At 72.5% G+C, this 52,112-nt stretch carries 74 protein-coding genes and 2 pseudogenes (2 of these 76 only partly in view); 63 read left to right on the top strand and 13 right to left on the bottom strand.

Translation table 11 applies throughout. From position 1 onward, the window contains the following. The 4 genes from ABTY98_RS04965 to ABTY98_RS04980 all read left to right on the top strand — a co-directional run. Positions 1–218 carry the end of a type IV secretory system conjugative DNA transfer family protein gene (locus ABTY98_RS04965; RefSeq protein WP_352219449.1) on the top strand. 1,927 nt of this gene lie to the left of the window's left edge, so 218 of the gene's 2,145 nt are visible here — the last part of the coding sequence; its start codon lies off the left edge, out of view; its stop codon occupies positions 216–218. Between the two features lie 130 nt (positions 219–348). Continuing rightward, on the top strand, positions 349–1,914 hold the full coding sequence (locus ABTY98_RS04970; RefSeq protein WP_352219450.1) for a PucR family transcriptional regulator: 1,566 nt from the start codon (positions 349–351) through the stop codon (positions 1,912–1,914). Between the two features lie 161 nt (positions 1,915–2,075). Then, complete coding sequence (locus tag ABTY98_RS04975) at positions 2,076–3,524, top strand: aldehyde dehydrogenase family protein (protein ID WP_352219451.1); 1,449 nt, start codon at positions 2,076–2,078, stop codon at positions 3,522–3,524. 160 nt (positions 3,525–3,684) lie between these two features. Then, positions 3,685–5,529, top strand: coding sequence for a tyrosine-type recombinase/integrase (locus ABTY98_RS04980; protein ID WP_352219452.1), 1,845 nt, complete (start codon positions 3,685–3,687; stop codon positions 5,527–5,529). A gap of 139 nt (positions 5,530–5,668) precedes the next feature. Here the strand turns inward: ABTY98_RS04980 and ABTY98_RS04985 are convergent, their stop codons facing one another. Both ABTY98_RS04985 and ABTY98_RS04990 read right to left on the bottom strand, forming a co-directional pair. Further along, positions 5,669–6,487, bottom strand: coding sequence for a hypothetical protein (locus ABTY98_RS04985; RefSeq protein WP_352219453.1), 819 nt, complete (start codon positions 6,485–6,487; stop codon positions 5,669–5,671). Between the two features lie 103 nt (positions 6,488–6,590). Further along, on the bottom strand, positions 6,591–7,064 hold the full coding sequence (locus tag ABTY98_RS04990) for a helix-turn-helix domain-containing protein (RefSeq protein ID WP_352219454.1): 474 nt from the start codon (positions 7,062–7,064) through the stop codon (positions 6,591–6,593). A gap of 205 nt (positions 7,065–7,269) precedes the next feature. On the opposite strand from ABTY98_RS04990, the gene ABTY98_RS04995 reads away from it, so the two are divergent. The 33 genes from ABTY98_RS04995 to ABTY98_RS05155 all read left to right on the top strand — a co-directional run bounded on the left by ABTY98_RS04995 (position 7,270) and on the right by ABTY98_RS05155 (position 25,138). Continuing rightward, positions 7,270–7,530: a helix-turn-helix domain-containing protein gene (locus ABTY98_RS04995; RefSeq protein ID WP_352219455.1), complete on the top strand. Its 261-nt coding sequence runs from the start codon at positions 7,270–7,272 to the stop codon at positions 7,528–7,530. Then, the gene (locus tag ABTY98_RS05000) at positions 7,527–7,859 is read left to right on the top strand and encodes a hypothetical protein (protein WP_352219456.1); all 333 of its coding nucleotides are present in this window, start codon (positions 7,527–7,529) and stop codon (positions 7,857–7,859) included. The genes ABTY98_RS04995 and ABTY98_RS05000 overlap by 4 nt, the downstream gene beginning before the upstream one ends. A gap of 88 nt (positions 7,860–7,947) precedes the next feature. Next, positions 7,948–8,436: an HNH endonuclease signature motif containing protein gene (locus tag ABTY98_RS05005; protein ID WP_352219457.1), complete on the top strand. Its 489-nt coding sequence runs from the start codon at positions 7,948–7,950 to the stop codon at positions 8,434–8,436. After that, positions 8,433–8,654 (top strand): hypothetical protein, encoded by a 222-nt coding sequence (locus ABTY98_RS05010; protein WP_352219458.1) that lies wholly within the window; start codon positions 8,433–8,435, stop codon positions 8,652–8,654. The genes ABTY98_RS05005 and ABTY98_RS05010 overlap by 4 nt, the downstream gene beginning before the upstream one ends. Positions 8,655–8,660: 6 nt before the next feature. Continuing rightward, positions 8,661–9,374 (top strand): hypothetical protein, encoded by a 714-nt coding sequence (locus tag ABTY98_RS05015; RefSeq protein WP_352219459.1) that lies wholly within the window; start codon positions 8,661–8,663, stop codon positions 9,372–9,374. Continuing rightward, entirely contained in the window at positions 9,374–9,868 is a 495-nt protein-coding gene (locus ABTY98_RS05020) for a hypothetical protein (RefSeq protein WP_352219460.1), read from the top strand. Before ABTY98_RS05015 ends, ABTY98_RS05020 begins: the two co-directional genes overlap by 1 nt. Next, entirely contained in the window at positions 9,865–10,938 is a 1,074-nt protein-coding gene (locus tag ABTY98_RS05025) for a YqaJ viral recombinase family nuclease (RefSeq protein WP_352219461.1), read from the top strand. The genes ABTY98_RS05020 and ABTY98_RS05025 overlap by 4 nt, the downstream gene beginning before the upstream one ends. 2 nt (positions 10,939–10,940) lie before the next feature. Continuing rightward, complete coding sequence (locus ABTY98_RS05030; RefSeq protein WP_352219462.1) at positions 10,941–11,915, top strand: recombinase RecT; 975 nt, start codon at positions 10,941–10,943, stop codon at positions 11,913–11,915. Then, on the top strand, positions 11,915–12,805 hold the full coding sequence (locus tag ABTY98_RS05035; protein ID WP_352219463.1) for an exonuclease domain-containing protein: 891 nt from the start codon (positions 11,915–11,917) through the stop codon (positions 12,803–12,805). The genes ABTY98_RS05030 and ABTY98_RS05035 overlap by 1 nt, the downstream gene beginning before the upstream one ends. Before the next feature lie 5 nt (positions 12,806–12,810). Then, positions 12,811–13,557, top strand: coding sequence for a hypothetical protein (locus ABTY98_RS05040; RefSeq protein ID WP_352219464.1), 747 nt, complete (start codon positions 12,811–12,813; stop codon positions 13,555–13,557). After that, a complete protein-coding gene (locus tag ABTY98_RS05045) occupies positions 13,554–14,189 on the top strand; it encodes a hypothetical protein (RefSeq protein ID WP_352219465.1) in 636 nt (211 codons plus the stop codon). The genes ABTY98_RS05040 and ABTY98_RS05045 overlap by 4 nt, the downstream gene beginning before the upstream one ends. Beyond that, entirely contained in the window at positions 14,186–14,626 is a 441-nt protein-coding gene (locus ABTY98_RS05050) for a hypothetical protein (protein ID WP_352219466.1), read from the top strand. The genes ABTY98_RS05045 and ABTY98_RS05050 overlap by 4 nt, the downstream gene beginning before the upstream one ends. Further along, on the top strand, positions 14,623–14,967 hold the full coding sequence (locus ABTY98_RS05055; RefSeq protein WP_352219467.1) for a helix-turn-helix domain-containing protein: 345 nt from the start codon (positions 14,623–14,625) through the stop codon (positions 14,965–14,967). Before ABTY98_RS05050 ends, ABTY98_RS05055 begins: the two co-directional genes overlap by 4 nt. Then, positions 14,960–15,241, top strand: coding sequence for a hypothetical protein (locus tag ABTY98_RS05060; protein WP_352219468.1), 282 nt, complete (start codon positions 14,960–14,962; stop codon positions 15,239–15,241). Before ABTY98_RS05055 ends, ABTY98_RS05060 begins: the two co-directional genes overlap by 8 nt. Beyond that, positions 15,241–15,588 (top strand): WhiB family transcriptional regulator, encoded by a 348-nt coding sequence (locus ABTY98_RS05065; protein WP_352219469.1) that lies wholly within the window; start codon positions 15,241–15,243, stop codon positions 15,586–15,588. Before ABTY98_RS05060 ends, ABTY98_RS05065 begins: the two co-directional genes overlap by 1 nt. A gap of 46 nt (positions 15,589–15,634) precedes the next feature. Beyond that, on the top strand, positions 15,635–15,931 hold the full coding sequence (locus ABTY98_RS05070; protein WP_352219470.1) for an Acb2/Tad1 domain-containing protein: 297 nt from the start codon (positions 15,635–15,637) through the stop codon (positions 15,929–15,931). Then, complete coding sequence (locus ABTY98_RS05075; RefSeq protein ID WP_352219471.1) at positions 15,931–16,131, top strand: hypothetical protein; 201 nt, start codon at positions 15,931–15,933, stop codon at positions 16,129–16,131. Before ABTY98_RS05070 ends, ABTY98_RS05075 begins: the two co-directional genes overlap by 1 nt. Continuing rightward, a complete protein-coding gene (locus ABTY98_RS05080; RefSeq protein WP_352219472.1) occupies positions 16,128–16,589 on the top strand; it encodes a hypothetical protein in 462 nt (153 codons plus the stop codon). Before ABTY98_RS05075 ends, ABTY98_RS05080 begins: the two co-directional genes overlap by 4 nt. Further along, positions 16,586–16,828: a helix-turn-helix domain-containing protein gene (locus ABTY98_RS05085; protein ID WP_352219473.1), complete on the top strand. Its 243-nt coding sequence runs from the start codon at positions 16,586–16,588 to the stop codon at positions 16,826–16,828. The genes ABTY98_RS05080 and ABTY98_RS05085 overlap by 4 nt, the downstream gene beginning before the upstream one ends. Before the next feature lie 120 nt (positions 16,829–16,948). Further along, on the top strand, positions 16,949–17,242 hold the full coding sequence (locus ABTY98_RS05090) for a hypothetical protein (RefSeq protein ID WP_352219474.1): 294 nt from the start codon (positions 16,949–16,951) through the stop codon (positions 17,240–17,242). Between the two features lie 166 nt (positions 17,243–17,408). Beyond that, on the top strand, positions 17,409–18,011 hold the full coding sequence (locus ABTY98_RS05095) for a GIY-YIG nuclease family protein (protein ID WP_352219475.1): 603 nt from the start codon (positions 17,409–17,411) through the stop codon (positions 18,009–18,011). After that, positions 18,008–19,372: a hypothetical protein gene (locus ABTY98_RS05100; RefSeq protein WP_352219476.1), complete on the top strand. Its 1,365-nt coding sequence runs from the start codon at positions 18,008–18,010 to the stop codon at positions 19,370–19,372. Before ABTY98_RS05095 ends, ABTY98_RS05100 begins: the two co-directional genes overlap by 4 nt. Further along, positions 19,372–19,698, top strand: a complete 327-nt coding sequence (locus ABTY98_RS05105; protein ID WP_352219477.1) for a hypothetical protein — start codon at positions 19,372–19,374, stop codon at positions 19,696–19,698. The genes ABTY98_RS05100 and ABTY98_RS05105 overlap by 1 nt, the downstream gene beginning before the upstream one ends. Beyond that, positions 19,695–19,961: a hypothetical protein gene (locus ABTY98_RS05110; protein WP_352219478.1), complete on the top strand. Its 267-nt coding sequence runs from the start codon at positions 19,695–19,697 to the stop codon at positions 19,959–19,961. Before ABTY98_RS05105 ends, ABTY98_RS05110 begins: the two co-directional genes overlap by 4 nt. Further along, entirely contained in the window at positions 19,958–20,869 is a 912-nt protein-coding gene (locus tag ABTY98_RS05115; RefSeq protein WP_352219479.1) for a hypothetical protein, read from the top strand. Before ABTY98_RS05110 ends, ABTY98_RS05115 begins: the two co-directional genes overlap by 4 nt. Positions 20,870–20,939: 70 nt before the next feature. After that, positions 20,940–21,758, top strand: a complete 819-nt coding sequence (locus ABTY98_RS05120) for a hypothetical protein (RefSeq protein WP_352219480.1) — start codon at positions 20,940–20,942, stop codon at positions 21,756–21,758. 83 nt (positions 21,759–21,841) lie between these two features. Further along, positions 21,842–22,093 carry a hypothetical protein gene (locus ABTY98_RS05125; RefSeq protein ID WP_352219481.1) on the top strand — a complete coding sequence of 84 codons (252 nt, stop codon included), beginning with the start codon at positions 21,842–21,844 and terminating at the stop codon, positions 22,091–22,093. Further along, complete coding sequence (locus ABTY98_RS05130) at positions 22,090–22,524, top strand: hypothetical protein (RefSeq protein ID WP_352219482.1); 435 nt, start codon at positions 22,090–22,092, stop codon at positions 22,522–22,524. The genes ABTY98_RS05125 and ABTY98_RS05130 overlap by 4 nt, the downstream gene beginning before the upstream one ends. Before the next feature lie 197 nt (positions 22,525–22,721). Further along, positions 22,722–23,066 carry a hypothetical protein gene (locus tag ABTY98_RS05135; protein WP_352219483.1) on the top strand — a complete coding sequence of 115 codons (345 nt, stop codon included), beginning with the start codon at positions 22,722–22,724 and terminating at the stop codon, positions 23,064–23,066. Then, on the top strand, positions 23,056–23,622 hold the full coding sequence (locus ABTY98_RS05140; protein ID WP_352219484.1) for a hypothetical protein: 567 nt from the start codon (positions 23,056–23,058) through the stop codon (positions 23,620–23,622). Before ABTY98_RS05135 ends, ABTY98_RS05140 begins: the two co-directional genes overlap by 11 nt. After that, a complete protein-coding gene (locus ABTY98_RS05145) occupies positions 23,619–24,275 on the top strand; it encodes a hypothetical protein (RefSeq protein ID WP_352219485.1) in 657 nt (218 codons plus the stop codon). The genes ABTY98_RS05140 and ABTY98_RS05145 overlap by 4 nt, the downstream gene beginning before the upstream one ends. Further along, a complete protein-coding gene (locus ABTY98_RS05150; protein WP_352219486.1) occupies positions 24,272–24,835 on the top strand; it encodes a hypothetical protein in 564 nt (187 codons plus the stop codon). Before ABTY98_RS05145 ends, ABTY98_RS05150 begins: the two co-directional genes overlap by 4 nt. 12 nt (positions 24,836–24,847) lie before the next feature. Further along, positions 24,848–25,138 (top strand): hypothetical protein, encoded by a 291-nt coding sequence (locus tag ABTY98_RS05155; RefSeq protein ID WP_352219487.1) that lies wholly within the window; start codon positions 24,848–24,850, stop codon positions 25,136–25,138. 76 nt (positions 25,139–25,214) lie between these two features. Here ABTY98_RS05155 and ABTY98_RS05160 read toward each other — a convergent pair whose 3' ends face one another. Beyond that, a complete protein-coding gene (locus tag ABTY98_RS05160) occupies positions 25,215–25,664 on the bottom strand; it encodes a hypothetical protein (protein ID WP_352219488.1) in 450 nt (149 codons plus the stop codon). A 513-nt stretch (positions 25,665–26,177) separates the two neighbouring features. Here ABTY98_RS05160 and ABTY98_RS05165 point away from each other — a divergent pair. Then, complete coding sequence (locus tag ABTY98_RS05165) at positions 26,178–26,324, top strand: hypothetical protein (protein ID WP_352219489.1); 147 nt, start codon at positions 26,178–26,180, stop codon at positions 26,322–26,324. Here ABTY98_RS05165 and ABTY98_RS05170 read toward each other — a convergent pair. From ABTY98_RS05170 to ABTY98_RS05185, 4 genes are all read right to left on the bottom strand, one after another. Next, positions 26,316–26,531, bottom strand: a complete 216-nt coding sequence (locus ABTY98_RS05170; protein ID WP_352219490.1) for a hypothetical protein — start codon at positions 26,529–26,531, stop codon at positions 26,316–26,318. The two genes, ABTY98_RS05165 and ABTY98_RS05170, sit on opposite strands and share 9 nt — an antisense overlap. Before the next feature lie 160 nt (positions 26,532–26,691). Continuing rightward, on the bottom strand, positions 26,692–26,904 hold the full coding sequence (locus ABTY98_RS05175) for a cold-shock protein (protein WP_352219491.1): 213 nt from the start codon (positions 26,902–26,904) through the stop codon (positions 26,692–26,694). A 174-nt stretch (positions 26,905–27,078) separates the two neighbouring features. Continuing rightward, positions 27,079–27,504 carry a GIY-YIG nuclease family protein gene (locus tag ABTY98_RS05180; RefSeq protein WP_352219492.1) on the bottom strand — a complete coding sequence of 142 codons (426 nt, stop codon included), beginning with the start codon at positions 27,502–27,504 and terminating at the stop codon, positions 27,079–27,081. Continuing rightward, on the bottom strand, positions 27,476–27,811 hold the full coding sequence (locus ABTY98_RS05185; RefSeq protein WP_352219493.1) for a hypothetical protein: 336 nt from the start codon (positions 27,809–27,811) through the stop codon (positions 27,476–27,478). The genes ABTY98_RS05180 and ABTY98_RS05185 overlap by 29 nt, the downstream gene beginning before the upstream one ends. Before the next feature lie 144 nt (positions 27,812–27,955). Here ABTY98_RS05185 and ABTY98_RS05190 point away from each other — a divergent pair, with 144 nt between their 5' ends. The 13 genes from ABTY98_RS05190 (at position 27,956) to ABTY98_RS05250 (ending at position 36,000) form a co-directional block, all read left to right on the top strand. Continuing rightward, entirely contained in the window at positions 27,956–28,432 is a 477-nt protein-coding gene (locus ABTY98_RS05190) for a hypothetical protein (RefSeq protein ID WP_352219494.1), read from the top strand. Then, positions 28,429–28,575: a hypothetical protein gene (locus ABTY98_RS05195; protein ID WP_352219495.1), complete on the top strand. Its 147-nt coding sequence runs from the start codon at positions 28,429–28,431 to the stop codon at positions 28,573–28,575. The genes ABTY98_RS05190 and ABTY98_RS05195 overlap by 4 nt, the downstream gene beginning before the upstream one ends. Before the next feature lie 17 nt (positions 28,576–28,592). Next, the gene (locus ABTY98_RS05200; protein ID WP_352219496.1) at positions 28,593–28,796 is read left to right on the top strand and encodes a hypothetical protein; all 204 of its coding nucleotides are present in this window, start codon (positions 28,593–28,595) and stop codon (positions 28,794–28,796) included. After that, on the top strand, positions 28,796–29,017 hold the full coding sequence (locus ABTY98_RS05205) for a hypothetical protein (protein WP_352219497.1): 222 nt from the start codon (positions 28,796–28,798) through the stop codon (positions 29,015–29,017). Before ABTY98_RS05200 ends, ABTY98_RS05205 begins: the two co-directional genes overlap by 1 nt. Positions 29,018–29,104: 87 nt before the next feature. Continuing rightward, positions 29,105–30,217, top strand: a complete 1,113-nt coding sequence (locus tag ABTY98_RS05210; RefSeq protein WP_352219498.1) for a hypothetical protein — start codon at positions 29,105–29,107, stop codon at positions 30,215–30,217. Next, complete coding sequence (locus tag ABTY98_RS05215) at positions 30,214–31,401, top strand: hypothetical protein (RefSeq protein ID WP_352219499.1); 1,188 nt, start codon at positions 30,214–30,216, stop codon at positions 31,399–31,401. The genes ABTY98_RS05210 and ABTY98_RS05215 overlap by 4 nt, the downstream gene beginning before the upstream one ends. Continuing rightward, a complete protein-coding gene (locus tag ABTY98_RS05220) occupies positions 31,401–32,129 on the top strand; it encodes a nuclease-related domain-containing protein (RefSeq protein WP_352219500.1) in 729 nt (242 codons plus the stop codon). Before ABTY98_RS05215 ends, ABTY98_RS05220 begins: the two co-directional genes overlap by 1 nt. Positions 32,130–32,132: 3 nt before the next feature. Further along, a complete protein-coding gene (locus ABTY98_RS05225; RefSeq protein WP_352219501.1) occupies positions 32,133–32,318 on the top strand; it encodes a hypothetical protein in 186 nt (61 codons plus the stop codon). Beyond that, entirely contained in the window at positions 32,315–33,244 is a 930-nt protein-coding gene (locus ABTY98_RS05230; protein ID WP_352219502.1) for a hypothetical protein, read from the top strand. Before ABTY98_RS05225 ends, ABTY98_RS05230 begins: the two co-directional genes overlap by 4 nt. Positions 33,245–33,258: 14 nt before the next feature. Further along, complete coding sequence (locus tag ABTY98_RS05235) at positions 33,259–33,657, top strand: hypothetical protein (protein WP_352219503.1); 399 nt, start codon at positions 33,259–33,261, stop codon at positions 33,655–33,657. Beyond that, a complete protein-coding gene (locus ABTY98_RS05240) occupies positions 33,654–34,805 on the top strand; it encodes a hypothetical protein (RefSeq protein ID WP_352219504.1) in 1,152 nt (383 codons plus the stop codon). The genes ABTY98_RS05235 and ABTY98_RS05240 overlap by 4 nt, the downstream gene beginning before the upstream one ends. 89 nt (positions 34,806–34,894) lie before the next feature. Continuing rightward, entirely contained in the window at positions 34,895–35,665 is a 771-nt protein-coding gene (locus tag ABTY98_RS05245) for a GIY-YIG nuclease family protein (RefSeq protein WP_352219505.1), read from the top strand. Positions 35,666–35,763: 98 nt separating this feature from the next. Continuing rightward, positions 35,764–36,000 (top strand): hypothetical protein, encoded by a 237-nt coding sequence (locus ABTY98_RS05250; RefSeq protein WP_352219506.1) that lies wholly within the window; start codon positions 35,764–35,766, stop codon positions 35,998–36,000. Between the two features lie 112 nt (positions 36,001–36,112). On the opposite strand, the gene ABTY98_RS05255 is transcribed toward ABTY98_RS05250, so the two are convergent. Beyond that, a complete protein-coding gene (locus ABTY98_RS05255) occupies positions 36,113–36,619 on the bottom strand; it encodes a hypothetical protein (RefSeq protein WP_352219507.1) in 507 nt (168 codons plus the stop codon). Between the two features lie 142 nt (positions 36,620–36,761). Between ABTY98_RS05255 and ABTY98_RS05260 the strand changes: the two genes are divergently transcribed. From ABTY98_RS05260 to ABTY98_RS05310, 11 genes and pseudogenes are all read left to right on the top strand, one after another. Further along, positions 36,762–37,913: a hypothetical protein gene (locus ABTY98_RS05260; protein WP_352219508.1), complete on the top strand. Its 1,152-nt coding sequence runs from the start codon at positions 36,762–36,764 to the stop codon at positions 37,911–37,913. 192 nt (positions 37,914–38,105) lie between these two features. Continuing rightward, on the top strand, positions 38,106–38,867 hold the full coding sequence (locus tag ABTY98_RS05265) for a hypothetical protein (protein ID WP_352219509.1): 762 nt from the start codon (positions 38,106–38,108) through the stop codon (positions 38,865–38,867). 68 nt (positions 38,868–38,935) lie between these two features. Next, positions 38,936–39,361: a hypothetical protein gene (locus ABTY98_RS05270; RefSeq protein WP_352219510.1), complete on the top strand. Its 426-nt coding sequence runs from the start codon at positions 38,936–38,938 to the stop codon at positions 39,359–39,361. Between the two features lie 75 nt (positions 39,362–39,436). Beyond that, a complete protein-coding gene (locus ABTY98_RS05275; protein WP_352219511.1) occupies positions 39,437–39,619 on the top strand; it encodes a hypothetical protein in 183 nt (60 codons plus the stop codon). Positions 39,620–39,793: 174 nt separating this feature from the next. Next, positions 39,794–42,736, top strand: a complete 2,943-nt coding sequence (locus tag ABTY98_RS05280; RefSeq protein WP_352219512.1) for a DUF6884 domain-containing protein — start codon at positions 39,794–39,796, stop codon at positions 42,734–42,736. Between the two features lie 116 nt (positions 42,737–42,852). After that, positions 42,853–43,362 (top strand): hypothetical protein, encoded by a 510-nt coding sequence (locus ABTY98_RS05285; protein WP_352219513.1) that lies wholly within the window; start codon positions 42,853–42,855, stop codon positions 43,360–43,362. 78 nt (positions 43,363–43,440) lie between these two features. Beyond that, the gene (locus tag ABTY98_RS05290; protein ID WP_352219514.1) at positions 43,441–44,190 is read left to right on the top strand and encodes a PP2C family protein-serine/threonine phosphatase; all 750 of its coding nucleotides are present in this window, start codon (positions 43,441–43,443) and stop codon (positions 44,188–44,190) included. 171 nt (positions 44,191–44,361) lie between these two features. Next, the gene (locus ABTY98_RS05295; RefSeq protein WP_352219515.1) at positions 44,362–44,550 is read left to right on the top strand and encodes a hypothetical protein; all 189 of its coding nucleotides are present in this window, start codon (positions 44,362–44,364) and stop codon (positions 44,548–44,550) included. Between the two features lie 85 nt (positions 44,551–44,635). Next, the gene (locus ABTY98_RS05300) at positions 44,636–45,031 is read left to right on the top strand and encodes a ParB-like helix-turn-helix domain-containing protein (RefSeq protein WP_352219516.1); all 396 of its coding nucleotides are present in this window, start codon (positions 44,636–44,638) and stop codon (positions 45,029–45,031) included. An 87-nt stretch (positions 45,032–45,118) separates the two neighbouring features. Then, on the top strand, positions 45,119–46,054 hold the full coding sequence (locus ABTY98_RS05305) for a DUF3560 domain-containing protein (protein WP_352219517.1): 936 nt from the start codon (positions 45,119–45,121) through the stop codon (positions 46,052–46,054). Between the two features lie 1,107 nt (positions 46,055–47,161). Then, positions 47,162–47,398 (top strand): annotated as a pseudogene (locus ABTY98_RS05310) (GP88 family protein); the annotation flags it as partial. A gap of 508 nt (positions 47,399–47,906) precedes the next feature. Here ABTY98_RS05310 and ABTY98_RS05315 read toward each other — a convergent pair. Beyond that, a complete protein-coding gene (locus ABTY98_RS05315; RefSeq protein WP_352219518.1) occupies positions 47,907–48,134 on the bottom strand; it encodes a hypothetical protein in 228 nt (75 codons plus the stop codon). Positions 48,135–48,279: 145 nt separating this feature from the next. Between ABTY98_RS05315 and ABTY98_RS05320 the strand changes: the two are divergent. Next, a pseudogene (locus ABTY98_RS05320) lies at positions 48,280–48,789 on the top strand (GP88 family protein); the annotation flags it as partial. Between the two features lie 346 nt (positions 48,790–49,135). On the opposite strand, the gene ABTY98_RS05325 reads toward ABTY98_RS05320, so the two are convergent. From ABTY98_RS05325 to ABTY98_RS05340, 4 genes are all read right to left on the bottom strand, one after another. Continuing rightward, positions 49,136–49,600, bottom strand: a complete 465-nt coding sequence (locus ABTY98_RS05325) for a GNAT family N-acetyltransferase (RefSeq protein WP_352219520.1) — start codon at positions 49,598–49,600, stop codon at positions 49,136–49,138. Further along, positions 49,597–50,853 carry an IS256 family transposase gene (locus ABTY98_RS05330; protein ID WP_352219521.1) on the bottom strand — a complete coding sequence of 419 codons (1,257 nt, stop codon included), beginning with the start codon at positions 50,851–50,853 and terminating at the stop codon, positions 49,597–49,599. The genes ABTY98_RS05325 and ABTY98_RS05330 overlap by 4 nt, the downstream gene beginning before the upstream one ends. 521 nt (positions 50,854–51,374) lie before the next feature. Further along, entirely contained in the window at positions 51,375–51,728 is a 354-nt protein-coding gene (locus ABTY98_RS05335) for a hypothetical protein (RefSeq protein ID WP_352219522.1), read from the bottom strand. Then, positions 51,725–52,112: the 3' portion of a DNRLRE domain-containing protein gene (locus ABTY98_RS05340; protein ID WP_352219523.1), read on the bottom strand. 5,900 nt of this gene lie beyond the right edge of the window; the window shows 388 of its 6,288 coding nt (coding positions 5,901–6,288); the start codon falls outside the window, past its right edge; its stop codon occupies positions 51,725–51,727. Before ABTY98_RS05340 ends, ABTY98_RS05335 begins: the two co-directional genes overlap by 4 nt.

Here is a 52,112-nt window from a genome sequence, read left to right on the forward strand (position 1 = left end):
CGGGCAAGGCACTGCACGTCGCACGGCGGGTCATCACCGGCAAGGCACCCACGGCCCGCGCGGTCACCGTCCGGCAGGTGGAGCGCGAGCGCTGGTCGGCCTCCGAGCTCGCCCACGGCGTGCCGGCGGGCCATGCGGTCCTCTCCCTGACGACCGTCAAGGGCGAGCACGCGCCCCCGCTGCTGGTGGACCTCAGGGGCGGCGCCGGCCGGGTCTGAACAGGGAGGCACACGCGACCGTACAGTGAGGCAGAATCGATAGAAGCCGTTCGTACGAGACGGCCAAAGGCCCACTGTCCCCGTGCATGTCCTCACGTGTGCACGACCGAAGAGAAGATCTGACGGCCTGATGCCACCGACGCTCGCCTCGCTCGTCCACCATTCCGCGCTCAAACTGACCGTGCGCGCGGGCGAGGACCGCCTCGACGTGCCCGTGCGCTGGGCCCATGCCAGCGAACTCGCCGACCCCGTGCCGTACATGGAGGGTGGGGAACTTCTCCTGATCACCGCGCTGAAGCTGGACGCGGACGATCCGGAGGCCATGCGACGGTATGTGAAACGCCTGGTGGGAGCGGGCGTGGTGGGCCTCGGCTTCGCCATCGGGGTCCACTACGAGGAGATTCCCAAGGCCCTGGTCGACGCGGCCGAACACGAGGGTCTGCCCCTGCTGGAGGTGCCGCGCCGCACCCCCTTCCTCGCCATCAGCAAGGCCGTGTCGGCGGCGATAGCGGCCGACCAGTACCGGGCGGTGACCGCGGGCTTCGCCGCCCAGCGCGAACTGACCAGGCAGGCGCTGAACGCCGGACCGGAGGGGTTGCTCGCCGCGCTCGCCTCGCAGGTGGACGGCTGGGCGGCGCTGTACGACGCCTCGGGCGCGGTCGTCGCCACCGCACCGGAGTGGGCGGGACGCCGGGCGGCACGGCTGACCGCGGAGGTGGAACGGCTGCGGGAACGCCCGGCGCCGGCTTCATCGGTGGTGGGCGGCCCGGACAACGAGGACCGGGTGGAGCTGCACTCGCTGGGCACCGGCCGCAGGCCCCGCGCGGCCCTGGCGGTCGGCACCGCGGCGGCCCTGGGCACGGCCGAGCGCTACGCCGTCCACTCGGCCATCGCCCTGCTCACCCTTACGACGGAACGCTCCCGTTCGCTGCACGCGGCCGAACAGAGGGTGGGCGCTGCGGTGCTGCGGATGCTGCTCGCCGGGCAGCCGGACCACGCCCGGGGGGTCGCCGGGGATCTGTACGGCGGACTTCTCGACGCACCCTTCCGGATGATCGTCGCGGACGGGGGCGCCGAGCTGCTCACCGGTCTCGCGGAGGCGGTCGAGTCGGCCGCGGCGCGCGCCGGGGAGGCGGTGCTGGTGGTGCCGGAGGGGGAGCGGCTGGTGGTACTGGCCGCGGACGGGGGTGCCGCGGTGGGCGCGTGCGTCGAGCACGCGGCGGCGCGCGAGGCCGCGCGGGCCGTACCGGAGCAGGACGCCGCCGCGCAGGACGACCTGGTCGTGGGCATGTCCGCCCCGTCCGGCCCGATCGGCGCGGCGGCCGCCTACAAGCAGGCCGAACAGGCACTGTCGGTGGCCCGGCGGCGGGGCCGGGTGCTGGTCGAGCACGAGCAGCTGGCCGCCGGCTCGGTCCTGCCGCTGCTGGCCGACGACGCGGTGAAGGCGTTCGCGGACGGTCTGCTGCGGGCGCTGTACGAGCATGACGCGACGGGCCGCGGCGACCTGGTGGCCTCCCTGCGGGCCTGGCTGTCAAGGCACGGCCAGTGGGACGCGGCGGCCGCCGACCTGGGCGTCCACCGCCATACGCTGCGGTACCGGATGCGCAGGGTCGAGGAGATCCTGGGCCGCTCCCTGGACGACCCGGACGCCCGGATGGAGCTGTGGCTGGCGCTGAAGGCGACATCGGCGGACTGACCGGCACCCGGGACTCCACCCCGCCCGATTCGCCCCTGCCAAACCGGCGCACCCCCGCCCCCCACCACTACACCCCGGACAAGCGTCGCTTCCCCTTCCCGCGCCTACGGTGGACGTTGAAAGCCAAGAACATCCCCACACGCGGAAGGGCCGGGACTCTCATGACCGCCACCCACGCCTTCTGGCTCGCCGGCCGTCAGGTCACCGGCGAGGACACCTTCGACGTCACCAGCCCGTGGGACGGGCGCCTTGTCGGCCAGGTCAGCGTGCCCACCGACGCGCAGGTCGAGGAAGCGGTCGCCGCCGCGTACGCCGTACGGGACGAGTTCGCCGCCACCCCGGCACACGTCCGGGCCGCCGCCCTCGACCACGTCAGCCGGCGCCTCGTCGAGCGCACCGAGGAGATAGCCCAGCTGATCTCCGCCGAGAACGGCAAGCCGATCAAGTGGGCGCGCGGCGAGGTCGGCCGCGCCGTCTCCGTGTTCCGGTTCGCCGCCGAGGAGGCCCGGCGCTTCAACAGCGGCGAGGCCCAGCGGCTCGACACCGACCTCGGTGGCCAGGGTCGCCTGGCGCTCACCCGCCGCTTCCCGAAGGGCGTCGTCCTCGGTATCGCGCCGTTCAACTTCCCGCTCAACCTGTGCGCGCACAAGATAGCCCCGGCCATAGCCGCGGGCGCGCCGATCATCCTCAAGCCGGCCCCCGCCACCCCCCTCTCCGGCCTGATCATCGGCGACCTGCTCGCCGAGACGACCGGCCTCCCCGATGGGTCCTGGTCGATCCTCCCGGTCGCCAACGACAAGATGCCCGCCCTCGTCCAGGACGAGCGCCTCCCGGTCATCTCCTTCACCGGTTCCGAGAAGGTCGGCTACTCGATCATGGACTCGGTCCCGCGCAAGCACTGCACCCTGGAACTGGGCGGCAACGGCGCGGCCGTCGTCCTCGGGGACTACGCGAGCGACGCCGACCTCGACTGGGCCGCGACCCGCATCGCGACCTTCTCCAACTACCAGGGCGGCCAGTCCTGCATCTCCGTGCAGCGGGTCATCGCCGACGCGACCGTCTACGACCGTCTGCTCCCGCGCATCGTCGCCGCCGTCGAGGCCCAGGTCACCGGTGACCCCGCCGACGACAGGACCGACGTCGGCCCGCTGGTCAGCGAGGCCGCCGCGGAGCGCGTCGAGGCGTGGGTGAAGGAGGCGGTCGAGGCCGGCGCCACCCTGGTCACCGGCGGCGACCGCGACGGCGCCAGCTTCGCGCCCACCGTCCTCACCGAGGTCCCGGCCGACACCACCATCTCCTGCGAGGAGGTCTTCGGACCCGTCCTCACCGTGCACAAGGTGTACGGCGAGGCCGAGGCGTTCGCCGCCGCCAACGACTCCAAGTACGGCCTCCAGGCGGGCGTCTTCACCCACGACCTCCAGACCGCCTTCCGTGCCCACCGCGCCCTTGAGGTCGGCGGTGTCGTCATCGGCGACGTCCCCTCCTACCGCGCCGACCAGATGCCGTACGGCGGCGCCAAGCAGTCCGGCGTCGGCCGCGAGGGCGTCAAGTTCGCGATGGACGACTACACCTACGAGCGAGTCCTGGTCCTCACCGGCCTCGCCCTCTGACCTGCCACGGACGGGTCGGAACAGACGGCCGCAGCCCGCTGTGCGGGGGCTGCGGCCGTTCCTGCTTCCACTAGCATCACCTGCGGAAACGGCCGAACTATGGCCGATATCCACAGGCTTGCGGGAACACCGCGGGAACACGGCGCTACTGTTCCGCCCCATGGCGAGCGTCATTCCGCGAACGAACAAAGAGGGCGACGTCGTCAGCTACCAGGTGAAATGGAGAGCTGGCGGCAAGCGCACCGGCGAGTGGCAGCACGAGCGCTTCGACGGCGACGAGGCCGGCAAGGATGCGGCCGAGCTGTTCAAGAACGCTGTCGATGAGGCCGGGCAGAACTGGCCGCCTGGGTGGGTCAAAGGGGAGGGCTACGTTGACGCGGCCGCCCAGGCGGGGGAGGAACTGCGCTACCGCTTCGACAACTGGGCCCAGCAGTCCATCGAGAACCGAACGGCCGGCAAGAGGTACAAACGCCAGCGGCAGCGCGCAGTAGAGATGTACCTCAACCCGACCTTCGGCAACTGCGACGTCCGCAGCACCGAGCACTTCAGCAAGGCGACCATCGCGGCCTGGATCAACAAGATGAAGAAGACTCAGGTCCAGGTCGGCGGTAGCCGGGGCAGCGGTAAGAGGAAGGGTGGCGGCAAGATCAAGGACATGTCGCCGGAAACGCTGCGCGGCCTGCACGGTCTTCTCTCGTCCATCCTCAAAGAGGCCGTCATCGCTGAGCCGCCGTTACGAGACCGCAACCCTTGCGATCTGACCCGGCTGCCGAAGGATGACGACCGAGGCCTCGGTGAGCACGAGTCGACCGACGAGATGGAGTTCATGACTCCCGAGGAGGTCACCTGCCTCATCGATTGCTTCTCTCGTGCCGGAGACAAGATGCTCGTCCGGTTCATCTACGGAACTGGTCTGCGGTGGGGCGAAGTTACAGCCCTTGCGGCGAAGCATGTCCGCAGCCCGCAGGCCGGCCGGTACGAAGTGCGCGTGACGCGAGCGTGGAAACGCGACCCGGGACCTCCTGACGTGTGGTGGCTAGGACCACCGAAAACCAGGGCTGGGCGCCGGACAGTGGAGATCACTGCTGGCCTGTGGCAGGACCTCCAGGACTTCGGGCTCGGGCAACTCGGCAAGGACGACTTGCTCTTCCCGAACGGCAGCGGTGAACGGCTCGCGCATTCCACGTTCTATGAACGGTGGCTGTCCACGGTCGCTGAGGCCAAGCGGCGTGGAGTGCTACCGGACTGGAAGTACCCCACGCCTCATGATCTGCGGCACTCGCACGTGGCCGCGCTGCTGTCCGATGGCCACAGCCTGACCTACGTGCAGCGGCGCCTCGGCCACGAGTCCATCAAGACCACATCTGACCGGTACGGGCACCTGCTGGAGACGGCACACAAGGCAGCTTTGGAAACCCTGGACCGAGTCATGGGGTACACGCAGCCGGCCAGTGCCCCACTGCCGCACTTCGCTCCTGGACCTGGGGCGGGGCGGGCGGTGTATGTTGCGCAACTCGGCCTGTACCAAGTGCCCTTCTGGGACCCAGACGACGCAGAGACGACGGCGGAGCGATGGGTGCGGGAGCACGGAGGCCCAGTGCACGTCGACAAGTTGTCGACTGACGGTTGGGCGGTGAGCTACAACGGGGCGTCCGATACGGCGACCGCGCTGCAGGCCGTGCGTACCCAAATGCCGCGCCGGGCGTGGGTATGGCACTTGGGCCCGCTCTTGCACGCGGTGGACGGATCCGAGGTTGTGGTGGACCCAGGGTCGGCGGAGCTTCGCGGCGGGTGGTGGTGGGACTTCGAGTCCGAGTACACCGAGAAGCCAGCGCTCCGGTCGGTTGAGTGGAGCAATGGGCCGGAGTCGGTCACGGAGGTGCGGGCCTGGGGGACCGACGAGGATGCAGTGCGCGCGGAGTTCGCTGCTGCCCGTACGGAGGCGCTGCGGATTTGCGGACAGCACCCCCAGCGAGGTGAGAGCGGCCGGGAGTCGGTCACCTGACGGCTCCGCTGCGGCTGACCCGGCCGTGGTCGGAGATGAATCGCGGCAGCGCCGAAACCGGTCGCGTGACCTGTTTTTCCGGTGGGCGACCAAGGGGCCCTTCGCGGGCCCCTTGTGGTCGTGTGTGTCGTGACTCGTTTCAGTGGCCGTGGTGCGTCGTGAGTTCGGCGCATAACTCAAGGACCGGCCGGACGCCGATGCCGACGCCACGGCAGTCGTCGTTCTTCCCGTTGTGCCTTCCGTGTGCTGGAGGTGTCTTGTCCTTGCCTGGAGTGTTCGTGGATGACGGTGGGTTCTGGGTGGGCGGCGCAGGATCGGCCGGGCGGGTGGTGCTGGGCGTGGACGGACTCTGTCCGGGCGTCGGTGTGCTGCCGGGCTGCTCTGTGTCGGTCGGGCTGACGCCGCCTGACGGCTGCTCTTTCGGCTCGGCTCGGTCACTGCCCGCCGCCTTTGGGTCTCTGCTCTCGTCCGTGGTGAGGTAGTCCGCGTCGTCCGGCGCTGCCGCATTGTCCTCGCCGTTGTTCTCGGTCGAGGCCGCCTCCGGGGCGGCTGCGGGCGGGGTGGCTGGGCCGGGGGCCGGCGGCGCGCTCTCGGTGGATGTGAGGTACAGCGCGGCGGCGGTTCCAGCAGTAGCGACGACTACGGCGGTGCCCGTGGCGGTCGCGGCCCGATGCCGCTGCCAGAGGGAGCGGAGGCGTTCGCCGAGCGACGACAGGACCGCAGCGACGCCGCTGCCGATGTACAGGGCGAGGTGCCGCTTGCGTCGAACCGGCTCCAGTGCCTCGTCCTCCTCGGGCACGGTGGCCATCGGCTGCTGCGTGAGGGCGGCGATCTTCTGGGCGGTGACCTCGGCCCGCAGTTCGGTGATCAGCGCCGCGTGTTTCTGCTGGGCCCGGTGCAGGAGGACGATCGCCAGGACCGCCGCGCCGAGGACCCCAGCGAGTAAGACGTCTTGCACGTTTGCCCCCTGAGAAACTGCTTTCTACCTGTCGGGGCATCCTGTGACGCTTAGTCACGCATTGTGTGCTTTATGTGAATTCGTAACGTTTTTGTGATGTGTGTTAACTCGCGCGACGGTGCTGGTCGCCTGGTTCCTGCTGTGTGCGGGAGGGCTCGGTGCGGCCGACCCTGCGGAGGACTTCGTCCTGCGCCTCGGGTGGCAGGGTCGTGAGGAGTGCCGCGATGGCGTCGATGTGGGGGTCGTTCGCGTATCGGGCGGCGGTCGGCGCCGCGGTGGCGCCTGTCGGCGTCTCCAGTTCCGCCAGGAGGTCGGCGGCCTCGGTGCGGCCGGTCTCGGCGAGTTGTGCGGAGGTGACGCCGACGGCCAGGCACATGCGGGCCAGGGTGTCGTCCGGCGCGTTCACCTCGATCCGCTGGCCGCTGACCGACTGATAGCCGGCGATGATCTGGCCCCAGCGGGAGCGGCTGATGCCCGCCTGTCTGGCCGCGTCTTCGACGCGGATCCGCTTCCGTTTCAAGGCGGCCTTGATGAGCGCGGCCTCTGGCGGGGGGGCGGGGCTCGGGCTCTTAGTCATGCTGGGCAGCTTCCCACGACTAGACGCTAGTCCGCCATCCAGGGCGGTGCGAATTTGTAGTGAAGTTCGTCAAGTGTATGCGCACTAGTCCGTCTAGTTTACGCGCCGTGCGCCCCCTCTGGGCTACTACACGCCACTACGTAGCCACTACACGCCACTACGCCTAGTGGTTGCACTAGACGCTAGTGGCGGCTAGTTTGATCTCATGACCCATCCGCCTGGAGGGCGCCGCAGGCGTCCGCTGAACCATGAGCCGGCTGCCGTGATCTACGCCCGCGAGAAGTCGGGCCTGACACAGGAGGAACTCGCCGAGCGGTGCGGCGTCAGCCAACAGCTCGTGAGCAAGATCGAATCGGGGGCCCGCAATGCCACCCCGCGGGTTCTGAACAAATTCGCCGAGGCGCTCAACTGCCCCGTCGTCGTCTTGGAGGCGAAGCGTCAGACGGTGGGGGCGGGTGCCTCGTGACCGCCTGGACGCGCACGCACTGCGTCTGTACCGAGGTCCGGAACCTCGACTACGACGAGGCCGCCACCGCTCTCAAGATCAAGCGCCGGTGGCTGGAGGACCACATCAGCAAGCTGCCGCACCAGAAGTTCGGCGCGAATCCCGCCGTCTTCTGCATGTGCGACCTGCGGGTGATTCAGGCCATGCAGGCCGTCCTCCCCGCCGAGGCCCGGGCCGTCATCAACCTGCCGGCCGAACCAGCGGAGCCGACCCCCGCCACGCCGAGCGTCTCGCCGCTGTCCGGGCTCAAGCCTGCCCAGGGCCGCAGGCGTGCGACCGCGCCTGTGTGACGGCGGCGGGGCCGAACGGACCGTGCCGGGTCCAGACCGCCCCGCCAACCCAGGCCGTACCTCAATCCCATGAATCGAGGTCCAACCCATGACGCGCAGTATCTATGACTTCCCGAGCGGAAGGGAACGGGCCCTTGCCCGGCTCGCCGCTAACACCAGGCCGGCCGAGAACGGCGAGTGTCAGGGACGGACGGCCAGCACCGCCGCCGGTTACGGGCGCTTCAAGATCGACGGCGTCCAGCTTTACGCGCACCGCTCCAGCTACGAGGCGCACAACGGCCGCGTGCCGAGCGGCTTGTTCATCCTGCACAGCTGCGACAACCCGCTCTGCGTGAATCCCGCGCACCTCCGCACCGGGACCCACCAGGAGAACATGCGGGACCGCAATGAGCGCGGGCGCGTCTGGCAGAGCCGCAAGACGCATTGCGACAACGGCCACCCGTTCGACGAGGCCAACGCCCGCGTCTCGCGGGGGCGGCGTGAGTGCCGGGCCTGCCACCGCGAAGCCTCTCAGAAGAACCGTCTCAAGACGGCGGCCGCTGGGGCGTCGACCAACCTCCAGGGAGGTGCCCAGTGACCCCCGAAATGGTCTTCGCCGCCCTGGTGGCTCTCGTGCTGCTGGTCCCCGCCGCGTACGCGGCGTACCGCGCGGCCCACACCCCGCCGGGCGACAGCGGCGAGTGCCCGGGCGAGGACTGTCGCCAGTGCGCGGTCCTGTTCGGTCACCCGTCGCAGGCCGCCGCCCGCCAGGCCATCGCCGAGGGCATCAAGCCCCAGACCCGCAAGGGCTGGTGAGGCGCAATGTCCCCCACCAACCTGACCGCGGCCCGGCGCCAGGCGTTCGCCGCCGTGGCGACCGCGGCCCGCGAGCAGCGCGGCACCTGGGTACGGCTGGACGCCTACCCCACCGTGCGTGGCGCCCGCACCACGGCTGGCCGCATCAACAACGGCACCGCCGCTGAGTTCAAGGGCGCCGGTCACTGGGAGGCGTACACCGCCGCCTGCGAGGACGGCGAGTCGGTGTGGCTGCGCTACATCGCGGGCGACCAGGCGGTGCCGCGCCTGCCGAAGCGGATGACCGTCCGCGTGCGCCACGACGGCGACGGCCACGGCTATGAGGGCGTGGGCGTCCTCACCGTGACGATCTCCTCGCGGTGCCCGCGCTGTGGCGGTCCGCGCGGCGTGGACACCATCCGAGCGTTCCGGTTCGTCCACGACGGCGACCACTTCGTGGTGGACCGGTGGACCAACTCTTGCGGCCATGGCGATGTGTACGAGGCCGTGGTGGCGGAGGCCCGCCAGGAGGACCGGGAGAGCCCGGCGGACCTGGTCCAGGCCGCCTACGCCGCTCAGGAGGTGGGCCCGCACGCCAGCCAGGCCGCCAACTTGCTGGCGCGGCACGGCCACTTGGACGCCGCCGCGCTGGTGCGCGGCGAGGTCAAGAACAACCGGGGCCACCTGTCCACCTTGCAGGCCGTGGAGTTCCTGCGGGAGCTGACGGGGGGTGGGCGCTGATGGGCGGCCTGTACCGCGAGTACGAGCGCATCGCCGACCACCGGCAGGTGGCCGCCCGGGCCAAGGCGGCCCCGGGCCAGTGGCAGCGGGTGGGCCAGTACCGGACCGTCGAGAGTGCCCGGGCCTCCGCCACCCAGGTGCGCGCGGGCGCGATGACCGCGTACGAGCCCGCCGGCCACTTCGACGCCTACCGGACGGTGGGCCATGAGGGGCGCGGCCTGTGGGTGCGCTACGTCCACGGCATCACCCCGGCCGCCGACGTGCCCGAGCAACTCCCGCAGGCCGTAGCCGTGGTGATGACCGCTCACCAGACCGTGGACCGGTACGTGAGCGCCCGCTGGGCCGTCGACCTGCTCGTCCGCCGCGGCTACGCCGAGGACGCCGACCGCATCCGGGCGTGGCTCACAGGCGGCCGGGACGGCCGCACGAGCGCCCGCCAGGCCGCCGCCTACCTGCTCCAGACCAGCACCATCCGAGAGGACTCCGCCCAGTGACCGCCATCATGACCGAGACCGCCATCCCCGGGGTGGACCTGGCCCCGGAGGCCCACGTGGTTCTGCCCACGGGGGACATGCACGACCCGGCCTATCGGGAGCGCTGGCTGGCCGAGCGCCAGAACGGCCTGGGCGGCTCCGACGTCGCCGTGCTGCTCGGGTTCATCAAGGGCAAGGGCCCGTGGCACGTCTTCGAGGACAAGCACGGCCGAGGCAAGGACTTCGACACCGAGGCCATGGAGTTCGGCCGGGAGATGGAGGAGCCCATTGCCCGGGTGTTCTCCCGCCGGACCGGTATCCGGGTGGTCGTCCCGTCCGGCACGTACGCCAACGTCGAGCGGCCGTGGATGCTCGGCAACGTCGACCGGCTGGCGCTGGACACGGACAGCGGCGCGGTCGCCGGGCCGCTGGAGTGCAAGAACCGCACCGAGTGGCAGCTGAGCGACTGGGAGCAGGACGAGGCGCCGGACGCCCCGCAGATCCAGAACCTGTGGTACCAGGCCGTGGGCGGCTGGCGTAAGGGCTACGTCGCCGCCTGCGTGGGCGGCAACAAGCTGCGGTGGCACGAGGTTGCGCGCCGTGAGGACCTGGTCCAGCACCTGGTCCAGTGGACCGGCGACTGGTGGCAGCGGCACATCGTGGAGGGCGAGGAGCCCGAGGCGGACGGCCTGCCCGGCACCAAGGACCTGCTGGCCCACCTGTGGGACGTCAAGGTCGACGCCGTGGCCGAGGTGGCCGTCGAGCAGGCCCGCAACCTGCGGCGCCGGGAGGCCGCCCTGGGCGCCGCCATCGAGCGGGCCCAGCGCCGCCTGGACGAGGTGCAGAACACCATGCGCCTGCTCGCCCGGGAGAACGAGATCGTCAAGACGCCCGGCGGGCGGGTGGCGTGGACCTGGAAGCAGAACGGCAACTTCGCCCCCGCCAAGTTCGCCAAGGCCCACCCGGAGTTGGCCAAGCAGTACGAGGTCACGAAGACCGGCATCGACACCAAGCGCCTGGCCGCCGAACACCCCGCCATCTACACCCAGTTCCGCGCCCGTGTGCTGCGCGTGCCCTCCAAGGAGGTCTGACCTTGACTGAGACGCTGATGGACCGGGTGCTCGCCGCTACTGGCGGCGGGCGCCCCGCCCCCGAGCAGCCCACCACCGAGCCGGTGGTGCCCCCCGTGGCGGAGGCCACCCCGGCCCGCGTGGACGCCGTCCAGGCGTACCTGGACAAGCACGGTGACAAGTTCGCCGCGTCCCTGCCCAAGCACGTGCCGTACGAGGCGTTCCAGGCCGCCGTGGCCGCCCTGCTGCCCAAAGTCGCCGGGTGCACGCCCGCGTCCCTGCGCATGGCGCTGCTCACCTGCGCCCGGTTCGGCCTGGTGCCGGACGGCTACGAGGCTGCCATCCAGGTGCAGGGCACCAAGGCCGTGTTCATCCCGACGTACAAGGGCTACGTGCGGCTGATGTACCGGTCCGGCCTGGTGGCCTCGGTGCACTGCGGCCTGGTCCACGAGAACGACGAGTGGGAGGTGCGGCCGTCCGCCCCGGCGCCGGATGACTTCACCCTCAAGACCCGGCCGGACCTGTCCGACGAGGAGCGCGGCAAGGCGGTGTTCGCGTACGCGTTCGTGCGCCTCAAGGACGGGTCCCGCTCTCAAGTGGTGTTCGTCAACCGGACCAAGGCCGCCCAGCTCCGCGACGAGTGGAGCTACGGCTACAAGCTCGCCGAGCAGAACGGGCGTAAAGACTCCTACTGGCACCGCGACTTCGACCACATGATGCTCAAGAGCGGGTTGAAGGCGCTGTTCCCGTGGGTGCCCACCTCGGCGGAGCTGGCCGCGCTGGTGGAGGCGGACGACGCCGGCGAGCGCGGCGACGTGCAGATCGTGCACGCCCCGGACCCGGAGCGGGCCGCCCTGGTCGCCGAGGCCGAGCGGGCCCACCGCGCGGCCGAGGGCAGCCAGGAGGCGCCCGGCCGGCTGCCGGTGAAGCGGTCCAAGCAGGGCCGTGCCTACCGGGGCAAGAAGCAGCGCGGCGGCCCTAAGGGCGGGATGCGCTGATGACCTGGCACCGTCGCCCCCTCGTGGGCCTGGATCTCGAAACGTCCGGCACCAACCCGGAGGTGGACTGCATCGTCACGGCCGCCGTCGTCCGCTATGGCGGCGGCCGGCCGACCGCCGCCCGCCCCTGGGTGGCTATGCCGGAGTTCGAGATCCCGGCCGAGGCGACGGCGGTGCACGGGTGGACCACGGAGCAGGCGACCGCCCAGGGCCAGGCCCCGGCGGTCGTCGTGGCCGAGGTCATCGACGCCCTGGTGGCCGCCATGGAGGGCGGCCACCCGGTGGTCGCCATGAACGCCCCCTTTGACCTGACCCTGTTGGACCGGGCAGCGCGGCGCCTCGGCGTCGTGCCGCTCGCTGAGCGGGTCACCCCGTACGTCCTGGACCCGCGCGTCCTGGACAAGCAGGTGGACCGCTACCGGCGCGGCCGGCGGACCCTGGGCGACCTGTGCACGCACTACTGCGTGCCGCTCAGCGGCCCGGCCCACGACTCCCAAGTGGACGCCATCGCCGCCTGTGACGTGGTGTGGCGGATCGCCAACCGGCACCGCTGGATGCAGCGCAAGACCTTGGCCGAGCTGCACGCCGCCCAGGTGAAGTGGGCGTACGAGCAGAACACCTCCTTCCGTGACTACCTGGCCCGCACGCCGGGCCGGGAGCTGGAGGCCCTGGGCGTGCGCCTGGACTGGCCGATGGTCCCGGCCGCCACCGCGGCGGCCCTCAAGGAACACCGCGCCGACCCGCTGGCCGCCATGCACGCGGCCGGCGAGGTCGACGCAGCCGAATACCACTACTGCACCCGCGAGCGCTCCACCCGCGCGCACGCCGTCACGGCTGACGGCCGCCGCAAGTGCTGGAGCTGCGGGAACGAAACGGACGGCAACCAGTGACCACCATGAGCCTTCAACTCCCCGACGTCCGGGCCCCGTTCCAGTGGCCCGCGGAGGAGAGCTGCCCCAACTGCCCGTGCTGCTTCCGGGAGCTGTGCGAGCGCGGCGCGGCCCGGACCAAGCAATGCCACGGCTGTGTGCGCCCGGAGTACCGCGCGAGCGTGTGGGGGTGCCCCTGCTCGTCGCCGACGAGACGCGGCACGGCGGCCTGGCGGGCGGAGCGGCACCGCGCCACCGTCCGGGCCACGGAATGCCCCCTGCCGCCCTCGGTGGAGGTCGTGCTGCGCGACCTCGCCGAGAACCGGGTATCGAGCGACCGCCAGGCGCTGGCGCTGCTGCGCGTGGGCGGGTTCGTCGCCGAGCCGGCCGACGAGCTGTTCGTCATCACCGAGCTGGGCCGCGTCTACCTGGCCGCCCGCCACGACCTCCGGTTCCCGGCCTGCGTGGAGGTCGTGGCCGTCGACAAGCCGGCCCGGCTGGCCCAGGTGATCGTGGGCGCGTGGGACAGCACCCGGCCGGTGCCGGTGCTCCTGGACCACCTGACGGAGGCCACCGGCCTGGCCGCCGACGACCTCGCCGGCGTGTGGCTGGACGCGCACGCCAACTGCCACGCGCAGGAGCCGGACGACCTGGTGCTCACCCGCATCCGCGTGGCGGAACCGATGCCCGCCGGGTTCATGAGCACGGACCCGGAGCAGACGCTGGCGCTGCGCGCCGCGGACGTCGCCCTGGCCGGGGGTGAGCAGGCATGAACCACGGCGTGCAGACGATCCACGAGCACACCCCCGAGGTCCGGCCCGTTGACGGGCCTCGGGTGGTCGGCGTGGACACCAGCCTCACCGGCACCGGACTGGCCTCCTCGGAGGGCTGGTGCCGGGTGGTCGGCTACGTGGACAAGAGCAAGAAGAACCCCATCAGCAAGCTGCCCCGCATCGAGCGGCTAGCCCACATGAACGTGCTGCTGGACTCCATCCTGGCCGGGATCGGCCACCCGGACCTGGCCGTCATCGAGGGCGCCGCCCTGTCCAAGGCCAGCGGCGGAGCGCATGAGCGCGGCTGGCTGTGGTGGCGGGTGTTCGAGCGGCTGCTGGACGCCGGTATCCCCACCGGGGTCATGTCGACCAACCAGCGCATCCACTACGCCACGGGCAAGGGCACCGGCGCCAAGGGCGTGGTGCTGGAACAGGTGGTGCGCCGCTGGCCCCAGTGGCAGACCGCTGGCAACGACAACGCCGCGGACGCCGTGGTGCTCATGGCCGCCGGCCGGGACTGGCTGCACCACCCCATCGGCGACGTGCCCAGGGTGCACCGCAAGGCCGTGGAAAACGCCGACTGGCCGGACGCCATCGACAGGGCGCTGCTCGGGACGGGGGTGTCGCCATGAGCTGGGAGACGGTGGCCCGAGCTCTTCAGGACGGAGACCCGCGCCAGTTGTCGGACCTGGCGCTGGCCGCCGAGCACGGCTGCAGCGTGGGCCTGGTGGCCCGGGTGCGCCGTGACCTCAACCTGCCCGCCTACCAGCGCGGCCGGCGGCCCGTCGCCCCGACGCTGGAGGCCGTGTTCTGGGAGCGGTCCCGGCCGGTCGACGGCGGCCACCGGGAGTGGACCAAGCAGCGGGCCGCCAGCGGCACCCCCGTGATCTCGTGGCGCGGCCAGCACGTCACCGCCGGCCGGGTCGCATTCAGGATCGCCCACGGGCGGGAGCCGGAGGGCCAGGTACGCCCGACGTGCACCTTCCCGCACTGCGTGGAGCCCAAGTGCCAGGCGGACCGCGTCATGCGCGACGGCGCCCGCGCGAGCCTGGCGGAGGTGGACGCGTGAGCCTCGCGGAGCGCCTGGAGGACCAGGGCCCGGCCCGCTCGCTCACCGGGGCCATGCCGGTGGCCCTGGGCCCGGGGGAGCTGCTGGCGGTCGCCCGGCGCCTCGCCGGGGCCCCGGAGGGCGCCACCTGGTGGCGGGGCCGGGACCTCGTGGCGGTCGCCCGGGCCGCCGACCTGGCCGCCACGCTGCCCGTCCTGGACCCGGAGCGCGACGAGCCGCGGCTGGCCGCGCTCGTCATGACCGAGGTCGGTATCGGCATCGAGGAGATCGCCGGCCGCCTGGGCGAGCACGAGCGCCAGGTGTCCCGGTGGCGCAAGGCGGCGGAGGCCGGCCGTGCTTGACCTCTACCTGCGCCTGCTGGACGCCGTGCTGCCGATCGTCATGACCGTGCCGGTGTGGGGGCCGCTGCTGCTCGTCGGGGTGGTCGCCGTCCTGGTGGGGCAGCGGCGGTCCGCCCGCCGGGCGGTGCCCGGACATGTCCCGGGCGCTGTCCGGACGTGCGCGGACACCGACCCGGACACCGACACCCCCAGCGCCATGACCTGCGCGGACACGTGCCCGGGCGTGTCCGGGGACACCAGGGCGGACGTGTCCGGGCGAGAGGCAGGCACGTGATGTCGATCTTTCCCGCCCGCCGGGCGCCGGACAACCTGCCGCGGCCCGTCCACTGGGCGAGCGCTGCGGTGTGCAAGCAGCCGGACGTGGACCCGGACACCTTCTTCCCGGTGCCCACGGACCCGCTTGCAGTCGAGGAAGCCAAGAGCTACTGCCGGCGCTGCCCGGTCCAGATGCGGTGCCGCACCGACGCCCTCAACCGGGGCGAGGAGCACGGTGTATGGGGCGGCCTGGACGAGGACGAGCTACGCGCCGTGCGCAAGCTGCGCCGGGCCGCCGCCGCCAAGCAGGCCGCCGCCGAGAAGCAGGCCGCCGAAAACCTGGACGCGCTGGCCAAGGCCGGCTGACCGCCCCCACACCACCTGACCCGCCCACCACCGAGGGGAGCCCCCTGTGGCCATCACCAGACGAGAGATCGGTATCCGGTTCGCGCCGCCCCGGACCGACGACCGCCGCAACGCCATAAAGGCCCAGATCTCCGCCAAGGCCGAGGAGTTGGCGCAGCTCATCCATGAGCTGGTGCCCGGGTGCCGGGAGCAGTCGGTGGCGATCAGCGCCGTGGAGGACGCCGTTGATGCGGCACACAACGGCGTGGACCGGCGCCTGGTCCTGCCCGGCGAACGCCGGACCGTGCCGACCGTGGCCGCCCCGGCCGGGCCGCCGGCCGCCGAGCTGCTGGACGGTGCGTGATGGCGCTGCGCGTTGAGGGCCTGGGCGTGGCCGACTACCAGGAGATCGTGGAGTCCCTGCTGGTGGCCGCCGACCATGCCGACGGCCCGGAGGTCGCCGAGCGGCGCCGGGAGATCGCGGACCGGATCGGGGCCGCCCTGGACGAGCTGCCGCCGCCGCGGGAGGCCGTGGAGGCCCGCCAGGCGGTGAGCGCCCGGTGATCGGCGCGGAGGCTCTGAACCCGCTGGTGCAGGAGATCCTGCGCCACACCCTGGACGGCCGCCCCGCCATGGCCGCCTCGCTCCTGGACGTCGTCACCGAACACGGGGACAGCGCCGACCTGCTCGGCGTGTGCTGCGCCGCCGCCGACACCGGGCGGGTGGCTCTGCAAGAGCTGTTCCCGGACGCCGGGACCGGCCCGGGCGAGGAGTGGCGACTCCCGGCCGCCATGGCGGACCGGCTGGCCGGCGACCCACACCGGCTGTTCGCCGTCCGGTTCCTCACCGCGTACCTCAACGGCGACCACGGCACTGCGCTGGCGCTGTTCCAGGCCGCCGAGACGGCCGGGCCCCAGGACCGCACGGAGTCCATCTGCGCCCTGCTCGCGCACGTGCGCTGCCTGACCCTGCGGGCCGAGCAGGGGCCCGCCACCCCCGACCCCGGAGGACTCCCGACATGAGCACCACCGAGACGCCCGAGCGCTACAAGTACCAACCGCTCAAGGGCGACCAGCGCCAGCGGCTGCGCCAGGAGGCCGCCACCGACTACGCGGCCGGGTCCAGCATCCGCGCCGTGGCCGACCATCTCACCGAGAAGTACGGGTCCGTCTCGTTCGGCCTGGCCCGGGATCTGCTGCTGGAGGCCAAGGTGCCGCTGCGCTCCAAGACCAGCGGACTGCACCGCCCCCGCCCCAGCTGACCGCCCCCTGTCCCCGCTCCGCACAGGAAGGCACCACCGTGCCGTTCACCCCGCCGGCCGGGCCTCTTCCCCCCTCCCCCTGGGCCCGGGCCGCGCGCCCCTCGTCGGAAGGAGCCCCCGATGCCCCGCCCCTCGACCTGTCCCACCTGCGGGGCCGAGATCCGGTGGACCGTCACCGAGGCCCGTAAGCGCCTCGCGGTCGACGCCGCGCCGAACCTGGCCGGGAACACGGCGGTGTCCCGGGACGGGCGCGGCACCTGGCTGTCGCGCCGGCCGACGGAGGAGCTGCCGCTGGCGCCCTACGAGAAGTTGCACATGCCGCACGTGGCCACCTGCAAGGGCCGCCAGGCCGCCGAGGAGCCGCTGACGCGATGCCTGGGCGTGATCCGGCTGGACGAGCGCCGCCCGGGCTGAGGCGTGCCGGGTCTGTGACCTGCTGCTACGACACGCGAACACCAACGGGGGATTGTAACTTGACCTTGCAATGTCGAGATGCAATGTTGTGGATCATCGGTTGGGCGTTGCGCCCGATACGCCGCGCCAGCCGGGCCCCTGATCCATCGACTACGAGGAGCACGACGTGAGCGCGACCAACCAGGGCCCGGAGGGGGGTGTGGGCGTGACGGAGTTCCCAGCGGCGTTCTTCGCTGACACGCGGATCAGCCTCAAGGCGAAGGGCGTGTTCGGCCTCCTGGCCACCCACCCCGACGGTGATGTCCTGTCGCTCGACACCCTGATGAAGTTCAGCAAGGAGGGGCGCGACGCGCTCCGCGGGGCGCTGGACGAACTGGAGGCCCACGGCTACCTGAGGCGGGCCCAACAGCGGAACGCGGACGGCACCACAGGCCCGGTGACCTACACCCTGAGCAGCGAGCAGGCGCCCCAGGATGCGGCCGAGGAGTCCACCAGCGGGTGGGCGTACGCCGTCCGAGACAACCTGTCCGGTCTGGTCAAGATCGGCTGCACGTCGAACGTCCAGGCCCGCCTCCGCGGCCTACGCACAGCGTCCCCCGGCGACCTTGAGCTGATCTGGCAGGCCCCGGGTGGCCGGGCCCTGGAGGCCCACCTACACGAGACGTTCCGTCATTACCGCGTGCGGGGCGAGTGGTTCGACTTCACCGGCAGCGCCCCGGCTGCCAGCATCGACTGGGCCGCCGCCGAGTGGGCCGGGGGCGCACGATGACGGGCGAGGAGTTCATCCCGGACGAGGTACGGCCCGGACGCCGGGCCCGGCACCGGTTCATCTGCTCGCCCCAGTGGCCGCTACTGGCGCAGGCCCTGTCTGACGCCGGTTACCGGACGTACAACCTGCTGCTGGCCCACGTGAACGCCGAGCGCGGCGACGGCACGGTGTGGCCGCAGCAAAAGTCCCTGGCGGCCATGCTCGGTAAGCGCAGTGAGGCCATCAGCCGCGTGATCAACAAGGAGTTGGCGCCCCTCGGCCTGGTCGACGTGGAGACCGTCCGTTACGGCTCGAACCAGACCCGGCGCAGGAACGTCTACACCGTCCATGAGGTGCCTCCGGAGGGGTGGGCCGGTTGCGCCTCCATCGAGGAGTGGTATGCCTCCGCCGCAGGCCATGGCGGTGACGCGAAAAATCGCATGACGGGAGAAGCGAAAAATCGCGCGGCCGGTGACGCGAAAGATCGCGCGGGTAACCAGACGAAGCCTGAACTAGACGAACTTGAGAACCATGAAGCGCCTTCGGCGCGCAGCGCTGGTGACGCCCGGAGGGCTACTGCGGGTAGTGGCGCGCGCGACGCTCGAGGCGGCTCCGCCGCGGCCAGCAAGAGCACCCGGCCGAGGAACACCCCCAAGCTGACCCGCCAGCAGGTCGCCGCCATCGCCCAGGTGGAGGCCGCTCTGCCCCCGGCCCTGGTGGAGCTGCTGCCCTACCGGCAACTGCCCACGAGCACCCGCCACCTGGTGGCCCGTGAGCTGGAGAGCCGGACCGTGGAACAGCTCGCCGCCCGGGTAGCCCGCCGCTGCGAGGCCCACGGCTACGCCCAGCAGCTCCTGTCCGCCGAGGGCCCCGGCGCCCGCCGCGCGGTGGGCATCGCCACCGCCCTGGTGCGCGCCGGTGAGTGCCCGGACCCCTCCTGCGAAGACGGCCGGATGATCGACACCGCCGCCGACTGCCCGGCCTGCCCGGAGCGCAAGGCCGACCGCCGCGCCCGCGGCGGCAAGGGCCCGGTGCCCGGCCAGCGCAAGGCCGCCCCCCGCTGGGAGTGCGCGAGCTGCGGGCGACCCGGTAAGGGCGAGACACCCGCTGACCTGGAGTGCAGCCGCTGCAAGCAGGAAGCCGAAACCGCTCGGCGGGCCCTCGAAGCCCGCTGGGAAGCCGAGAGGGCCCAGGCCCCCGCCGAGACCCCCGAACCCTCGCAGGAGCCCGCCGAGGCCCCTCGACGGCCCGATACCGCCGAGACCGCCCCGGCCGAGACCGCCCAGGAGCGCGCCGACCGCGAGGAGATGGACCGGCTGCGCGCCGAGATCGCCGCCGCCCACCCCGGCCTGGCCGCCATGGCACAGAAAGCGAACCACTGATGATCACCCGTCACCCGTCCACCCGCTGCCAGACCTGCGGCCTGCACCACGGCCAGGTACGCCACCCGGACGGAACCCCGCCCACCCCGTACGGCTGCCGCTGGTGCGGTATCGACCCCGCCGAGCACCGCGCCCGCCGGACCGCGGCGGCCGGCCTGCACACCTGGGCCCGCCCCACCCGCGCGCAGATCCTGGCCCGCATGCGCGCCCGCCGCGCCGCCCGCGCCGAGGCCCGCCGCCTGGCCGCCGTCCTGGTCGCGTTCGAGCGGGGCGCCGGCCTGGTCGGCCCGGCCGAGCGCCGCCGCCGGGAGCGGGCCGCCCGATGAACACCACCGACACCACCGACGAGACGCCGCCCGCCTATCAGCTCCCCGCCGAGCGGGTGGCCGCCATCCGCGACCTGCTCGCCGAGCTCACCGTCGAGGCCGCGCCCCGCCGCAAGGCGACCGCCGGCGACGCCGAGCACCGCGCCCTGGCCGCCCGCTGCCGGGACGCCGTCACCGACCTGCTCAACGACCGGGACGCCCTGGTCAAGGCCAACGGCGAGGCGGGCGAGGAACTGGCCCGCTGGAGGGGGGACTTGCTGTGACGACCGAGACCCGCCGCCCGCACGCGCAGGAGGCCCAGATTCTGGAGCTGATCGGCAAGGGCTGGAACAACGCCGCCATCGCCGAACGGCTCTACTGCGGCAAGCAGGCCGTACGCGAGGTGCGCCGGGCCCACGGCCTGCCCCAGGCCCCCAGGTCGTCCTGGCGCAAGCCGCACCCGAAGGAGCGGGAGATCCACCAGCTCCTGGAGGAAGGCCACACGGACGCCGAGATCCACCGCCGCACCGGCGCGCAGCCGGTGACGATCGCCGCGCGCCGCCACGCCCGGAAGATCCCGCCCGCCCTGGTGCCCCGGCCCGCCGCGCGCCCCCACCCGCGCGAGGCGGAGATCCTGACCGCCCTCCAGGCCGGCGGCTCCAACAACGCCATCGCCCGGGAGCTGGGCGTGGACAAGGTGGCCGTGGCCCGCATCCGCCGGGACAACTGCATCCCGAACACCTTCGAGCGCAAGCGCGCTGAGGCGCCGAGCCTTGAGGAACGGTGGCGCCAGAACGTCCGCGAGGTCGACGGCGGTCACATGGAGTGGACCGGCCACCGGGCCACCAACAGCAGCGGAACCCCGGTCCTTCGCTTCCTCGGCTCCTGGTACTCCCCGGCCGCAATCGCCTTCAAGATGCGCACCGGCCGAGACCCGCAGGGCCAGGTCCGCGCGGAGTGCGACGTCCACCACTGCGTGGCCCCGGCCTGCGTGGAGGACGAGCCCGGCCGCCAGGGCATCCGCCTGACGCTCCGCCGCCTCCAGGGCCTGCCCGACCCGCCCACCGGAACCTGCCCGGACGGCCACGACCTGGCCGTGGACGGCCGCCTGGACGCCCGGCTGCACCCGTACTGCGAGGGCTGCAAGCGCGACACGTCCCGCGCCAAGAAGCAGGCCCGCACCACCAGCTGACCCACCACCAGCCCGGGGCGCTCCCGCCCGATACGCGGAGCGCCCCGGCCCCAGCAGAAAGGCACCAGCCATGACCACCGCCACCGACGCCGCCACCGCGACCGACGCCGCCGGCCGCACCGTCCACCACGGGGACGCCGTGGGCGGCACCACCTCCGGCCGCTACCAGACCACCGTCATGGGCCCCGTCATCCAGTTCGGCAAGGGCAAGGTCAAGGTCCGCGTGACCAACCGCCCGGACTACGGCGGCCTGCGCGACGCCAACGGTGACGACGTGTGGATCAGCACCGACCGCGTGTTCCTCGTCCACCCCGCCACGGAACGCAAGTTCACCGGATTCCGCACCCCAGACGGCCGCGTGTGGACCGTCACCCACCGCACCAAGGGCGTGCTGTGGGAGGCCCCGATGGTGCCCCAGCGGTACGAGGGCCACCAGCTCCGCAGCGTCTACCAGGGCAAGCTCCACCCGGTGTGGGAGGACGTCCCCGCCCCGGCCGCCGAGCAGCTGGCCGCCGAGGTGATCCGCGCGGAAGCGTTCGCCGAGGGCGCCGCCCGCATCCTCTCCCTGCCCCAGGACTGGGAGCTGGACCCCGGCCGCGGGGACGCCCGGGAGCTGCTGGAGCGCCTGGCCGCCGAGGCCCACCAGCCCGAGACGTACCCGCTCGCCCTGCCCTGGGCGCTGCTCATGGATGACGAAGACCTCAACGACTTCCTGACCGCCATGCGGGACGCCACCCTCCCCGTGACCCCGGTCCTGCGCATGCCGCATCACACGCCCGGCCAGATCCTCGCCGCCGTCGAGACGGTGTGCGCGACCTGGCGGCCCATCGCCGAGGCCCAGCACGCGCACAACACCGCGCCAGGCCCGGACACCGAGGCAACCGCCTGACCGCAGACACGCGAACGGCGCCGATCGTCCCCACCCGATATGGGGGCCATCGGCGCCGGCACCCACCGTACCGAAGGAGCCCCGTGGCCGAGCAGTACACCCGACAGGAGACACCCGCCGAACAGGCAGCCGACCCCGGGCCGCGCACCTGGCGGCCGGACGGTCCCGGCTCCTTCCAGGCCCCGGCTGGCGTCACCGCCGTCACGGACAAGCGCAACCGGCAGTGGACCCGTGACACCACCCGCTGGACGCACGACGGCTCCCGCTGGCTGCGCTGGCGCGTCTTGGTCGCCGAGCACGGGCCGGTGACCGAGTCGAGACGGGCTCGGCTATGACGTGGGCCCGCCGGCTGCGCATCGCCCTGTACACCCTGGGCCTGGCCTGGCTCGGCTGGTACGGGGCATGGGCGGTCGCCGCCGGCCTGTGGCTCATGGCCGCCGTGCTCTACCTGGCCGCCTCCGCCCTGGCCCTGCTCGCGTTCCTGGAGTGGGCCGCCGCCGAGGAGTACGCGGACGACGTGGACGCCTGCTGGCCCACCCGGCCCACCAGCCGCGCCCAGGCCCGCCTCGGCGCCCGCCGCGTCCTGCGCCACGCCTGCCGGTGTGACCGCTGGTGGACCTCCTTCGGTACCGATCACGACCCCTGGTGTCCCGTCCAGACAGGAGCCGCACACCGTGCACGCCTTCCCCACCCCCGCCGCCGACCGCTACCCCGACGCCGAGCTGTGGCGCCTGCTCGCCGTCACCGCCGACACCGACCGCGGTGAATCCCCGTTCGGCTGGAGCGACCTCCCCACCGAGCCCGAGCCGGACCGGTGAGCCTGCCCGCCAACTGCCCCTGCCCGAGGGTGCGGCACCCGGACGGGGCCCCATGGATCTACCGCCCGGACCCGGCCTGCCCCCACCACGGCCGCCCGGCGCGCCCCGCGCCTCCCGCCACCGTCACCCCGATCCGAAGGAACCGATGACCAGCCCACCCGACCCCTGGCCGCTGCCGCAGCGCGGCCCGCTGAAGCCGATGGACGGCACGGCCAGGTGCTCCACCCAGGACCACGAGCAGGCCCCCCTGTGCGGCCGACCGGCCACCTGGCACATCGCCTGGACCCTCAACCCCGGCGTGGCGTCCAGCTTCGCCTGCGACCAGCACATGGACGCCTTCCGCGCCGAGTTCGTCTACGCCGACCGCCACCCCGTGGACGCCGCCTGCCCGCTGCCCGGCATGACCTGGTGGGGCCCCGCCGGACTCTGCGCCCTGGACCTCGACACCAGCCACGACCACACCCCGGAGGAAATCACCCGTGCCCACTGACTGCGTCGGCTTCCTGGACGCCGGCCTGCCGCCCGTCCCGCCCAAGCGCCGCCCCCTGTCCCCGCTCGCCGAGCTGCTCGCCGCGGAGCTGTGGCCGCTCGCCGACTGGAAAGGCGACCGCGGCCAGTGCGAGCGCGCCGCCCAGGCCGCCGCCCGCCTCGTCGTCTCCATCAACTCCACCAACGTCGCCATGGCCCAGGTAGCGGACGAGGAGACGCGCCGCCTGGCCGACGAGCTCGCCGGCGCCCGCGCCACCATCGACCACATGCGCGGCGCCATGTCCTGGCTGTCCGGCCACGACCGCCGGGGCCTGGACCACCTGGCCGAGGCCAACTACGAGTCACGCGCCCGCGAGGCGGCCGTCGCCCAGGCCCGCGCCTGGGCCGCCCGCGCCCGCGCCGCGGAGGCCGCTCTGCAGAGGCTCAACGACTGGTGCGACGAGCTGGACGAAACGGCGTTCCACGTCGCCAGCCGCACCCAGGCCGTACGGATCCACCCCGTCGCCGCCAACATCCGCCACCACCTCGCCGGCGGCACCGAGGAGGGATCCAAGTGACCGACCAGGCAACCCTGCGCGGCCTGCTGGGGGAGTGGGTCACCGTCCGCAACCCCGACCTGCCTGTCGCCTGGTACGGCCGCCTGGTCGGCTTGCACGACGACCCCGGCCTGCTACTCGCCATCCCCGGCCGCGGCGGCACCTGCCTGCCCCAACGGTTCACCGTCACCCCCGCCGAGGCACCCGCCGCCGTCCCGGCCGCCCAGGGCCTCCCCGAGGGCGCCCTGGACTCCGCCGCCGCCGGCGCCGACATGCTCGACGCCTGGGCCCAGACCCCCGCCGGCCGCAACTACCTCGCCCACGCCCTGACCCAGCTCGCCAGGGACGGCTGGCTGCGCCGAGAGCCCGGCGACGCCTGGGACCCGGTACCCGACCCCGAGCCGGCCGACCCCGAGCCCGCCCCGGTGGACGACTTCCCGGCCACCGCCGGCGACATCGTCCACCCGGACACGAAAGGGCAGGCCAGCACCCCGCCAAGGGTGGACGAGTCCGGCGACGTCCAGCGCCTGGACTGCCCAGAGCGCTGCGAGATCCCGGCCGGCGTCACCCTCACCGAGGTGCCCGAGCCGCGGCACGCCTGGGGCGACGTCCACCGCTGCCCCAACGACGGGTGCGGCCGAACCTTCCTCGCCACCCCTGGAGCCACCACGTGACCACGCCGCCCACCGAACCCGGCCATGACCTCCTGGACGCCGCCCTGGCCGCCCAGCTCGGCCGCCCCCTCCTCGACCGCATCAACCGCCACCTGGCCGCCGGCCAGCGCGCCGAGGAGGCCCTGGCTTGCGCCCGCGCCGCCGTCCCCGCCATCACCCGCGCACTCGCCAAGCTCCCGGCCACCTGCCGCTACCACGGCGTCCGGATCGACCCGGCCGGCTACGGCGGATGGGGGCACACTGCCTGCTGCGACACCGGGGAACCAGCCCGCTACCGCCAGCTCGCCGAAGAGGCGTTGCGCGCGTTCACGGACACGTCCGCGGAGAGTCCGGACACCCACGGCGGACACGTCCGCACCGCCGACATCGACGAGACCCCGCCCACCTGCCTCATGCCCCCGACCAGCACGGACACTCTCCGGACACACCCGGACACGGACACCCCGGACACTGCGGACACCGGTGTCCGGATCGAGTACCGGGCACGCGTCCGCCGCGACCAGGTCCACCTGGCCATCGCCGAGGCGTTCGACGTCATTAGCAGGGAGACCCACCAGTGACCGGAGGAACCCATGCGTGACCCCAAGACCGAACGACTGCTCACGGACGTCCGAAGCGCCGTCGCCGCGGCCCGCGCCGGTGGCGTCACCGCCCGCGCCTGCATCTTCGACGCCACCACAGCAGCCGTCGACCAGACCGCCAGCGCCTGGCCATCCGCGCACGCCCGCCAAACCGCCGAGAGCGCATGCCGTGCCCTTGAGCCCCCAACCGTCATCACAGACCCGGCACCTCGCCCCAGGCCGCCCTGGGCCGCTCGCCTACTGATGCGCCTCGCCCACCGACTCGCCGAACCGGGAGGATGACCACCGCCCAGGAACAGCACAGGGCCCCGGCCGCCACCATGGCGACCGGGGCCCCGCACCTCACCTCACCCCGAAGTCAGTAGTCCAGGCGCTGCACCTCGGACACCCGGGCCGTCTTGATCTCGGCCATCTTGCCGTTGGTGATCTCGGCCGGGAGCGGCGACGCGTCCCCCTTGGCCGTCTTGCCCGGACCCAGCTTCTCCGCCGTGACCCCCGTGGACCCCAGCACATCCCCGTCCCGGTCGAGGAAGTCGATACCGGCGAAGTAGTTGCCAGCCTTGGCCTGGGTGTTGGTCAACGTCCAGTGGACTACGTACGCGTGGTCACCCCACACCGGGTGGTTCTCCCACCCCTGCTTGACCAGCTTCACGTCCGCCACGGCCGCCGATTTCTTCGGCGCCGGTGTGCTCGCCGCGGCGCTCCCCTTGCTGTCACCGGCCGCGTCCGTGCCGCTCGTGCTCGTGCACCCGACCGCGAGCGCCCCCACCACCAGCACCGCCCCAACTGCTAACCCGATCCTGCGCATTGCTACTTGACCCTCCGTTTACTTCCAGCGGAGAGGCGACCGTAGCGGGCACCTCGGACAGATCGCCACGAGTTGTCACCCGCCCGGGCGGCCGTCGAGCACCTGACCGGATCCACGCCTCAGAGTTCCCGCCAGACCCCGTGGCCGTCATCACACCGGGAGCACGGCTGCGGCCTGGACGCCCCCAGTGACCCCGGCCGCCCCTCGCTCCCTGCACACAGCCGGTCACACCTTGCTAAGCTCTCAACTGCCCAACTGCTGAACCGCACTGCTCCGTGCGGCAGCCCGCGCCACGGCCCTCCACCGCTCCCAAGCACGGTGGGGGGCCGAGGTGTTTCCGCCGACACGCAAGAGCCCCCTGCCTGGTGGAGGGCCCCGCGCCTACCCGGGCCGCCGCACCCCCGCGAGCCCCGGAGACAACGGCGCCACCCAGACGGCATGCGCCTTGCGCCATTCGGGCGCATCCTGAGATCGGCCCAACCAGGCCACAGACCGACCCACCCGGGAGGTGCTGTGATCCTGCTTGCCCTGCTCCTGCCCGCCGCAATGATGGCCCTCCTCTTCGGCATCACCGCCTACGAAGAACACCTCTTCCCGCAGCCGACGGCCAGCGACGACACGAGCCCGCCCACGGACCAGGCCAAGCCCCAGTCACTGTGACGCGGAACCCCACACATCCGGCCCGCCACCCCGCCACTCGATCAACGGCGACGACTCCACATCCACGCCCTCCAGGCCCGCCCGGCGCAAGAACTCCGCCACGTCCGCCAGCCGGAACGCCAGACCCAGAATCTCCCCGTCCACACGCACCCGCCGGCCACCGCTCATCGACAGCGGCGACACCACCACACGACGCGTCCCGGACATGCCCCCAGCGTCCGCCCGGACAACCGGACACGCACCTGGACGACGCCCGGACGCGCGACGGCCCCCGCACCACCGTGGATGTTGTTGGCGAATCAGTAGCAGGGCTCCGTCCCAGTGACCCCACGGTCGGGACGGGGCCCCTGTTCCGCACGTCCCTGCATCAACCCGCCTGGCGAACGACGTTCTCCGCCTGCGGTCCCCTCGGGCCCTGCACCACGTCGTACTCGACCGAGTCGCCCTCAAACAACTCCTTGTACCCACTCGTCTGCTGGATGGCCGAGAAATGGACGAACACGTCCGCTCCGCCGTCATCTTGCTGGATGAATCCGAATCCCTTTTCGGGGTTGAACCACTTCACTACGCCTGTTGCCATCGGTACGAGTCCCTCCTTCACCGCCGCCGCACGAGCGACACCTGAGGCCAAGGCAGCCCATTCCTGCCTGCTTCGCCCTCTGGATACTCCACATGGAGTGGATCTCCAAGCACCGGCAGACAGTAATTCGCCAACAGCGTCCAACGTGGTGCGGGGGCCGTGGTCCATCGCGGCTCACTCCGTGAACGGCACCGGTCCGGAGCGCGGGCCCCATGACTTGAGGTCGCCGCGCAGGATCGCGTCCACCACCTCGCGCGGCGCGCCGTTGGCCGCTGCCGACCCGGCCCGGACGCGCGCCTGGTGGGCCGGGTCCTGGCGTGCGCGCCGGCGGCACTCCTCCTGGTGGGCAGTCGAGCCCATGACGTTGTGGGCCGGCCCCTCGTCCATGATCGCCGCCGACTCGGCGTGATACGCGTGGGCGCGGCTCGATCTCCAGTCGTCGGTGCGCCGAGCGACCAGCGGCCACCACGGCGCGGAGCGGTGCCGTTTGCAGCGTTCCTCCGGGTCGTACGACGACCCGACGTAGAGCAGTGAACCGTCCGCTGCCCACAGGCGGTAGACCGCCGCCCGCCTAGCTGTCGTCTCCCTCGTCGCTCCCACGCTTTCCCTTCCCGGTGGACGGGCGGCTGCGGCCTGAGCCGGAGTAACCCAGCTCGATGTCCTGGACAGTGGAGGGGGACACGCCGATGTCGTCGGCGATCTTCTTCCGCGTCACCTTCTCGCGACGTTGGCCCAGCACGTAGTCCCGGCGTAGCGCGCTCAGCTTGCGCAGTCGTGGCTGCTGCTCCCTGAGAAATGCGCTGATCGCCCGGGCTCTGGCCTTGGGGTCCTCCATGGCCTCCAGGGCGTCGAGAGCGTCGAACACGCGCCGCACCTCCTCCTCGCCACCTGTCTGTTCTTCGGCCATTCGGTTCCTTGTCTGCCGTGGCCGGTTGCTCAAATTACGGGAGTCCCGTAATTTGGGCAACCGGCGCGAGGTGCGCCTACACAACGGCCCCCCGCCAGGGCCTGAGAAACGCTGGCGGGGGGCCACGTCAGATGGAGCTGACGCATGGCACAGATTACTGATCCGGTGGCCATTGGTCGCCGGGACGTCACCGGTGAACACAGGTCCAAGGCCGCCGAGGTGCTGGCCGAGGTGGCCAGGATGCTGGCGACCAAGGACACCGAGGACCGGCTGAGCAGCATGGGGTTCGCCGTCCTGGTAGGCGCGCGGGCGTACGACCAGGCCGGGCGGAGCTGCCACGGCGGGGGACAGAACGTGTCCCGCATGGCGCTGCGGGCGGTCGCCGAACTGACCGGCCTGGAGCGCGGCGACGTCCCCACCGGGACCACCCGCCAGGAGTTCGCGGTCACGGTCGCCCAGGCCGCTCGGGCGCTGGGTTACGACTGGTCCGGCGTCCAGGCCGCGTGGAGCGACGACGCCAACGAGCGCGCGATCCCGCGCCACCCGGTGCCCGGCCCGCGCAAGAGCGACGAGTCCGGCCGCGTCCCCGCGCCCCGCCCGGAGCAGGCGGTGGCCCGATGAGTGCACAGAACGAGCAGGAGCGGGCCCGCCAGGCGTACGCCGCCGGCCGCGACCAGCGCCACAGCAGCAACGTCCAGCAAGGCCAGGACAACGCCCGCATCAACGGCGCCGCCACCGGCGCGCAGGGCGGGGGTGCCCGATGACCTGCTGCGGAAAGCCGATGGTCGAAGAGGGCGCCAAGCTCGTGTGCAAGAAGTGCGGCGGCTGGTTCGACCAGGGCGTCACCCAGGGGCGGCGCCTGGTCGCCGCCGGGATCATCGCCCGCCGCGCCGGCGGCCGGTCCCTGCGCCTGACGTGCACGGCGGCCGGGGTGACCGGCCACCTGCGCCGGACCGCCCCAGCGGTTGCTGGGGGGTGCCGCTGATGGGACTCCGTGACTTTGCGCGCTCCTTGAAGCCTGGCGACGACCGCGCCCTGGCCGTCGAGCTGCGCGACAGGGAGCAGACCGAGCGGGCCGCGGCCATCAAGGCCATGTCCGACCGCGACGCGCGGCGGACGCCCGAGGAGGTGGCGGCCAGCCGCGAGCGGGGCCGCCGCAGCAAGCGGGGCCCGGTCGAGCAGCCCCGCCCTGGCATCAACCCCTGATACCGGCCCGGCCCGGGCAGCACGCTCCCCTTGCGGGGCGGCGGCCCGGGCCTCTCCCCCCTGACGACGAGCCCGGAGGACAGTGCCATGCCCCAGACCGAGACGCCGACGCGGCGGAGCGAGCGCTCCCGACGCGCCGAGGCAGCGTTTCGTGCGCGTCTGGCCGAGCTGGGCGCCACGCTGCTGGAGCCCGCCTGGCTCGGCGCAGGGAAGGCGCACCGCGTCCGGTGCGTCAACGGCCATGAGTGCCTGCCGCGACCCGCCATGGTGGCGAGCGGCAGGGGAGTGTGCCGCAGGTGCCCAGGCGCCCGGAGCGACACGGCTGCAGCTAAGTTCCGTGCCCGGCTGGCCGAACTAGGGGTGACCCTCGTCGACGTCGAATGGCGCGGTTGCGCCGAGTACTACCGCGCGATCTGCCCCAAGGGGCACGAGTGCGCCTACTCGCCAAACCAGTTGTCGCGAGGGCGGGGAGGCTGCCAGACGTGCGGCATGGAGCGCACGATCGCGGCCCGGATGACCAAAGCCGAGGCGGCGTTTCGCGCGCGGCTCACCGAGGTGGGCGCAACACTGCTGGACGGCGGCGACTACCTGGGCAGCGAGACCCGGCATCGAGCAGTGTGCAGTGCTGGGCACGAGTGCTCACCACGGCCCGTGGACGTCGCCAGGGGCGCCAACGTGTGCCGTATCTGCGCCCAGCGGGACCCGCACGCTGCAGAGCAAGCGTTCCGCCAGCGGCTGGCCGACCTCGGCGCAACGCTCCTTGAGGCGAAGTGGTTTGGCAATAAGGTGCCCCATCGCGTGATCTGTGCTGCCGGTCACGAGTGCCGCCCGATGCCGAACCACGCCATGCGTTACGGGATCTGCCTCAAGTGCCGAGGGCGAGACACGAACGCCTTCTACGTGCTCACCAACGAGGACGCCGAGCTCCTGAAGTTCGGCATCACGTCGGGCGACGGGCGCCGCCGGTTCGCAGATCACGCGGCCGATGGCTTCACCACGGTGCACCGGCTCCTCACGGAGCTGCCGGACGGCGTCGCCCCGGCCCTCGAACGCCACGTGATCGCAACGCTCAAGCTCGCCGGCGAACGGCCGGTGAGGGGGCGTGAGTACTTCCCGGACCGGGCGCGCGCCCTCGTCCTGGACGTCGTCGACAACTACCCGACCAGCCAGCCCAGCGACACACGGAAGGTCTCGGCATGAACAACCAGGGTCCGGCGCCCGAGCAGCAGGCCCGCATCCCCGGAGCCCGCTACAAGAAGGTCACGCGGGAGCGGCTAGAGACGACCGTCATCGACGGCCGCCCCTCCACCCGGCGCGTGCCGTACACCACGTACGTGGCGCTGCCGCCGCGTGACTGGGACGAGATCATTCGGCGCGGCGTGATCGCCGTGGCGATTGTCGTCACGCTCCTGGCTGCAGCCGGGACCACGGCGAGCGTCGGCGGTCTGCTGTCTCGAATGCTGCACCCCGCCGTCGCGTACTCCACCGGGGTCGTCTTTACGTCCGCCTGGTTGGCGTGCTTGGGAGTTGAACATATCGAGCGCGTGGACGCCGACCGCGCCCAGCGGGCGCGGGTCGGCGGATGGGTGGCCCTGGTCACCAGCATGGGCGCCGTCATCACCTACGGCCACACCCTGGACCTGCTGGCCGCCGGTGTCGTCGGCTCCTGCCTGGATCTGCTAGCCAAGGGCATTTGGTACCTGATCATGGGCCTGGACCGCGTGCAGCTGAACCCCGGCGTCGCCCACTGGGTGGCCGAGGAGGAGCAGCACATGGCCGGCCGGTTCCTGCTCGGCACCCGTCTGGCCCGCCTCAACCGGCGGGCCGTCCAGATGCGGGCCGCGGGTCCGGAGTTCCAGGCGGCGGAGGCGATCCTGGCCCAGGCCGCCCACCAGGCGCAGCAGTTCCCGGCGGCGGACACCACCGGACAGGCCGCCCCAGACCTGGTGTCCGCCCCGGCCCCGGCTCCCGCGCCCGCCCCGTCCTCCGGGCCTGTCCCGGACCCGTCCGGGCCGCCCCCGGCCGCGCCGACCCCGCCGCCCGCCGCACCGACCCCGCCCACGCCGCCGCCTGCCGCTCTTGCACCGACCACGCCGCCGGTCGCCCCGGCGGGCGCGGGCGCGTCCGGCAGCGGCCAGCAGCAGCCTCCGCAGGGTTCGGCCGGCGGCCAGGGCGGCCCGGGCCTGCGCACCGTGGGCCCGCTGTCCATCGCCGCCGCGGTCCGCCAGGCGCGCGGCGAGGAACCCAACTTCAGCGACACCGACCTGGTCGCCCGGGTCAAGGAGCTGCGCGGCGGCGACGACGGCGGCGACCCCGTCAAGTTCGCCGACACCGTCACCCGCACCCGCCGCCGCCAGGACAACCAGAAGAAGCGGAGCGCCTGATGGCCGGGGCTGTCCTGCTGGCCGTCGCCGCGGTGGCCGCCTACTGCTGGCTGCGCTACCGCGGCCCCGGCCGTACAACGGGTGCCCGCCGCCCGGTGGCGGGCCGCCCGGGCAGCCGACCGATCCAGGGCGCGGGCGACTCGGCGGACGCCCACGCCCGGGAGCTACGCACCCCCGGCGTACGGATCGCCACGGCGCTGGGCATCTCCACCCGCGCGGAACGCCGCGCCCGCCGCTTCGAGATCGGCGCGGCGGGGGAGCGGTACGTCGCCCGGCTGTTGGAGCCCCTGACCGCCGAGGGGTGGGTGTTCCTCGCCGACTGCGCCCTGCCGCGCGGCCGGGCCAACGTGGACCTGGTCGGCATCTCCCCGCGCGGCCTGGTCGCCGTGGTGGACGCCAAGAAGTGGCACCGCGGCTTCCGCCTGGCCGTGCGCGGCAACCGCCTCCTGCACGACAAGAAGGACGTGTCCGACCGCATGCGCGGCCTGGACTACGAGGCGCGCACCGTCGCCTCCCTGCTCAACACCCCGGTGGTGCCCGTCGCCGCCGTGGTCGGCCCGATGCTCCGCGGCACGCAACTGCGCTTCCGCGGCATCCGGCTGGTCCCGGCCGAGGACGCGCCCGAGCTGCTGCGCGGCTTGGACCGCCGCCACCTGACCACCATCCCGGCCGCCCGCCTGGTCGACACCGCCCAGCGGCTGCTGCCGTCCAAGACCACCCGGAGGTAACCCGTGCTCGACTACTGGGACGTGCTGGTCGTCGCCCTCGTCGGCGGCCTGTTCTGCGTCAACCCCCGCCGCTACAGCAGCCTGTACCGGGCCCTGGGCGCGTACGCCCTGTGCGCGCTGGCCGTTGGCACCGGGTACCTGTTCGTGACCCGCCCGGCGGGCGACTGGATCGCGGGGGTGCTCGGATGACCGCCGGACCCGACGAGCGCACGCTGCACGTCATCGACGGCGGCGGCCCGGAGACCGAGCAGGAGGCGGAGGCGCGCATCCGGGAGGAGCTGCACCGCCGTGGCGTCGGCCCGGGCGGTCCGGCCTCCTCGCCGCCGCCCATGCCCGACCACCCGCCCACCATCCCGGCGCAGCCGGCCGCCGACGACCAGGCCGGCCGCACGCTCACGGAGTGGTGGCGTGTGCGCCGATCCCGGCCCGCCGACCAAAACCAGGCCGAGCAGGACCCCCCAGCCAAGACGGCCCCGGCCCGGGCGGACAACGACCGGCTGCCGCCGTGGTGGGACCGCCGTAAGCCGCACCTGGACGAGGAGCCCGAGCCGGACGACGCCGAAGACGCCGAAGACGGCGAAGACGGCGAAGACGGCGAGGAGGAGCCGGAGCCCAAGGGCAAGGGCCGCGGCCCCCGGCCCGCCCGCCGTCGCGTGTCCAAGACCAGCCGGCCCGCCTCCGATGTCGGGGACGAGCCGGACGACGGCGGCGAGGAGGTGGGGGAGGAGCAGGTGCTGGAGGGGCCGCGCTGGTCCCGGCCCGGCCTCGGCCGGCCGCCCGGCCTGCCGGCCAAGCGCCACAACTTCATCACCTGGTGGCGCCAGGACGTCAAGCCTGAGCACAAGTGGCTGATGTACCACGGCACCGGCCTGGGCGCGGGCGTGTGGGCCGGCGTCTTCTCGTACGGCACGCGCGGCGCCGAGTTCGTCACCCAGCAGGGCCTGGTCGACCTGGAGGCGGACGTCACCCTGGGCCTGCTCGGCCTGGTCCTGGTCGTGGACTACCGCGTCCGCAACCTGCTTCCCCCGCTCGCCTGGTTCGTCCGCGCCGTCAGCACCTCCCTGGTCCTCGGTGCCGCATGGAACGGCACGCCCCTCGCCGACCTCACCAACTGACCCCGGAGTTACCTGTGGACACGATCCATCTTGGAATCGGAGGCGTCGCCGGCCTCCTCGTCATCGTGCTGTGGTTCGGCACCAAGGGCGGTGGCAAGGTCGGCACCCTGTCCTGGGGGTGGACGCTGTTCCTGGCCATGGTCGCCGGCTGCGCCTTCAAGGCCGCCGGACCCCCGTTCTCCTGGGTCACCGACCTGGTCAACGGAGGCCTGGGCATGATCAGCGATGCGGCCCCCGGCATCACCGCAGCGGGTACCGCCGTCATCCTCGTGGCCATCGCCTGCTTCGTGAAGCTGACCCTGCGCAAGGTCGCGCTGGTCGGCGTGGCGTTCTTCACCGTGGCGGCCGGGGCGGGCGGCCCCTTCGAGTGGTTCGCCGGCCGTATCGAGGTCGTCGCCATGCACTGGGCGTGACGCCGATGACTGCCGCCCTGCACCTCGTCCCCGACGACCCCGACGACAAGACCCCGCCGCCCGAAACGGCAGGGGAGCAGCACCCCACCGAGGCGGCCCCGGCCGCCGTCGAGGAGCCGGGGGAGGAGCCCGCCCACCGGCGGGCCCTCGCCATGCCGGACCTGCGCCCGTACGCCAGCCTCGCCTGGATCCCGGCCGTCATCAACGCCGGCCGGGAGGGCGCCCGCCGCTGGCGCCAGCGGGCCCCGGAGCGCAAGGACGCCCGCCGCGCCGCCAAGGCCAACGCCGAGGCCGCCGGCGAACCGATTGGACGCGCCCGCCTGGTGGCCATGGCCGCCGACTACCTGGCCGGCACCCGCCTGCTCGTCGGCTACCTGGCCGCCTGGCTGTCGGGGGAGTACGGCCCCAAGGACATGAAGGTGCCCGCCCGCCTGGCCGCGGCCGGGTTCGCCGGGTACTGCCTGTACCGCACCGTCACCACCTGGCCCGTGTGGGGCCCGGTGGGCCTCACCGTGATCTACTGCGCCGCCGCCCTCGGCGCCCTCCACCGCCAGCACGCCGAGCAGGGCAAGAAGCAGCCCGCCGGGAAGGCCGGCAAGGGCGTGGCCAACGTGCCCGGCCCGCCCCCCGCCCGGGCCGCCGAGCAGGCCCCCGATGAGGGCCCGGTCGAGGCCGCCGAACAGGCCCCCGACGAGGCCGCCGAGGAGGCCTCTGCAGAGCCCCCGGCGCCCCCCTCTCGGGAGGTCATTTCGGGTGCCCTCCACGGGCTCGTCGGGGAGGGCCGTGGGGTGCTGCTCACCACCCTCTGTCAGCACCTCTCACTCCCCCACACCCGGGCCGTCCGGGAGGTGCTGGACGGGGCCGGTATCCGGGTGCGCCCGGGGGTGCGCACGGCGGCCGGGAATGGGCCCGGCGTCCACCTCTCGGATTTCCCGCCGCCGCCCCTCTCTCCTGACCCCGCCCAAGGGACCGGCGTTGTTGCAGGTGAGAGCGCCAACGCCAACGCCAACAACGCCGAGAGCGGCCCTCAGGAGGGGTTGGGTGCAGGCGGCACCTATTGGCCGGAGGGGAAGGACTACCACTTCGAGCCGGACCCCTCTAACCCCCACGGAACAGTGATCGTTTACCACCGTGGAGACCAGAGGTAGGGTCGCGAACCGCCCACAGACAGGAGGGCCCCGGTAACGGTGTGCTACCACCAGCCGGGGCCCAGTGCCGACTGGAGATGGAGTCGACAATGGCTGACCCTACTGCCCGCTGCCTCGGAATGGACGACGGCGGGCCCTGCACAGAAATCGCCACCGCCACCAGGCCGGTGCCCCTCTGCACACCCCACCGGATCGAGGTCGCCATGGGCGTCGTCCCGGACGCGCTGCGCCGAGCGGCCGGGGCCCTGGACGGGGCCGCCCTGGGTCACCTCGAAGAGCGCCAGGCGCGGCTGGTCGAGCGCGCCCGGGCGGTGCCCGTCATCCTCGCCGGGGCCCACGCCCCGCGCGTGTACGTCATCGAGCACGGCCACCGGGTCAAGATCGGATACACCACCAACCTCCGCGACCGCCTCGGGTCGCTCTGCCTCCGCCCGAGCAACGTCGTGCTGACGCTCCAAGGCGGCCTCGACCTGGAGCGCGCGCTGCACGCCTACTTCGCGCCCTACCGGCTGGATGACACCGAGTGGTTCCGGTACGCCGCGCCCGTCCGTACGTACGTCGAGGAACGGACCAAGCAGGCCAGTCCCAGCGGCGAGGAGCTCGTCCTGTCCGCCCGTAGCGAGCTTGTCGCCGCCGTCATGGCCGCCGTGGGCGCAGACAGGGGTGTCCACCTGGGCACGCTGCTGCCCACGGTCGCCCACCTCGGAATCCCCGACCGGGAGACCCTGCGGCAGCGGCTGGACGCCGAGGGCATCCCGGTGCGCCGCACCATGCGCACGAGCGAGGGGGCGGGACGCTCAGGGGTCCACCGTGACGACCTCGTGCGCCTGTTCGGCCCCAGGCTCGACGTGTCGAACTGAGCGAACCCCGGCCGCCCTCGTTCTGCAAGCCGCTTCCCCCTGGCGCCCGTGATCGGTCACCATGGGTGGACAGACGACTACGGAGGAGGGTGGCCGAAATGGTCAGGCGGTACCGGTGCGACGACTGCGGTGGCACGTCGGGCCTGTGCTTCACGGACGGCATGCTGTGGCGCGAGACGCAGCGCCACCGGGTGCTGGAGCACGCTGGCCTCCGGCCGGACGGCGAGCGCGTCATCAACGTGCCGGTGGCCCGGCTGGTGGACGTGCCGCGCGGTCAGGCCATCGCCACGGTGGTCCTGTTCACGGTCCTGGTCGCCTGGGCGCTCCTGCGCTGACACCGGCCACTCCCCCGCCCACGGCAAAGGGCCCGCGCTTCCCCGTCCGGGGCGCGGGCCCTTTCTGCCGCCTACGGCCGGGGGCCCTCCAGGACCCGCCGGCCGGCGGGCGCTACGAGGCGCCGGCGGCTGCTGCCTTCCTGGCCTCCCGGCCCCACCGCATCACGGTGTTGCGGTCGAACTCGGAGGCGTCCGCCACGGTCTGGGCGCTGGCGTGGCCGTCCACGTAGTGCTGGGTGGCGGCGGCCTGGAGCGCGGCGTGTGTCTTCTTCTCCCGGTCCATGGCCTTGGTGTAGTCGGTGGTGAGCCGGTCCAGCTCCGCCAGGGCGGCGGCCATCACCTCGTCGTCGTAGACCGGCACCTCCGCCGGCTGGCCCTTGACGCGTAGTGGCTTGACGCCGGCGTTCCGGGCGAGCACGCCGACGTGGTTGCGGTCGTAGGGGGTGTGGTCGGCGACCAGCCCGGGCGCGGCGTTGCGCTCGTGCAGGTGGCGCACGATCGCCTCGTGCAGGGCGTCCCGGGCGGCGGTGACGGCGTCCTTATCGGCGTTCAGCTTGGTGCGCTGGCGCTTGAGCTCGCGAACAGCACGAGCCTCTGTGGCGGGGTCGTAGGTCGGCATGCCCAGCACTATGCCATATCGGGTTGCAATCCGGAAGCGCACCGGCGTGTCTCGTGATGCAACTTGACAATGCAATGTGGAGTTGCAAGTATGTGGGTGTCAGGACGGGCGAGGGGCCCGGACGGAACCGAAGGAGCGCGCCATGAACGCCACCACCACCACCACCACCACCGCCACCACTGCCCCGGCCCAGGTCGGCAAGGGTCGCACCGTCCACCAGGTGCCCACCGGCGAGATGGTGACCCTGTGCGGCAGCACCGCCACCAGCGTCCTGACCGCCGCCGAGGCCCAGTCCAAGAAGGGCAAGGCGTGCGCCAAGTGCACCAAGATCGCGGCCCTCCGGACCGCCGAGGCCGCCCCCGAGGCCCCGGCCGCCGAGGAGGCGCCCGCCGCCCCGGCCGAGCAGGCGCCCGCCGAGGCCGCCCCGGCCGTGGAGGCCGCCCCGGAGTACCGCACCCTCAAGGGCGTGGGCGCCAACGGCGCGTTCCAGATGCACGGCGACCTGCACGAGGTGCGCGGAAAGCTGGTGTTCACCTCCTGGGGCACCGCCAAGCAGCTCAAGGGCGAGCCGCACACCTTCACCCGGCAGTGGACCGAGCGCGGCGGCCACCGCTACCTGGAGGACGCCGACGGGCGCACCGTGGAGTTCAACGGCGGCGTGGCCACCAAGGTCTGGGTGGTGGACGGCGTCCCGGCCCCGGCCGCCGACGTCGCCGAGCAGGCCCCCGCCGAGGAGCCCGAGGCCCCCGAGGCCCCGGCCGTGGACGAGGCGCCCGAGGAGGCCCACGAGGCGGACGCCGCCCCGGCCGTGGCCGAGGCCCCCGAGGTCGAGGACGCCCCGGAGGCGGACGACGAGCCCGCCCCGGCCGGGCAGGTCCGGGTGACCGCCTACACCGCCGCCCGGGAGGCCCTGCACATCAACGGCCAGGACAACGACGACCGCACCCTGACCCTGGACGCCTCCGCCGTCCAGGAGGCCGTGGCCGCTATGCGCCGCATGCCCCGCTGGAACGCCGCACAGGAGCGGTTCACGGTCAACAAGGTGGCGCTGATCGTGGCCGAGGACGCCCAGGGCCAGCGGGTGTGGGTGCGCGGCGAGGCCGCCCCGATCCGGGTGGACTTCGCCGGTAACCCGATCGACGAGGACGCCCCCGCAGAGGCGGGCACCGTGGACGGGGCCGCCGTCCTGGCCGCCACCCGGGTGCTGCGCCGCCGCGCGGAGGTCCAGCGGGTCATCAATAACCGCACCGCCGCCCGCGCCGCCAGCACCCCGGCCGAGGCGCCCACCGCCTGACCGCCCCGCCCCGCCACGGACGCCCCGCCCCCGCCAGGGGGCCGGGGCGCCGGCCGTTCCGGGGCCGCCGTACGACGCACGGGTGAACCGACCATGCAACCCCGCAAAGCAACTTGACATTGCAATGTGGAGTTGCGAGAGTGTGAGTGTCAGGACGGGCGAGGGGCCCGGACGGAACGGAGGGACAGCGCAATGAACACCACCGCCAAGGCCGCGCAGCAGATGACCCGCCTCGTTGAGGCGGAGGACGCCCTCACCACCGCCCGCCGCGAGGAGGCCAAGACCGCCAAGGCCGCCGAGCGCGCCACCGCCCGCGCCAAGGCCGCCCGCGCCAAGGTCGCCGAGGCCCGCAAGCTGGTGCGCGCCGCCGAGTGCACCGGCAAGGGCGTGGCCGCCGCCACCCGCCGCCTGGCCACCCGCATGGCCAAGGCCGCCGAGCTGCAGCAGACCGCCCGCGTGGCCCGCTACGAGGCCCGCCTGGCCGCCCGCGCCGCCGCCACCGCCGCCCGCCGCATGGACCGCCTGGCCCTGCGCGCCGCCCGCATCGCCAGCCAGGCCGTGGGCCAGATCGCCCAGCGCCTGGGCGAGCACGCGGCCACCCCGGCCGCCGAGCAGGACAAGACCCTGCCGGTGGAGGAGCTGCCCGCCGTCGAGGAGATCGAGCAGCACGCCGAGCGCTTCAAGGCCCTGGACGCCGAGGCCAAGGCCCAGGCCAAGCTGGCCGACGCCGAGAAGAAGTGGCTGCGCCGCCTGCCCGTTGGCCAGTACGGCCGCGTGACCGTCACCCGCACCAATGGCGGCACGGTCATCGACGCCGACCAGGTCGCCGTGGCCTACCTGGACAACGGCCTGGGAGTGCCCCCGCGCAAGGGCCGCAAGGACACGTTCAAGGTCGCCGTGGAGGCCCCGGCGGTCGAGACCGCCGACGAGGTGGAGCTGGTCATCGCAGCCTGACCCACCCCCCAACCCGCCGGGCACCGTACGGTGCCCGGCCCCCACCCCAGAAGAACGGAGCACACCCCATGTCGATCCTGCCCCGCCACACCCCCGCCGTTCACCTGACCGCCCTCCAGGAGGAGCTGACCGCCGCCGGCATCGAGCTGGGCCCCATCAAGCCTGGGACGCGCGTGACCCGGATCGTGGACCACGGCGGAATCCGCTGGGAGTTGACGTTCCTCGGCGACGGCTACGGGTGGTGCCTGCGCGGCCCCGGCATTGAGCACGGCGTGGGCATGGACGCCCCGGAGGCCGCCGAGCGCATCGCCGCCGCCGCCCTGGACGAGGAGGAGCCCGGCATCCCGGCCCCGGCCACCTGGCGCGGCGTGCCCGTGCCCGCGGAGTACGTCACCAGTTGGGACGGTCCGGCCGCCGTCGCCTGGCGCGAGGGAGCAGGCGCCGCCCTGGCCGTCGCCAGCCTGCGTGCGGTCGCCGCCCAGGACGGCAGCTGACCACCACCCCCCACCGCCCGGGCCGGGCGCACCCGATAGGCGCCCGGCCCACCCTCCACGGAAGGAACCGCCGCCATGCCCGCACCCGCCCTGTACGGAGTCGCCGCCTGCGACGTCGCCACCGGCAGCCTGCTCACCTGCAACTCCGTGTTCGACCTGGAGGACCTGCCCGCCGTGCTGGAGGACTACCGCATCCGCTACGCGGACCGGGACGACGTGCTGATCGACCTGGACACCACCCCCCTGGCCGTCAACTGACCCACCCCGGCCGGGCCGGGCGCACCCGGTACTGGACGCTCTCACCCTGGATGACCCGCAGGGGTGAACCTGCCCCACCTGCGGACATGCACCCCGCCTTGCAACTTGACATTGCAAGATGGGGTTGCTTATATCGGGGTGTACCGCCAAGCACGACAACGAAGGAGCACCACCATGGCGATGAACCCCACCCCCAGCACCCCCACCGTGGCCATCGCCCGGGAGCTGCGCCGCCTGGGCCTCAAGCAGGGCAAGGGCGGCGACTTCACCGTGGCCGGCCACTACCGCAACGGGGAGCGCCTGTTCACCTACGTCACCGTGTTCAGCAAGGAAGGGGAGCGCCTGGTGGCCGCGCACGCCGACGAGATCGAGGAGCGCACCGGCAACGGCCCCTTCCCGCTCAAGGTGAGCGTGCGCTACGTGGGCGACATCCCGTTCACCGACATCCACAACGGCCCCCTGGCCCGCGTCCGGGAGCTGCCCGCCTCCGCCGCCCAGGCCGCCGACGAGCAGCCGGCCGAGGCCGCCGAGGAGGCACCCGAGGCCCCGGCGGCGACCGAAGCGACCGACGCCCCCACCCCGGCCGCCGACGCCCCGCAGGCCGCCACCGAGGTGAGCCCCACCGACTGGCGCGCCGAGCAGGCCGCCCACGCCCTCGCCTGGTCCACCAAGCACGCCGCCGCCGTCCGGGCCGCCGTCGACGGCCACCTCGTCCGCGACGAGGACGGCACCCCGCGCCTGGTCGCCCGCCCCGGCCTGGGCGGAACCCCCATCGCCGCCGGCCGCCTCGTCCCGCTGGAGGCCGCCGGGTACCTGGTCCACGGCGACGCCGACGAGCACGGCCGCCGCCCGATCCTGGCCACCGCCGACGCCCGCCGTGCCCTGGCCCTGTGGGACGCGTTCCAGCCCGCCCCCGTGGAGCGCGGACGCAAGCAGGAGCACCAGGCCCTCCCGCCGCTCCAGGGCGGCGAGGAGTGGACCCGCCGCGCCAAGCAGTTCCGCGCCGAGCAGGCCCAGCGCGAGGCGGAGCGAGAGCGGTTCTACGCCGAGCTGGAGGAGCGCCACGCCGCCGAGGCCCTGGAAGACCGCTGCTGGGACGCCTGGGCCCGCGTCCAGGACATCACCCACCGCCTCGGCCGCAAGGCCCCGGCCGGGTGGGCGCCCACCGACGAGGAGGCGGAGCTCCACCGGCTGGACCCGGAGATCGTGGCCCTGCTGCGCCAGCGCGCCGCCGCGCACGCCGCCGAGCAGCAGCCGGTGGAGGCCGAGGCCCCGGCCGCCGTCGACGGCCCGCAGCAGGCCGCCGAGGCCGCCGACGCGGAGCTGTGGGGCGCCGTCCCCGGCTTGGTCGCCGGGCCCGGCGTGGTGGAGCCCGGCATGCACGTGGAGTACCTGCCCCCGTTCACCCCGGGCGCCCGCACCCGCCACCCCCACGGCGGCACGATCGTGAGCGTGGGCACCACCTGCGTCCGCTGGCGGCCGTACGCCTGGCACCAGGACGTGCGCACCCCCCTGGCCCACATGCGCGTGGACGCCGGCGCCCACCTCAACCACCGCGAGTACTCCCGCCGCTTCAAGGCCGCCCGGGCCGCCGGCCGACCGGCCCCCCAGGCTCCCGCCTGGTGCGTGTGGAGCCTGGCCGAGCACCTGGCCCACGCCGCCGAGCAGACCGCCGCGGCGGCGGCCCTCGAGGAAGCACCCGCCCGCGTGGTGGTCATCCCCTGCGGGGGCGCCAAATTGGACCGCCCGGCCCCGGCGGGGGAGCTTTACGTGGGCGGGTATCACCGGGCGTGCCGCCGGGCGGCGGACGCCCTGACCGCCCAGGGCGGCACCGTGGTGGTGCTCAGTGCCCTCCACGGCCTGGTGCCCCTGGACCAGGTGCTGGAGCCGTACGAGCTGCGCATGGGCCAGCCGGGCAGCGTCACCCCGGCCCGGCTGGCCGAGCAGGCCCGGGCCCTGGGCCTGGACGGCGCGCGCGAGGTGGTCGCCCTGGGCGGCGCCGCCTACACCCGCGCGGCCCTGGCCGTGTGGCCGCACGCGGACACGCCGCTGGCCGGCCTCGGCGGTATGGGCTACCAGCTCCAGGCCCTGGCCACCATCGCCGCCGACCAGGCGCCCGCCGCACCGGCAGGCGCCGTCCCGGCCGGTGACCTGCCGACACCCGACCCGGAATGCAACTTGACATTGCAATGTCGAGTTGCTTTCATGGTGACTACCGGGAGGGCACAGGGCCCGAACGGGGAAGGAGCGAGCAGCCGTGACCACCACCATGCGGATCCAGAACACCGAGGACGCCGTCGCCGCCATCGCCGCCCTGGCCACCCGCGTGATCGCCGCCGACAACCGGCCCGGCCACAGCCTGGAAGAGGTGGGCGAGCGCATGACCGCCGACGACACCCTGGACGCCATCCGGCGCTCCTACGACGCCAACCGCGCCCGCGGCCTGAGCGTCAAGGACGCGTTCACCCGCACCGGCCAGTCCCTGGTGGCCCACTACTGCAACAGCGCCGGAATCCCCACCAGCTGACCGCCCCCGCCGGGCCCACCCGGGCCCGGCCCCCGCCCCCCGCACCACCCACCCGAGAGGACGCCCCCCATGGCCCGCACCGTCACCGCCCGCACCCTGGACCTGTTCACCGGCCGCACCGGCACCGCCATGAACTTCGCGGAGGCCACCGTCATGCTCGTGGCCATGACTGCCGCCCAGGTGCGTGCCTGGGCCTGGGTGGGCGACCCGATGGACGGCACCGCCCCCGTCCAGGGGTGGGAGGTGCGCGACCGCACCGGCGCCCTGCTCGGCGCGATCCTGCCCCTCGGCCACATGGCCACCAGCCTCCACGCGGAGTGGTACGACCCGCAGGCGGACGAGTTCTTCCCGGCCGGGGAGACCAGCGCCCCCGTCACCACGCAGGCCCTGTCCATGGTGGTCAACGCCCGCCGCTACGGCGTGGGGGAGCTGCCCGCCGGCCGGGACCACGTGCTGGACCCGGCGCCCGCCGCCACCCGCCGCAACCAGTCGTGCCCGTTCGGCTACTGCTGGGACGCGCACTGCCCGGACCACGGGCCCGTGTGGGCCGCCGCGGCCTGACCGCCGCCGGGCGGACCCCCCGCCCCTGACCAGCCGCATTCCCGGGCGACACGTTCGCCCGGAATGCAACTTGACATTGCAATACAGAGTTGCAATCATCAGTGATGTGAGGGGCCGACGGGGCCCCCGGGAAGGAACCACCGCCATGACCACCACCGCCACCCGCACCGCCCCCTACGCCTACCGCCAGTGCGCCGCCCGCGCCCGCGACCTCGCGGACATCCTCCGCACCCGCCTGGACGGCCACCCCCACCGCGGCGAGCTGCTGGTGTTCATCGGCCACCTGCACACCGCCGCCGAGGGGTTCGAGACCGCCGAGCCCCTGGTCATGGACGGCGTGACCGTCACCAACGTCACCCCGGCGGAGGGCCACCTGCCCCTGCTCATGGCCACCGGCCACGCCGCCGACCACCCGGAGGCCGGCATCTCGCAGGCCGTCTTCGCCTACGTCACCGCCCCCGTCACCCGCCGCACCTACCGCCTGGAGCCGCTGCCCGGCGGCGGCCGCGAGGACGCCGAGCTGCGCACCCGCATCGCCCTGGCGGAGCACGACCTGGCCACCGAGGGCGACCCCACCACCCGCTACGCCCTCCTGGCCACCCTCGTGCAGCTCCACCGCGACTTCCTCGCCCGTGGCGGCCAGGTGGCCGCCTGACCCACCCCGCCGGGCCGGGCGCACCCGATATGCGCCCGGCCCCCGGCCCCACCCCACCCACGGAACGGAGCAGGACCCATGCACCGCAACTACGCCACCGCCCAGCGCATCGGCGGCCGGGAGATCCAGTGCGACGCCACCGCCGTGCGCACCGCCCCCACCGGCGCCCGCGCGTACGTGCTCCTGGACGGCATCGGCACCAGCGACGAGGTACGCGACTGGACCCGCGCCGCCGCCGTCCAGGTCGCCGAGGCCGCCGCCCGCCGCGGCGACGCGGAGGCCGGCCTGCGCGCCGTCCACGCCCGCTACGCCGCCGAGGAGTCCCGCCAGGACGAGTACCTGCGCCGCTACCTGCCCAGCGCCTGCGCCCTCGTGGCCGTCACCACCCCTGGGAGCAAGGCCCTCCAGGTGGCATGGTGCGGCGACGTGCGCGCCTACCTGCTGGTGGGCGGCACCCTCCACCGCCTCACCCAGGACCACAACCTGCGCCGCGTGTTCCCGCCCAGCAAGACCTGGCCGGACGGCGGCAACCGCAACATCGTGACCACCTTCCTGGGCGCCCCCTGGACGGACGAGGAGGTCAAGCAGCAGTGCGGCCACCCGGCCATCGAGACCGCCCGCCGGGAGGTGGACCGCGCCCGCCTGCTGCTCGCCTGTGACGGGGCGTACGAGCCCCACGAGGACGCCGGACACCACTTGTCCGACCTGCTCGTGGACGAGCCCGCGCAGGCCGCCCGCAGGGTCGTCACGCGGGCCGTGGCCACCGCCCGCAAGACCACCGACCGACCGGACAACGCCACCGCCCTGGTGGCGGACCTGGACCTGTAGGCGCAGGCCGGGACGGTGTCCGGGCGTGTCCGCCCCCTGTCCGGGGACGCGCCCGGACATCGCCCCGGGCGACGTGCCCGACACTCCACAATGCAACTTGACATTGCAATGTCGAGTTGCCAATATGGATCACGTGAGGGAGGGCGCAGGGCCCGACCGGAAAGGACAGCAATGCAGCAGCGCGAGATCACCCGCACCACCGTGGATGGCGCCCTGACCGTGACCGGCGACCTGCACGTGGGCCGCCAGATCGGAGACCGCACCATCCACAGCGTGGACGAGGGCATGACCGTGATCCTCGTGGAGTTCACGGACGGCACCTGGGTCCACTTCAACTACGGCCGCCGCGTCAACACCTGACCCACCACCAGCCGGGGGCCGCACCCGATATGCGGCCCCCGGCGACCACCCCCACCCACACCCACCAGAGACGGAGCCACCCGACATGACCACCACCACCACCGCCAAGCTCATGCCCGCCAGCACCGCCCGCACCATCGCCCGCCAGGTCGACGAGCCCGGCACCACCCCCCTGCGGGAGAGCGGCATCTACCGGGTGCTCGCCGAGGCCGGCTACACCGCCCACGAGATCGCCACCCTGTGCGGCAGGCACTGGAACCACGTGGACCTGCGCCTGGGCCTGGCGGACCTGGACCAGGCCAGCCGGGACGCCCTGGACGCCGGAACCATCACCGTGGGCCTGGCCTGGTACATCTCCCGCCTGAGCGCCCCGAACCAGCGCGTGATGCTGGCCCGCTGGAAGCGCGGCGACTTCAAGGACGCACACGAGGCGTCCGACCACGCCGCCGACCTGCGCCGCCTTGAGGCCCCCACCACCTGACCCACCCCCGCCGGGCCGGGCGCACCCGATATGCGCCCGGCCCCGGCCCCCAACCCACACCCCACCCAAGGCAAGGAGCCACCCGGAATGATCGAGATCACCCACACCCACGCGGACGGCACCCTGGTGGACGGCACCGAGCGCGGCGACGGCACCGCCCCCATCCTCAAGGCCCACGGGTTCCGCTGGTTCCCCTCCATCAAGCAGTGGGGCATCCGGGGCAGCCGCGACCAGGCCCCCCGCCGCCTGGCCATCAACGCCGCCGCGGAGGCCCTGCGCGCCGCCGGTCACGAGGTGGAGGTGAACCTGGACGACACCGTGCGGGACAACAACACCGTGCGCGCCGACAAGCACGAGCGGCTGGAGGGCCGCCGCGCCGCCCTGGCCGCCAAGGGCGAGCGCCTGACCGCCGAGTCCGCCGCCCTGCACGCCCGCTCGAACGCCATGGTGGAGCACATCCCGATGGGGCAGCCGGTCCTGCCCGGCCGCCGCGGCCAGGCCCACCGCAACCTCCTCAACCGCTCCATCGACACCGCAATCCGAGGCTCCCAGGCGGCCCGTCAGGCGGAGGTCATGCCCGCCCGCGTCGAGGCATCCCGCGCCGCCGAGATCCGCACCGAGCGCCCCGACGTCGTCAAGCGCCGCGTGGACCGCATGGAGGTCGAGGTGCGCGGCGTTGACCGCCGCCTGGCCCGCCTCGCCCCCGGCCCCAGCGTCGTGCGCGAGCAGTACGAGGGGGACCGCGCCACCCTGCTGGAGCGCATCAAGGGCGACCAGGCCCTGCTGGAGCAGGCCCGCGCGGAGGGCCGGTTCGGCCAGTACAGCCGCGACAACGTCCACAAGCACGACCTGGTGATGATCCGCGGCCAGTGGCGCCAGGTGGCCCGGGCGAACACCAAGACCGTGAGCGTCACCACCGGCTACTCCTGGACGGACAAGTACGGGTGGGAGGAAGTGCGTGGCCTGCGCTGCGGCCACGTCGAGGACGCCGAGCAGGCCGCCCCCGAGGCCGCCGACAGCTGACCCCCGGACACCGGCCGGACACCACCGGCCGGACGCGCCGGACACGCACTGACCAGCACGGACAACCCACCACCGGACGCGGGGCGGACATGCCCGCCCCGCGTCCGGGACACCCGCCCCGGACACGTTCGGGACGCCGCCCGCCCGGCCGCCCCCTCCGGCCCGGGCGGCCCCTCGTCGTCGTCCCCAGGCCCCACCTCGCCGCCCGTCGTACCCTGCTCCGCTGCCCAAGCAGCCCCCGAGCAGGGACAACACGCCATGAGCCAGGCCACCTACGACCGCACCGAAGACGTCGCCCTCGGCAACCTCCGCCCGTTCCCCGGCAACGCCCGCCGCGGCGACCCGGCCGTCATCCTGCAAAGCCTGGTGCGCAACGGGCAGTTCCGCAGCCTTATCGTCCGCGACACCGGCGACGGCCTGGTGGTGCTCGCCGGTAACCACACCCTCCAGGCCCTGCTGGCCCACGGCCCCGGCCCCTGCGGCATGACGACGACCACCGAGGACGGAGAGCTGCCGTGCGCCCTGTGCGGCGGCCAGGAGTGGGCGCCTGCCGCCCGGTGCGAGATCGTCATCTGTGACGACGCGACGGCGACCCGCATCAATTTGGTGGATAACAAGGCTGCGCAGGCGGGGGGTTGGGACGACGAGGCCCTGGCGGAGCTGATCGCCGGTCTCGACGGCGACCTCGCCGGCACCGGCTACACGGACCAGGACCTGGCCGACCTCGTCGCCGCCATCGAGGAGGCGTACGAGGACGAGGAGCCCGAGCAGCCGGCGGCCCCGGCCGGGAGCACCGCACCGGCGCAGCCGGCCACCTCGAGCGCCGCCGCCACCTCGGCGGACGCCATCCCCGAGGGGCCCGCCCCGGGCACCGTGGCGCCGCCCATGCCGGACGGCATGCGCTCCATGCTCCTGACCTACCCGGCCGCCGACCGCGACGAGGCGGCCCGCCTGGTCGCCGCCGCCCGCGAGGTGTTCCACGCGGAGGACGCGAGCGTCATCGTGCTGCGCGCCCTGCGCCCTCGTCGCCGTCCTGGACTCCCGCCACGCCCACGACGGCGTGGTCACCGTCAAGGCGCTGCTGCTCGCCGCAGGGGCCCCGGAAGCATGAGCACCGCCGTAGACGTCGCCCCGCCCGTGCGGCGCCGCCTGCGCCGCCCTGAACGGCTGCTCACCCAGAACAGCGAGCTAGGCGACGAGGGCATTTGGAACTGGACGCTCCCGGATCTGGCCACCAGGGTGCGAGACGGACGCACCGTCAAAACCTGTCCGGCTGCTGGGGTCTGCGCCCTGGCCTGCTACACCCCCCAGGGGACCTACCTGTTCCCGGGCGTGGTGGACCGATTAGCCAAAGCATCACAGAGCGGTTCGGCGGTGCGTCACCGGAGGAGGTCGCGGAGGGGATGCTCCAGAAGTCGAAGGAGTTCGCGGCGAGCGGGAACCGGGTGTACCTGCCGATCGCCGACTGAGCTTCGCTGCTGGCGGTCCGTGTCTCGGAGCGGTCTCAACTGGCCGGGGCACGGGCCGCCTCACGTTGTGGGGAGACTGAACCGCTGGAGTCAACGGCTTGTTGGATGTACCACAAGCGCCGGACGGTCGCAGCCTGCCGGATCGTGAGCACCTGGTTTCTCCTGTATCGACTGCGGGCTGTGTCCGCAGTGGGACTCTTCTCCAGAACGGAGAAGCTGTCAGCCAGGATGGTGACGTTTAGGAGACGCTCAGCGGTGATCCGCGACGCTTCAACCTCATGTATTCAGTCGAGGTTCATGCATCAGGATGTACGACTAGCTACGACCTTGCGGTGTTCTCTGATGTCAGGCGCGGGGGATATGCCCCGCGCCTGACATGGGTGTTACTTCTTGTGGCAACCCCACTTGCCGTTGACCTTCGTGTAGTGCTTGCCATTGGGGCACTTCTTGTGGTGCGGCGTGGGGCTCGGTGACGCGTGCGTACTGGCGGCCACGTTGGCGTTCGCCAGCGGCATCGCGAAGGCGCTACCCGTGGAGGCCACGGCTGCTCCACTGACCAGCATGCCCGCGGCAACGCTGGTGGTCAGAGCTCGTACGAATCGGTTTCGCATGACTGGCAACCTTTCCGTGCTCGACGTCGGTGCCTTGGTCAATTCTTGTGCTCCTTGATCCAGCTCGCATCTCGATCACCAGGTGGCATCCGGCAGTTCTGCGGTCCGAGCCGCGCTTCCGCAGGGGGCCGGGCCGGGGTGGCGGGAACGCAACCTCCAGTACGTGCTGGACGGCCTGGGCGGCTGGCAACGGCGGATGGCCGCCGAGTTCGCCCACCCACGCCACCAGGGCGGGTGGGTGCGCATCCATGACGCCGGCGACTTCTTCAGTGACCACTACCTGGCCTCCTGGCTCCGCATCATGATCTTCCGCCCCGGCGTGAGCTTCTACGCGTACACCAAGGAGATCGCCCGGGTAAAACGCATGGTCGCGCCCAACCCGCCCCGCAACTTCCGCTGGGTGTACAGCTACGGCGGCCGGGAGGACCACCTCCTGGACCCGAACAGGGACCGCGTGGCCGACGTGTACCCGGACGAGGCCGCCATCCGCGCGGACGGCTGGCACTCCCAGGACTCCAGCGACCTCCTGGCCGTCCTCGGCCCCGCCCCCGTCGGCATCCCCTCCAACAACATCCCGGCATTCCGCCGACGGATGAAAGGGCGCACCTTCCGGCAGTGGCAGGTCGAACAGGACGCCCGCCGTGCTGCCCGGTGAGAGCAAACTTCACTCGCTGTCTGGTGATGGTGGCGCCGGGATGGCCAAGTCCACGTAGACGAGGGCGTTCCGTGCCGCCTCGCGGAACTGCCTCCGGTGCTCCTCATGACGTACAAGCGCACGCACCCACTGCCCACGCGCGGAGTCGGGTTGTGTCGGTCGAAAGGCGATCAGAGTCGAGGCCGAATCCAGGAGACTTTTCGCTGCGTCCGCTACGTCTTGGGGGCCCGCAATTTCGATGAGTGACACTGCGCCGTACACGTCCCGCCGGGCCGCGGTCACCATGTTGTGGCGTAGCTGACGAGAGCAATCGTCAAGACTTGTGGACCAGGTGATGTAGCGGTCTTCACTCTTTGGTCTGCCGATGGGTGAAGCGCATTCGGATTTTGCGGTTGTTCTCACCGTGGCGGGTTTCCTCGCGGAAGCCGTGCCGTTGGTAGAGGGCATGAGCACGCGTGTTGACGGTGAGCACGTCAAGGAGCAGGTCCTGATCCCGCTGGGCTGCGGTGTCGGTGAGGGACTGGATGAGCTGGGTACCGATACCGCGTCCCTGGTAGCGGGGGTGGAGTTCGATGCGCCCGAGGTAGACCTCGGTCGCGCCGTACTCGACGATCAGAATGCCTGCGTCGGTTCCGTCGACGGTGATGATCTGCCAGCGGTCCGGGCGGAAGCTGCGCTCGTGGTAGGCGCGTTGGTCTTCGTCGTCCCAGCCCCACACGGCCGTGACGTAGCTGCCCATGGCGGCCTTGTGGAGCTGGAAGCAGAACTCGCTGTCGGCCGGCGTCGCCGGGCGCAGATCCACGGTGTTCATGCCGCTATCACCTCGGTGCGTTCGACGAGGCGGCCGCGTTCGAAGCGGGCTCCGGCGCGGACGAGGGCGACGAGGTGGGGCGCGTTCACCGCGCGCCAGCGGGCCTGGGCGGACTCGACGAGCTTGAAGACCATCGCCAGGGCGGCGGTGCGGGAGCCGGCGCCGCGGGTGACCTTGGTCCGCAGCCGGACGGTGGCGAACGTCGACTCGATCGGATTCGTGGTCCGCAGGTGGATCCAGTGCTCGGCGGGGAAGTCGAAGAATGCCAGCAGCTCGGCTTCGTCGTCGGTGATCTTCTTGACGGCCTTGGGGAACTTCGCGCCGTAGAGCTGGGCAAACGTCTTGATCGCCGCTCGAGCGTGCTGCTTGTCCTCGGCGTTGTAGATGTCCTGGATCGCCTTCTTCGCGCCTGGCTGCGCGGACTTCGGCATGGCGTCGAGCACATTTGCGGTTTTGTGAACCCAGCACCTCTGCTCGTGGGTGGCGGGGAACACCTCGGCCAGGGCCTTCCAGAAACCCAGGGCGCCGTCGCCGACCGCAAGGATGGGAGCGCGCATGCCCCGGCGGGCGCAGTCGCGCATCAGGTCGGCCCATGACTCGGCGGACTCCCGGTAGCCGTCCTTGAGCGCGACCAGTTCCTTGGAGCCGTCGGCGCGCACGCCGACCAGGACGAGCACGCAGGCTTTGGCCTCCTCCAGACGGACGTTGAGGTGGATGCCGTCGGCCCACACGTACACGTAGTCGACCTCAGCGAGGTCGCGGTCCATGAACGCGGCGTGGTCGGCCTGCCACTGCGCGGTCAGCCGGGTGACGGTCGCCGCCGACAGGCCGGCCGCCGAGCCGAGGAACTGCTCCAGCGCCGGAACGAAGTCCCCCGAGGACAGGCCGTGCAGGTAGAGCAGCGGCAGCACCTCGCTGATCTTCGGGGACTTGCGGCACCACGGCGGCAGGATCGCCGAGGAGAACCGCTTACGCTCACCGGTCTCGGCATCGACGCGCTTGTCGTTCACGCGTGGGACCTTGACCTCGACCACCCCGGCCGCGGTGGTGACCTTCCTCGGCTGGTGGTAGCCGTTGCGGACCACGAGCCGCCGCCCCGTCTCGTCGCGCTTATCGACCAACTCGGCTATATACGCGTTGACTTCGGCTTCGAGTGCGGCGGCCAGCATCCGCCTCGCGCCCTCCCGGACGATCTCGTCGATCAGGGAGGAGCCGTTGGCGGTGGTGCTGTCGTCGTTGACTACGCTGAGCACGGGCGTGCCTTCCCGACCGGTGCTGCGAACACCGGCCTACTCGATACTGTCGATCGATCACTCGGGAAGGTACGCCCTTCGCGTGCCCTCACGAGCCCGATCCACAGGTAATGAGCATTGCTCTAGCTGTGACGCGACTGCTTATTGATCTTGGTTGTGACCTGGTGTTGCTCAGTTGTATCGAGCGGTAGATCTGTTCCGTAGGTGGGGTTTACGCGGGGTCGAGTGTCCGGCGCCGGAGGATACGTGGGCTGAGCTGGCTGTTTGGTGCTGCGCAGTGGACTGAGTGGGGCAGCGGTTTTTGCTCAGTGTGGGTGGCGGCGGGCGGGGTCGACGGCCCGGATCCGCAACGCTCGGCGGGCCCGGGAGGCAGTGCCGCTGGTAGGTGTCCGGGCAGACGACGGAACTCTCGAAACACCCCTACCGGATTTTACGGACTACCGGCAACAGGCAGCGGAGCTCGAAAGGCGGTAGGCCCGGGTCGGGTGACCCGGGCCTACCAGTTGGTGCGAGAGGCGGTTCTAGAGACGCGGTCCCTTCAGGGTGTTCTCCCGCCGCTTGCGTAGCAGCCGCAGGACGAGCCAGATCAGTACGACCTGGACGATGCCCGCGATGGCGTGGACGGACGGGGCGTATGTGTCGGGGCCGGGGCTGTAGTCGTCATAGCCGAAGACCACCGCGCCGAAGAGGAAGAGGATCGTCGTCACGAAGCCTGACGGGAAGGTGATGACCGAGACGGCCACGCTCGCGGCGTCCTGGCCGCGTTCCACGCTCAGGTAGTCGAGGCCGAACACCACCACCAGGTACACCAGGGCGAGGAGCGCGCCCGTCTTGCGGGAGGGGAGTGTCATGTTGTTCTCTTCCGAGCGCGTCATGCGTCGCCCATGGTGTTGATGTAGTGGGTCAGGTCCTTGAGGTTACTGACGAGCTTGGACCAGGTGCTCTTCGCCTTCTTCACGTAGTTGCTCTTGCCGATGTACCAGGCGTCCGCCCCGGGCGGCACGTTGCCGTGGATGGTGATCCGCATCTGCCCGCTCTTCAGGTGAGTGAAGTAGAAGGAGATGAAGCCGGGGTAGTCCGGGTGACCCCAGCGGGTGTTGAAACGCCAGCCGTTGGAGGTGATGCTCTTCACCTTGACCGGGAACTGGATCTTGACGCCGAGGATCTTCACCCAGAGGTCCATCTTCTGGCCGACGTGGCTGAGCTTGCTGGCGTGGCCGCCGATCGGGAAGACCCAGTTGAAGTTGTCCCGGAACTTC

Source organism: Streptomyces sp. NPDC096040 (assembly GCF_040303265.1).
Lineage (GTDB): Bacteria > Actinomycetota > Actinomycetes > Streptomycetales > Streptomycetaceae > Streptomyces.

What these genes read in the sequence shown, in the direction of transcription:
- ABTY98_RS05315 (WP_352219518.1), bottom strand. Translation starts at nt 48,134, where the DNA reads ATGCGAAACCGATTCGTACGAGCTCTGACCACCAGCGTTGCCGCGGGC.
- ABTY98_RS04975 (WP_352219451.1), top strand. Translation starts at nt 2,076, where the DNA reads ATGACCGCCACCCACGCCTTCTGGCTCGCCGGCCGTCAGGTCACCGGC.
- ABTY98_RS05250 (WP_352219506.1), top strand. Translation starts at nt 35,764, where the DNA reads ATGGTCAGGCGGTACCGGTGCGACGACTGCGGTGGCACGTCGGGCCTG.
- ABTY98_RS05280 (WP_352219512.1), top strand. Translation starts at nt 39,794, where the DNA reads ATGGCGATGAACCCCACCCCCAGCACCCCCACCGTGGCCATCGCCCGG.
- ABTY98_RS05335 (WP_352219522.1), bottom strand. Translation starts at nt 51,728, where the DNA reads ATGACGCGCTCGGAAGAGAACAACATGACACTCCCCTCCCGCAAGACG.
- ABTY98_RS05185 (WP_352219493.1), bottom strand. Translation starts at nt 27,811, where the DNA reads ATGGCCGAAGAACAGACAGGTGGCGAGGAGGAGGTGCGGCGCGTGTTC.
- ABTY98_RS05065 (WP_352219469.1), top strand. Translation starts at nt 15,241, where the DNA reads ATGTCGATCTTTCCCGCCCGCCGGGCGCCGGACAACCTGCCGCGGCCC.
- ABTY98_RS05135 (WP_352219483.1), top strand. Translation starts at nt 22,722, where the DNA reads ATGACCAGCCCACCCGACCCCTGGCCGCTGCCGCAGCGCGGCCCGCTG.
- ABTY98_RS05005 (WP_352219457.1), top strand. Translation starts at nt 7,948, where the DNA reads ATGACGCGCAGTATCTATGACTTCCCGAGCGGAAGGGAACGGGCCCTT.
- ABTY98_RS05210 (WP_352219498.1), top strand. Translation starts at nt 29,105, where the DNA reads ATGCCCCAGACCGAGACGCCGACGCGGCGGAGCGAGCGCTCCCGACGC.
- ABTY98_RS05290 (WP_352219514.1), top strand. Translation starts at nt 43,441, where the DNA reads ATGCACCGCAACTACGCCACCGCCCAGCGCATCGGCGGCCGGGAGATC.
- ABTY98_RS05190 (WP_352219494.1), top strand. Translation starts at nt 27,956, where the DNA reads ATGGCACAGATTACTGATCCGGTGGCCATTGGTCGCCGGGACGTCACC.
- ABTY98_RS05220 (WP_352219500.1), top strand. Translation starts at nt 31,401, where the DNA reads ATGGCCGGGGCTGTCCTGCTGGCCGTCGCCGCGGTGGCCGCCTACTGC.
- ABTY98_RS04980 (WP_352219452.1), top strand. Translation starts at nt 3,685, where the DNA reads ATGGCGAGCGTCATTCCGCGAACGAACAAAGAGGGCGACGTCGTCAGC.
- ABTY98_RS05245 (WP_352219505.1), top strand. Translation starts at nt 34,895, where the DNA reads ATGGCTGACCCTACTGCCCGCTGCCTCGGAATGGACGACGGCGGGCCC.
- ABTY98_RS05120 (WP_352219480.1), top strand. Translation starts at nt 20,940, where the DNA reads ATGACCACCGCCACCGACGCCGCCACCGCGACCGACGCCGCCGGCCGC.
- ABTY98_RS05230 (WP_352219502.1), top strand. Translation starts at nt 32,315, where the DNA reads ATGACCGCCGGACCCGACGAGCGCACGCTGCACGTCATCGACGGCGGC.
- ABTY98_RS05045 (WP_352219465.1), top strand. Translation starts at nt 13,554, where the DNA reads ATGAACCACGGCGTGCAGACGATCCACGAGCACACCCCCGAGGTCCGG.
- ABTY98_RS05090 (WP_352219474.1), top strand. Translation starts at nt 16,949, where the DNA reads ATGCCCCGCCCCTCGACCTGTCCCACCTGCGGGGCCGAGATCCGGTGG.
- ABTY98_RS04970 (WP_352219450.1), top strand. Translation starts at nt 349, where the DNA reads ATGCCACCGACGCTCGCCTCGCTCGTCCACCATTCCGCGCTCAAACTG.
- ABTY98_RS05075 (WP_352219471.1), top strand. Translation starts at nt 15,931, where the DNA reads ATGGCGCTGCGCGTTGAGGGCCTGGGCGTGGCCGACTACCAGGAGATC.
- ABTY98_RS05255 (WP_352219507.1), bottom strand. Translation starts at nt 36,619, where the DNA reads ATGCCGACCTACGACCCCGCCACAGAGGCTCGTGCTGTTCGCGAGCTC.
- ABTY98_RS05305 (WP_352219517.1), top strand. Translation starts at nt 45,119, where the DNA reads ATGATCGAGATCACCCACACCCACGCGGACGGCACCCTGGTGGACGGC.
- ABTY98_RS05020 (WP_352219460.1), top strand. Translation starts at nt 9,374, where the DNA reads ATGGGCGGCCTGTACCGCGAGTACGAGCGCATCGCCGACCACCGGCAG.
- ABTY98_RS05110 (WP_352219478.1), top strand. Translation starts at nt 19,695, where the DNA reads ATGAACACCACCGACACCACCGACGAGACGCCGCCCGCCTATCAGCTC.
- ABTY98_RS05170 (WP_352219490.1), bottom strand. Translation starts at nt 26,531, where the DNA reads ATGTCCGGGACGCGTCGTGTGGTGGTGTCGCCGCTGTCGATGAGCGGT.
- ABTY98_RS05155 (WP_352219487.1), top strand. Translation starts at nt 24,848, where the DNA reads ATGCGTGACCCCAAGACCGAACGACTGCTCACGGACGTCCGAAGCGCC.
- ABTY98_RS05275 (WP_352219511.1), top strand. Translation starts at nt 39,437, where the DNA reads ATGCCCGCACCCGCCCTGTACGGAGTCGCCGCCTGCGACGTCGCCACC.
- ABTY98_RS05050 (WP_352219466.1), top strand. Translation starts at nt 14,186, where the DNA reads ATGAGCTGGGAGACGGTGGCCCGAGCTCTTCAGGACGGAGACCCGCGC.
- ABTY98_RS05270 (WP_352219510.1), top strand. Translation starts at nt 38,936, where the DNA reads ATGTCGATCCTGCCCCGCCACACCCCCGCCGTTCACCTGACCGCCCTC.
- ABTY98_RS05105 (WP_352219477.1), top strand. Translation starts at nt 19,372, where the DNA reads ATGATCACCCGTCACCCGTCCACCCGCTGCCAGACCTGCGGCCTGCAC.
- ABTY98_RS05160 (WP_352219488.1), bottom strand. Translation starts at nt 25,664, where the DNA reads ATGCGCAGGATCGGGTTAGCAGTTGGGGCGGTGCTGGTGGTGGGGGCG.
- ABTY98_RS05035 (WP_352219463.1), top strand. Translation starts at nt 11,915, where the DNA reads ATGACCTGGCACCGTCGCCCCCTCGTGGGCCTGGATCTCGAAACGTCC.
- ABTY98_RS04995 (WP_352219455.1), top strand. Translation starts at nt 7,270, where the DNA reads ATGACCCATCCGCCTGGAGGGCGCCGCAGGCGTCCGCTGAACCATGAG.
- ABTY98_RS05260 (WP_352219508.1), top strand. Translation starts at nt 36,762, where the DNA reads ATGAACGCCACCACCACCACCACCACCACCGCCACCACTGCCCCGGCC.
- ABTY98_RS05285 (WP_352219513.1), top strand. Translation starts at nt 42,853, where the DNA reads ATGACCACCACCGCCACCCGCACCGCCCCCTACGCCTACCGCCAGTGC.
- ABTY98_RS05100 (WP_352219476.1), top strand. Translation starts at nt 18,008, where the DNA reads ATGACGGGCGAGGAGTTCATCCCGGACGAGGTACGGCCCGGACGCCGG.
- ABTY98_RS05295 (WP_352219515.1), top strand. Translation starts at nt 44,362, where the DNA reads ATGCAGCAGCGCGAGATCACCCGCACCACCGTGGATGGCGCCCTGACC.
- ABTY98_RS05205 (WP_352219497.1), top strand. Translation starts at nt 28,796, where the DNA reads ATGGGACTCCGTGACTTTGCGCGCTCCTTGAAGCCTGGCGACGACCGC.
- ABTY98_RS05040 (WP_352219464.1), top strand. Translation starts at nt 12,811, where the DNA reads ATGAGCCTTCAACTCCCCGACGTCCGGGCCCCGTTCCAGTGGCCCGCG.
- ABTY98_RS05015 (WP_352219459.1), top strand. Translation starts at nt 8,661, where the DNA reads ATGTCCCCCACCAACCTGACCGCGGCCCGGCGCCAGGCGTTCGCCGCC.
- ABTY98_RS05265 (WP_352219509.1), top strand. Translation starts at nt 38,106, where the DNA reads ATGAACACCACCGCCAAGGCCGCGCAGCAGATGACCCGCCTCGTTGAG.
- ABTY98_RS05085 (WP_352219473.1), top strand. Translation starts at nt 16,586, where the DNA reads ATGAGCACCACCGAGACGCCCGAGCGCTACAAGTACCAACCGCTCAAG.
- ABTY98_RS05130 (WP_352219482.1), top strand. Translation starts at nt 22,090, where the DNA reads ATGACGTGGGCCCGCCGGCTGCGCATCGCCCTGTACACCCTGGGCCTG.
- ABTY98_RS05300 (WP_352219516.1), top strand. Translation starts at nt 44,636, where the DNA reads ATGACCACCACCACCACCGCCAAGCTCATGCCCGCCAGCACCGCCCGC.
- ABTY98_RS05215 (WP_352219499.1), top strand. Translation starts at nt 30,214, where the DNA reads ATGAACAACCAGGGTCCGGCGCCCGAGCAGCAGGCCCGCATCCCCGGA.
- ABTY98_RS04990 (WP_352219454.1), bottom strand. Translation starts at nt 7,064, where the DNA reads ATGACTAAGAGCCCGAGCCCCGCCCCCCCGCCAGAGGCCGCGCTCATC.
- ABTY98_RS05325 (WP_352219520.1), bottom strand. Translation starts at nt 49,600, where the DNA reads ATGAACACCGTGGATCTGCGCCCGGCGACGCCGGCCGACAGCGAGTTC.
- ABTY98_RS05175 (WP_352219491.1), bottom strand. Translation starts at nt 26,904, where the DNA reads ATGGCAACAGGCGTAGTGAAGTGGTTCAACCCCGAAAAGGGATTCGGA.
- ABTY98_RS05195 (WP_352219495.1), top strand. Translation starts at nt 28,429, where the DNA reads ATGAGTGCACAGAACGAGCAGGAGCGGGCCCGCCAGGCGTACGCCGCC.
- ABTY98_RS05200 (WP_352219496.1), top strand. Translation starts at nt 28,593, where the DNA reads ATGGTCGAAGAGGGCGCCAAGCTCGTGTGCAAGAAGTGCGGCGGCTGG.